The 57,671-nt window shown below is 35.4% G+C and carries 48 protein-coding genes and 2 pseudogenes; 19 read left to right on the plus strand and 31 right to left on the minus strand.

Annotated features, from left to right (window positions below; genetic code table 11):
• A pseudogene (locus GXW81_RS00635) lies at positions 1-98 on the minus strand (IS982 family transposase); the annotation flags it as partial.
• A gap of 259 nt (positions 99-357) precedes the next feature.
• Between GXW81_RS00635 and GXW81_RS00640 the strand changes: the two are divergent.
• Complete coding sequence (locus GXW81_RS00640) at positions 358-1,476, plus strand: leucine-rich repeat domain-containing protein (RefSeq protein ID WP_004918568.1); 1,119 nt, start codon at positions 358-360, stop codon at positions 1,474-1,476.
• Positions 1,477-1,577: 101 nt separating this feature from the next.
• Here GXW81_RS00640 and GXW81_RS00645 read toward each other — a convergent pair whose 3' ends face one another.
• The 12 genes and pseudogenes from GXW81_RS00645 to pnuC form a co-directional block, all read right to left on the minus strand.
• A complete protein-coding gene (locus GXW81_RS00645; RefSeq protein ID WP_185093986.1) occupies positions 1,578-3,839 on the minus strand; it encodes a TonB-dependent receptor domain-containing protein in 2,262 nt (753 codons plus the stop codon).
• Positions 3,772-5,145, minus strand: a complete 1,374-nt coding sequence (locus GXW81_RS00650) for an HTTM domain-containing protein (RefSeq protein ID WP_004918572.1) — start codon at positions 5,143-5,145, stop codon at positions 3,772-3,774. The genes GXW81_RS00645 and GXW81_RS00650 overlap by 68 nt, the downstream gene beginning before the upstream one ends.
• Positions 5,135-6,298 carry an imelysin family protein gene (locus tag GXW81_RS00655; RefSeq protein ID WP_004918574.1) on the minus strand — a complete coding sequence of 388 codons (1,164 nt, stop codon included), beginning with the start codon at positions 6,296-6,298 and terminating at the stop codon, positions 5,135-5,137. The genes GXW81_RS00650 and GXW81_RS00655 overlap by 11 nt, the downstream gene beginning before the upstream one ends.
• A 10-nt stretch (positions 6,299-6,308) precedes the next feature.
• Positions 6,309-7,070 (minus strand): T9SS type A sorting domain-containing protein, encoded by a 762-nt coding sequence (locus tag GXW81_RS00660; RefSeq protein ID WP_154212676.1) that lies wholly within the window; start codon positions 7,068-7,070, stop codon positions 6,309-6,311.
• A gap of 36 nt (positions 7,071-7,106) precedes the next feature.
• Positions 7,107-8,288, minus strand: coding sequence for a DUF4856 domain-containing protein (locus GXW81_RS00665; RefSeq protein WP_065189184.1), 1,182 nt, complete (start codon positions 8,286-8,288; stop codon positions 7,107-7,109).
• A 17-nt stretch (positions 8,289-8,305) separates the two neighbouring features.
• A complete protein-coding gene (locus tag GXW81_RS00670; RefSeq protein ID WP_038693365.1) occupies positions 8,306-8,914 on the minus strand; it encodes a hypothetical protein in 609 nt (202 codons plus the stop codon).
• 14 nt (positions 8,915-8,928) lie between these two features.
• Positions 8,929-9,840, minus strand: a complete 912-nt coding sequence (locus tag GXW81_RS00675) for a DUF4302 domain-containing protein (RefSeq protein WP_013447183.1) — start codon at positions 9,838-9,840, stop codon at positions 8,929-8,931.
• Positions 9,841-9,846: 6 nt separating this feature from the next.
• Positions 9,847-10,755, minus strand: a complete 909-nt coding sequence (locus GXW81_RS00680) for a putative zinc-binding metallopeptidase (protein WP_013447182.1) — start codon at positions 10,753-10,755, stop codon at positions 9,847-9,849.
• An 8-nt stretch (positions 10,756-10,763) separates the two neighbouring features.
• The gene (locus tag GXW81_RS00685; RefSeq protein WP_013447181.1) at positions 10,764-12,236 is read right to left on the minus strand and encodes a RagB/SusD family nutrient uptake outer membrane protein; all 1,473 of its coding nucleotides are present in this window, start codon (positions 12,234-12,236) and stop codon (positions 10,764-10,766) included.
• A gap of 11 nt (positions 12,237-12,247) precedes the next feature.
• The gene (locus GXW81_RS00690; protein WP_064970285.1) at positions 12,248-15,418 is read right to left on the minus strand and encodes a SusC/RagA family TonB-linked outer membrane protein; all 3,171 of its coding nucleotides are present in this window, start codon (positions 15,416-15,418) and stop codon (positions 12,248-12,250) included.
• Between the two features lie 98 nt (positions 15,419-15,516).
• A pseudogene (locus GXW81_RS00695) lies at positions 15,517-15,754 on the minus strand (hypothetical protein).
• A 3-nt stretch (positions 15,755-15,757) separates the two neighbouring features.
• Positions 15,758-16,426: a nicotinamide riboside transporter PnuC gene (gene pnuC / locus GXW81_RS00700; RefSeq protein WP_064970286.1), complete on the minus strand. Its 669-nt coding sequence runs from the start codon at positions 16,424-16,426 to the stop codon at positions 15,758-15,760.
• Positions 16,427-16,625: 199 nt separating this feature from the next.
• Between pnuC and GXW81_RS00705 the strand changes: the two genes are divergently transcribed.
• Both GXW81_RS00705 and GXW81_RS00710 read left to right on the plus strand, forming a co-directional pair.
• On the plus strand, positions 16,626-18,128 hold the full coding sequence (locus GXW81_RS00705; RefSeq protein WP_161530773.1) for an APC family permease: 1,503 nt from the start codon (positions 16,626-16,628) through the stop codon (positions 18,126-18,128).
• A gap of 133 nt (positions 18,129-18,261) precedes the next feature.
• Entirely contained in the window at positions 18,262-18,840 is a 579-nt protein-coding gene (locus GXW81_RS00710; protein WP_153926652.1) for a pyruvate decarboxylase, read from the plus strand.
• A 188-nt stretch (positions 18,841-19,028) separates the two neighbouring features.
• Here GXW81_RS00710 and GXW81_RS00715 read toward each other — a convergent pair whose 3' ends face one another.
• The 7 genes from GXW81_RS00715 to dnaK all read right to left on the minus strand — a co-directional run bounded on the left by GXW81_RS00715 (position 19,029) and on the right by dnaK (position 25,846).
• The gene (locus tag GXW81_RS00715) at positions 19,029-19,880 is read right to left on the minus strand and encodes a nucleotidyl transferase AbiEii/AbiGii toxin family protein (protein WP_161530774.1); all 852 of its coding nucleotides are present in this window, start codon (positions 19,878-19,880) and stop codon (positions 19,029-19,031) included.
• Positions 19,877-20,506, minus strand: a complete 630-nt coding sequence (locus GXW81_RS00720; protein ID WP_161530775.1) for a hypothetical protein — start codon at positions 20,504-20,506, stop codon at positions 19,877-19,879. The genes GXW81_RS00715 and GXW81_RS00720 overlap by 4 nt, the downstream gene beginning before the upstream one ends.
• A 74-nt stretch (positions 20,507-20,580) precedes the next feature.
• Positions 20,581-21,879, minus strand: a complete 1,299-nt coding sequence (locus GXW81_RS00725; protein ID WP_161530776.1) for a hypothetical protein — start codon at positions 21,877-21,879, stop codon at positions 20,581-20,583.
• Between the two features lie 76 nt (positions 21,880-21,955).
• Positions 21,956-22,087, minus strand: coding sequence for a hypothetical protein (locus GXW81_RS10425; protein WP_260393514.1), 132 nt, complete (start codon positions 22,085-22,087; stop codon positions 21,956-21,958).
• 241 nt (positions 22,088-22,328) lie between these two features.
• Positions 22,329-22,691, minus strand: coding sequence for a hypothetical protein (locus GXW81_RS00730; protein ID WP_161530777.1), 363 nt, complete (start codon positions 22,689-22,691; stop codon positions 22,329-22,331).
• Between the two features lie 756 nt (positions 22,692-23,447).
• Entirely contained in the window at positions 23,448-23,687 is a 240-nt protein-coding gene (locus GXW81_RS10430) for a hypothetical protein (protein WP_260393515.1), read from the minus strand.
• Between the two features lie 251 nt (positions 23,688-23,938).
• On the minus strand, positions 23,939-25,846 hold the full coding sequence (dnaK, locus tag GXW81_RS00740; RefSeq protein WP_004920090.1) for a molecular chaperone DnaK: 1,908 nt from the start codon (positions 25,844-25,846) through the stop codon (positions 23,939-23,941).
• A gap of 227 nt (positions 25,847-26,073) precedes the next feature.
• On the opposite strand from dnaK, the gene priA reads away from it, so the two are divergent.
• The 4 genes from priA to GXW81_RS00760 all read left to right on the plus strand — a co-directional run bounded on the left by priA (position 26,074) and on the right by GXW81_RS00760 (position 32,372).
• Entirely contained in the window at positions 26,074-28,521 is a 2,448-nt protein-coding gene (gene priA / locus GXW81_RS00745) for a primosomal protein N' (RefSeq protein WP_161530811.1), read from the plus strand.
• 120 nt (positions 28,522-28,641) lie between these two features.
• A complete protein-coding gene (gene dacB, locus GXW81_RS00750) occupies positions 28,642-30,063 on the plus strand; it encodes a D-alanyl-D-alanine carboxypeptidase/D-alanyl-D-alanine-endopeptidase (protein WP_161530778.1) in 1,422 nt (473 codons plus the stop codon).
• An 89-nt stretch (positions 30,064-30,152) separates the two neighbouring features.
• On the plus strand, positions 30,153-31,346 hold the full coding sequence (gene kbl, locus GXW81_RS00755) for a glycine C-acetyltransferase (protein WP_161530779.1): 1,194 nt from the start codon (positions 30,153-30,155) through the stop codon (positions 31,344-31,346).
• A 102-nt stretch (positions 31,347-31,448) separates the two neighbouring features.
• Positions 31,449-32,372: a restriction endonuclease gene (locus GXW81_RS00760; RefSeq protein WP_161530780.1), complete on the plus strand. Its 924-nt coding sequence runs from the start codon at positions 31,449-31,451 to the stop codon at positions 32,370-32,372.
• Between the two features lie 124 nt (positions 32,373-32,496).
• On the opposite strand, the gene GXW81_RS00765 is transcribed toward GXW81_RS00760, so the two are convergent.
• Positions 32,497-33,189: a ZIP family metal transporter gene (locus tag GXW81_RS00765; RefSeq protein WP_161530781.1), complete on the minus strand. Its 693-nt coding sequence runs from the start codon at positions 33,187-33,189 to the stop codon at positions 32,497-32,499.
• A gap of 191 nt (positions 33,190-33,380) precedes the next feature.
• Between GXW81_RS00765 and GXW81_RS00770 the strand changes: the two genes are divergently transcribed.
• The gene (locus GXW81_RS00770; RefSeq protein WP_161530812.1) at positions 33,381-34,418 is read left to right on the plus strand and encodes a PLP-dependent cysteine synthase family protein; all 1,038 of its coding nucleotides are present in this window, start codon (positions 33,381-33,383) and stop codon (positions 34,416-34,418) included.
• 97 nt (positions 34,419-34,515) lie between these two features.
• The gene (locus tag GXW81_RS00775) at positions 34,516-34,842 is read left to right on the plus strand and encodes a multidrug efflux SMR transporter (protein WP_161530782.1); all 327 of its coding nucleotides are present in this window, start codon (positions 34,516-34,518) and stop codon (positions 34,840-34,842) included.
• A gap of 96 nt (positions 34,843-34,938) precedes the next feature.
• On the opposite strand, the gene GXW81_RS00780 is transcribed toward GXW81_RS00775, so the two are convergent.
• From GXW81_RS00780 to GXW81_RS00790, 3 genes are read right to left on the minus strand one after another with little or no spacing between them, the layout of a single operon-like run.
• A complete protein-coding gene (locus GXW81_RS00780; protein ID WP_161530783.1) occupies positions 34,939-35,658 on the minus strand; it encodes a DNA-binding domain-containing protein in 720 nt (239 codons plus the stop codon).
• Positions 35,659-35,695: 37 nt separating this feature from the next.
• Positions 35,696-36,754, minus strand: a complete 1,059-nt coding sequence (locus tag GXW81_RS10435) for a hypothetical protein (protein WP_252339366.1) — start codon at positions 36,752-36,754, stop codon at positions 35,696-35,698.
• 28 nt (positions 36,755-36,782) lie between these two features.
• Positions 36,783-37,469: a hypothetical protein gene (locus GXW81_RS00790; protein WP_161530784.1), complete on the minus strand. Its 687-nt coding sequence runs from the start codon at positions 37,467-37,469 to the stop codon at positions 36,783-36,785.
• Between the two features lie 660 nt (positions 37,470-38,129).
• Here GXW81_RS00790 and GXW81_RS00795 point away from each other — a divergent pair.
• Together GXW81_RS00795 and GXW81_RS00800 are read left to right on the plus strand one after the other, a co-directional pair.
• On the plus strand, positions 38,130-39,383 hold the full coding sequence (locus tag GXW81_RS00795) for a porin (RefSeq protein WP_161530785.1): 1,254 nt from the start codon (positions 38,130-38,132) through the stop codon (positions 39,381-39,383).
• Between the two features lie 19 nt (positions 39,384-39,402).
• A complete protein-coding gene (locus GXW81_RS00800; protein WP_161530786.1) occupies positions 39,403-39,879 on the plus strand; it encodes a ribonuclease domain-containing protein in 477 nt (158 codons plus the stop codon).
• 65 nt (positions 39,880-39,944) lie between these two features.
• Here the strand turns inward: GXW81_RS00800 and GXW81_RS00805 are convergent, their stop codons facing one another.
• From GXW81_RS00805 to GXW81_RS00815, 3 genes are all read right to left on the minus strand, one after another.
• Positions 39,945-40,514 (minus strand): membrane protein, encoded by a 570-nt coding sequence (locus GXW81_RS00805; RefSeq protein ID WP_014937336.1) that lies wholly within the window; start codon positions 40,512-40,514, stop codon positions 39,945-39,947.
• A 71-nt stretch (positions 40,515-40,585) separates the two neighbouring features.
• The gene (locus GXW81_RS00810) at positions 40,586-41,173 is read right to left on the minus strand and encodes a DUF3109 family protein (RefSeq protein ID WP_161530787.1); all 588 of its coding nucleotides are present in this window, start codon (positions 41,171-41,173) and stop codon (positions 40,586-40,588) included.
• Complete coding sequence (locus tag GXW81_RS00815) at positions 41,170-42,090, minus strand: DUF6427 family protein (protein ID WP_161530788.1); 921 nt, start codon at positions 42,088-42,090, stop codon at positions 41,170-41,172. Before GXW81_RS00815 ends, GXW81_RS00810 begins: the two co-directional genes overlap by 4 nt.
• A 43-nt stretch (positions 42,091-42,133) precedes the next feature.
• On the opposite strand from GXW81_RS00815, the gene GXW81_RS00820 reads away from it, so the two are divergent.
• The 7 genes from GXW81_RS00820 to GXW81_RS00850 all read left to right on the plus strand — a co-directional run bounded on the left by GXW81_RS00820 (position 42,134) and on the right by GXW81_RS00850 (position 49,663).
• On the plus strand, positions 42,134-42,367 hold the full coding sequence (locus GXW81_RS00820) for a hypothetical protein (RefSeq protein ID WP_154137956.1): 234 nt from the start codon (positions 42,134-42,136) through the stop codon (positions 42,365-42,367).
• A 169-nt stretch (positions 42,368-42,536) separates the two neighbouring features.
• Positions 42,537-44,522, plus strand: a complete 1,986-nt coding sequence (locus GXW81_RS00825) for a KUP/HAK/KT family potassium transporter (RefSeq protein WP_161530789.1) — start codon at positions 42,537-42,539, stop codon at positions 44,520-44,522.
• Between the two features lie 26 nt (positions 44,523-44,548).
• Entirely contained in the window at positions 44,549-45,016 is a 468-nt protein-coding gene (locus GXW81_RS00830; RefSeq protein ID WP_107046348.1) for a Fur family transcriptional regulator, read from the plus strand.
• Positions 45,016-46,767, plus strand: coding sequence for an OstA-like protein (locus GXW81_RS00835; protein ID WP_161530790.1), 1,752 nt, complete (start codon positions 45,016-45,018; stop codon positions 46,765-46,767). The genes GXW81_RS00830 and GXW81_RS00835 overlap by 1 nt, the downstream gene beginning before the upstream one ends.
• A gap of 28 nt (positions 46,768-46,795) precedes the next feature.
• A complete protein-coding gene (locus GXW81_RS00840) occupies positions 46,796-47,977 on the plus strand; it encodes an aspartate aminotransferase family protein (RefSeq protein ID WP_161530791.1) in 1,182 nt (393 codons plus the stop codon).
• 270 nt (positions 47,978-48,247) lie between these two features.
• Complete coding sequence (locus GXW81_RS00845) at positions 48,248-49,015, plus strand: hypothetical protein (protein WP_161530792.1); 768 nt, start codon at positions 48,248-48,250, stop codon at positions 49,013-49,015.
• Positions 49,016-49,126: 111 nt separating this feature from the next.
• Positions 49,127-49,663 (plus strand): hypothetical protein, encoded by a 537-nt coding sequence (locus tag GXW81_RS00850; protein WP_161530793.1) that lies wholly within the window; start codon positions 49,127-49,129, stop codon positions 49,661-49,663.
• A gap of 63 nt (positions 49,664-49,726) precedes the next feature.
• On the opposite strand, the gene GXW81_RS00855 is transcribed toward GXW81_RS00850, so the two are convergent.
• From GXW81_RS00855 to GXW81_RS00865, 3 genes are all read right to left on the minus strand, one after another.
• The gene (locus GXW81_RS00855; RefSeq protein WP_161530794.1) at positions 49,727-50,263 is read right to left on the minus strand and encodes a thioredoxin family protein; all 537 of its coding nucleotides are present in this window, start codon (positions 50,261-50,263) and stop codon (positions 49,727-49,729) included.
• A gap of 108 nt (positions 50,264-50,371) precedes the next feature.
• Complete coding sequence (locus GXW81_RS00860; RefSeq protein WP_161530795.1) at positions 50,372-51,772, minus strand: peptide MFS transporter; 1,401 nt, start codon at positions 51,770-51,772, stop codon at positions 50,372-50,374.
• Positions 51,773-51,927: 155 nt separating this feature from the next.
• Positions 51,928-54,669 carry a TonB-dependent siderophore receptor gene (locus GXW81_RS00865; RefSeq protein ID WP_161530796.1) on the minus strand — a complete coding sequence of 914 codons (2,742 nt, stop codon included), beginning with the start codon at positions 54,667-54,669 and terminating at the stop codon, positions 51,928-51,930.
• Between the two features lie 320 nt (positions 54,670-54,989).
• On the opposite strand from GXW81_RS00865, the gene ligA reads away from it, so the two are divergent.
• The gene (ligA, locus tag GXW81_RS00870; protein ID WP_161530797.1) at positions 54,990-56,999 is read left to right on the plus strand and encodes an NAD-dependent DNA ligase LigA; all 2,010 of its coding nucleotides are present in this window, start codon (positions 54,990-54,992) and stop codon (positions 56,997-56,999) included.
• Here the strand turns inward: ligA and GXW81_RS00875 are convergent.
• The gene (locus GXW81_RS00875) at positions 56,996-57,613 is read right to left on the minus strand and encodes a helix-turn-helix domain-containing protein (protein ID WP_260393516.1); all 618 of its coding nucleotides are present in this window, start codon (positions 57,611-57,613) and stop codon (positions 56,996-56,998) included. The two genes, ligA and GXW81_RS00875, sit on opposite strands and share 4 nt — an antisense overlap.
• Positions 57,614-57,671 lie beyond the last annotated feature (58 nt).

A 57,671-nucleotide genomic window follows, 5' to 3' on the forward strand; every position in this document is an offset into this window, starting at 1 on the left:
ATTTTAGGTGTTCTTCTCTGATAACTAATCAGTTGATTTTCTGAAAAAAGTCCTAAAACTTCCAAAATTCTTTCATATATTTGCTCTATGTTGTTCATTTATATCGTTTTATAGCAAAAACAATATACTGATTTTCAGTCTAATAAACAACTCTTGTTTTTTTCATTTCATAATGCACAACGGGTTTTATATAGAAAAAACTTATATGCGTTAGAATTCTTCATAATATCTATCATTCACAATCAAACTACTGAACTTATTAAAACTGATATTTATCATAATATATCCTTTCGTAGGTATTTAATTTGGATTTTCTTTATCGTTATTTTTATTTTTACAAAATCTAAATAAGCAAACATGAAAAAATTATTACTTAGTGGATTAGTACTATCGCATATGGTAGTTCTATCTCAAAATGTGAACATTCCTGATTCGGAATTCAAGCAAGCTCTCATTAAGCATTACCCCAAAATTGACACAAATGGCGATGGGGAAATTAGCGTAACAGAGGCAGAAGCCCTAACTGATAGATTGGATTTATCAGATAAAAAAATCAACAATCTTACGGGATTAGAAGCCTTCAAAAATGTGGAAGAAATACAATTATACTACAATACAGGGAGCCTTACAGAAATAGACTTCAGTGGAAACAAAGCTCTAAAGAGAGTTTACTTAGAAGGGTCTAATATTTCTTCCATAAATATTAGTCAAAATACAGAATTGGAGGATTTAAACAGCTACTATAACAATCTAACTTCCTTAGACGTAAGCCAAAACACAAAGCTAAAGATTTTAAATTTTGGCGACAACCAAATCAGTAATATAGACCTAAGCAAAAACCCAGAACTTATTACCTTAGATGGCTATAACAACCAACTAACTTCGCTAAACATAGATAACAATACAAAACTTACCAGCCTATCTTGCTACGGGAACAGCCTTACCAATATCAGCATTGATAAGAACCCCAAACTTGTAAGTGTAGATTTAAGCAATAATAAAATAGAAACTTTAGACGCCAGTAAAAATCCAGATTTGGTCAATTTATCTCTGGCAAGCAATAACCTCAATAGTCTAAACATTGCATTCGGAAGTTATGCTAATTTTTCGGGATTAGATATTACCAATAACCCTAACTTAACTTGTGTAAAAATTACCGAAGGCGAAAAAGTAAGTTCTACGTGGCAACAAGATAGTGGTGTAACCTATAATACAGATTGCGGTACTATGTCCACCTCCAACTTATCTTCTTCAAGCGATGATGTAACGCTTTATCCTAACCCTGTAAAAGATATTCTATACATTACTTCCAAGAAAACAGTTTCCGAAATAAACCTTTACGACGCTTCCGGAACGCTTATTTTATCCAATACCCACGGCAAAACTATTGACTTAAATCACCTAAAAAAAGGAGTTTACCTCCTATCAATAAAAGTGGACGGAAAGATGATAACCAAAAAAATCATAAAACAATAAACTACTAAAAATAGAATATCGAAAAAGCCGTTGTAACATTTGTTACAGCGGCTTTTTCATTAAAATATTATTTTCCATAAAACCAACCTATCTCCAACCGCCTACAGCTTCATTTCCAAAGTGAAATAATATTGGCGAGGAGCGGAAGGAATAATCCCTGGCCCTGGATACCCTGTGGCTCTTCGGGTAAAATAGACTTCATTCAGTACATTATTCACACCTGTTTCCAATCGGAGATTAGGCGTGATGCAGTACGAAAAAGAGGCATCTAATAGCTTATAAGCCGGTATGCTCCCTCGTATCCCCCACAGATGATCTGTTTTATCCGTAGGTTCATTAGTTGCCGTGGTAAATTGCTCCGACATATAGGTAAACAAAAGGCTTCCCAAAAAGTTACGGTACCCAAAGTTAAGCCCCGATTTTAAATTGACTTTGGGTACATATTCCACACGGTTGCCCTTAATCCCAGGTATCTCAGACTTTACATATTGAGAATGCGTGAGTGCTGTATTAAAAAACAAATTCCATTTCCAATGTTGCAAATTCCCTAAAAGAAGTTGGTTGATATTTACGTCTACCAACGATTCTAACCCCGCAATAAATGCCGCTCCTACATTAGTTCGTACCTTTGCTACATCGGAGAACAAGCCTTCCCTTTTTCTAAAAACATTATCTATTCTGTTATTATACCACAATCCAAACATATTGATGTCGTAAGACAGTGTATTTTTCCAATTCCCTCTTATCCCCAAATCTCCCGTATAGCCTGTTTCGTCCTTAATGTTGGGGTCTATCACTTGGGAATTATTTTCTACTCTAATATCACTAAAGGTTACAGAGCGGTAATTTTGGGACAAGTTAGTGTAAAATTCAAACGCTTTGGTAGGCTTATAAGAAACACCCAACCCAAATAGTGCGAAATTCCTTTGGCGTTTCTCTTGTTCTTCAAAGCGTTTGTTATAGATTACATTTCCTGCATTATCTTCTATCACCCTTTGGTACGCCCCATCTGCACCAGTATCTATAAACTCCCAACGCACACCAGGAACTACCGACCAAGAAGCTCCCAACTTAAATATATTCTCTGAAAACACCGCTATATTTCGGTTAGGATAGCTATAATCCGACTGAAAGAAATAGTTTTTATTAGTCTGGTCAAAGTTAAAATCTGCCCCAGAAAAAGCACTTCCCGGTCCTTGCTTCCCCGAGTTTTGAGCTTTATAATATTTACCTCCTACCAAAAAAGTATGGTTTTTATTCCCATATTGTTGCAGGAACCTTGCTTCTACTCCCCAATTCTTAAAATCTCCTGTAATCAAATCCCGTGTAGCCCCTTCATAATCCACATCTGCAACTCTGGACGGACGATACCCTAAAGAATAACGGGACGCTCCCAAGCCAAACCCACTTAAACTTAATTTGGCCCGAGGGGTAAACTGATGCTTTAATGACACATTCCAAAGGTTCCAGTCCACTTTAAACCAATTTCTTGCTCGGTTGCTTTGATAAGGATTTTGGTAGAACTGAAAATCGGTAAGCCCCCCAGGTTGATGTGCCAAATAATTAAAACGGGTAAACTCCGTACTGATACTTGTTTGAGGCGTTATCTCATAGTTTAAATGAACATAAAAGTTTCTGGCATTATATTCCGAATTTTCTTGAAATCCGTCCCCTTGCTTATAATTAAAAAAGGTATAATAAGACCACTTGCCCACCGTTCCGCTCAAAGCATTGAAACTCGTATAAGTATTAAAACTTGCATAAGTATTCCTGCTGATAAGCTCCAACGGTTGTGTTTTAGTTGGCGTTTTTAGTTTAAAATTAAGCAACCCTCCGAACTGTGTCCCGTATTGCAACGAAGCCGCTCCTCTCACCACCTGAATCTCCTCCAATGCCTCTGCAGGCGGTGTATAATAACTCTCTGGATAACCTAATACATCGGCACTAATATCGTACCCATTCTGTCTGGTGTTAAAGTTAGCAGAACGGTTAGGATTAAGCCCTCTCCCTCCTATGTTGAGCTGAAGCCCCCCGTCGTTACTATCAAAAACATTAACGCCCGATACTTGGGAAAAGACCTGTCTGGGATTATTAAGGGCTTTATTAGCCAACTTTAAATCCATTAGCACTACTTCCGTTTTTTTGGCGGCAAAGATGCTTGTGCCTTCCACTTCCCTCAATTTTCTGGATTCAAAGGCTTCCAGCTTTCTTTTAACCAGTTCTACCTCCTGTATATCCTTGATTCTTTCTTTGTGTTGAGCATTCAAAAATAATGGTGCGGTAAGCAATGCGATGTTACAAGCCTTTAATAACGTCGTTGAAAGGCAATAGCCATTTCTTTGGTAAAAATGATTCTTCTTCATTAGTTAAATCTACATTAGGGTTAATATACAACTGGCTTCTCCTACCATTGAGAGCCACATACACCTCGGCATAGACCTTGGCGTTTTTTACACCTTTTTCCCTTTCAAAATAATCCTTTAAAAAGTGGGCGTATTCTAAAATAAAATCAGGTTGAAAAGCCATCTGCTTTTCTTGTGTAGGGGTGAGAAAATCCGAATTTTCCACTCGGTAATATTCCTTAGTTTTAGGATTATAGACTTTAAACTCTGCATAACCGCCCTTTTCCATCAGCATCACTCGCCAAGAAAATCTAAAGCCCTCCTCCGTCCAGAACAATTCCCCCGGATAAAGCAAATACCGCCAAGGCAGTAACACTTGAACGGTAAAAAATAAAACCAAAATCCCACAGATAGGTTTCTTGAAATACGGCGCATATTGGTAAACCTTGCCATTAAAGTAAGCTTTAAAATCCCATTTGAAACAAGAGTACAGCCTGTACCAAAACTTCTGATGCCATTCGGAAGAAAAGTAAATCGTAGCTCCAAACATCATCACAAAAGGAAAAATACCAATAGGAAACAACCACCAAGTGAGCGTATGAAAGACTACCACACTCCCAAATGCCCAGCCTCTGGTTTTACGAGATAATAGTAAAAAAGGAATACTCAAATCATACAATGCTCCTGCCCAACTGAACAAATAGGCGGTTATAGTTTTATCCATGAAACCACCTATCAGCGGAAGATGAAACTTTGAAGCCAACCATAACTTGAGCGGCATTGCTTCCAATAGCCAATCAGAATTGAGCTTACACACTCCCGCATAGAAATAAACCAAGCCTACCAGAAACTTAATGGCGTTAATCGTCCATACTGGAACAAACTCTCTTTTCTTTTTGGGATTGGCTTCCGCATCGGCAGAGAAAGCCACGTTCATCGGTAAAAATATCAACAAAAAGCTCAAAATACTGATAAAGTAATAATGGTTAAGATAATTGGTCTTATCCATAAGTTCGATGTAAGTAAACGAAAGGAAAAAACCAACGATTGCCATTCGGTAATACCGCCCCACCATTACTAAAAAAGCCATTAGCCCCGCAAACAAAAATAAAGCGTAGGTATAATTCCCCAGAGGTTTTACCCACTGAAAACCGTAATAACTAAAGAAAAAACGAGGTTCTATATACAGACGCTCTATCCAACCGTACAGAAAAAAACGAGCGATGCTTACCAGCATTAGCAATCCAAAAAACAGCCTATAAGTCCCCAAAATGGCAGAACTTACAGGCTTTTTAAAATACTGATATTTCCAGTCTTTAATCTCCATCGGTATCCATATAAGAAATGGTGATATTGAGCGATTGTGCCATATCCACTTTCAGTTTAGAAACATTCTGCTGAAGACTGAAATAGGCATTTTTCATTTGAGCCAAATCTTGGGTTATTTGGATTTTAAGGTTAGGATTAAGAGCTTCTATATTTTTTATGGCTTCCTCAAACTGACGGACAATGTCTTGTGATAAAGTCTTGTGATGAGCATTTTTGGTCGCCATATAGTCTATATAATGTTGTAGCGACTTGCCACTTTTACCGTTAATCCCTTTGCCTTGAAAAAATTCCAGCATTGCTTTCGTTCCCAAGAGGGCGTACGCTCTACTGTACTGGGGAGCAAACTGGCTTTCTATCAAATGAGGTTTAGGAGCTTCGCTTTGTGCCAGAAACATCGGCGTTAAAACACCTGATGGATAACCTATCTTAGCTGCACGAAGATTTTTCTCATAATACTGCACATAAGCATTTACCATTAGACTGATGCTTCCTGAAGCGTTGCTATCCGTATTTTCTACAAATTTGTTTCGGTAACCGCCCTTCCAATCTGCTAAAACTTCGGTAGCCGATTTTAAAATTTCCGCAGACAACGCCGATAAATAAGCCTTATAAGCCGCTGCCTCTTGCCCCGAAGTGTATTCCATTAAAATAGCGTTATCTTCGGACTCCAAGCCATTCACCAAATAATCTATCGCAGGAAGCCCTTGGGCTATTTTACCCCCCTGAATTTCCGAAAGTTGACGGAAATTATAGTTGTGGTCTTTCGCATTTTGTTTTATCCGTTCCGTATTGGTAGGGTAGGTATTCACCCTATACAGAAAATTCATAGAAACTTCTTCCGCCTTACCCAAACGATAAAAACCAATATACTGGTAGGCTTCGTAAGTCTTATTAAGTGCTTCTCTCACCTCAGTTAGATGAGTTTGATTGGGCTCTTGCGCAAACGCTTTAATCTTTGTATCCAAATTGGTCGCCTCATCTTTAAACTTTTCCGTATAGGGAATGATAAAGTTATCTGCCCAATGCCTGAGCATTTCTTTTCGGTCAAATCCATCGTCCACCTTTGCGTTTTCCGTAGGGGAATCGTTACCGCCACAAGAAAACAATACCAAACAAAAGAGTGCTGAAAAAAATAGTTTAAAATAATTCATTACGACTGTTTTATAATCTTATTTTTTTACTGAATGCCCCTTTATCTGTTTCTACCAACACCAAATAAATACCGTGAGGTAAAGCCGACAAAGTTATCCTATCATTGGAGCTCACCGTTTTTGTAACATATAATTGTCCTCCAACGCCATATATTTTAATAGTTACGGGTTTGGTTGTAAAAACTTGGAGTTCCTTTCCTTGGGTATGGAGCTGTACTTCTTTTTGCGAAGACCACTCTTGGGTTCCCAAACTTCCCTGCTTATAAAATTTGAAATCGTCTAATCGGATTACTTCCGAGCCACTCCCCGAAGTATTGAGGTTAATGTAAAATCCTGCTGCACCCTCTGGGGCAACAAATTCTTTTTCTACCTTTTCCCATTGTCCGAAATTAGTGGTAGAATGCGTATAATCATCTCCGTTTGCTATTAAAGTTGCTCTATCCGCATCTCTCCATCTAAAACGATGAATCGCCTGTCTGCCTGCCCCCACGGAGTACACATAATAGCTCAGAATATACTTCTGACCCGCTTCAATCCCTTGCTTCAATTCAAATTCTATATTCTTACCATAACCTAACTCTGCACTGTAAGTACCTTCTTTTGGAGTATTGGAAGACTGTATAGCATTACCTTTCCAATCTTTAGGATAATATCTGCAATTCCCTAAGTAGCAACTGCTACTCCATTGCTCCAGACTTGAGTTGGTTATCAGGTTTTGAGAAAATAATAATGAGGAGCTTAGTACCCCTATGGTTAGTAAAAACTTTTTCATTTTTTTAATAGTTTTTAGGTTGATTAGTGTTTATTTTTAAATTTCATTGACTTTAAATCCGAATTTATCTGCTATCTGTTTGGACAAATTAAGTAGTGAACCTTTAGTACTTTCATCTGCCGCTAAGCGGTCCACGTCCCAAAAGCCGTGTTCTCCCCTAAATTCGGCTAAAATCCGATTGATTTCCGCTGGTGATAAATAAGACGAACCGTCTTCTTTTCTTGCAACATTAAGGGCGTAGATGAAGCCATAAGCCTCCGACAAACCGTGAAATGCATTTCGAACATCTTCTCTTAAATCTGGAATACCTTTCTTAAGATAATAAATAGCTCTGGCCGCAAAGAGTTTGTTTAATTCGCTTCTTATAATGGCTGCTTGTTTTTTCATTTCGGTATAGTCTTTATCCACTACCGCTTTTCTTCCTTTATAGAACGCTGTGTAAACTCTTTCGTCTATCCCCGCCAGAAACGGCATATCTTTAGTTTCTTTCTCCAAATAATTGGCAATAAACAACGGCGTAAACTTAGAGTTTTCTCTTCCCATATACGCATAAGCCCTATCCCAATGATGCTCTAAAGCCGTGTATCTCTTCCCAGTAACCATCACTAAGTTGCTGTTATCTTTTTGTAATTGGGCATCGCCAAGGACTTCTTCCCCTAAATGCTGATTGAGTACTTGGTCTAACAAAGCCACTCCCATAAGTGCTTTTTGCAATACTTGCCCCGTTTCTATACCGTAAGCATCTACATATCTTCGTTCTTCTTCGTACCCAATGAACCCTGCTTGACCTTTTTTAGCTTCCAATCCGCTATTATCTGATATGGCTTTCAACTCACCAAACATTACCTCTATTTCGTTGCGAACTGCCGTTTGTAAAGCTGTTTTGGAGGCATAATAACTGGAAGCTGCCGTAATATCTTTCATACTCAAAGCGTAAACACTTCCCTTCCTTTCGTAATAATTTCTGGATTGAGAACTGGCGATTTTCATTCCGTTATCCAACAAATAAAACAAGTCTATCATTTCTTTTCCTGTTTCCAAATCTACTGTGGAGAGACCGTTTCTTGAAAATTTGTACTCGTAAGACTCTTTAGTAACGGGCGGAAGAACCGAAGGCGTTTCCACTCCAGAAGTTTCTCTTGAACAAGAGGTAAAACACAATGCAGAAAGCATTAAAGCTAAAATAATTTTATTTTTCATAATTAAACTTTTTATCATTTATCAAGTTATTTTTACTACGGTAAAATGATTTTTTCGCAGTAAGGTGTAAGCTCTGTAAAACCGTCCGAATAAACCGATGTTTCGTATTTAATAACGGGAGAAACCACTATCCCATCGTCCGATTTGGCTTGAATACTCGCATTGAGGGAGAATAAATCATACCCACCCCCGTGGACGGAAAGATAAAGCGGATACCCTGATTTGACTTTAAATTTAATTTCGTATTCCTTGCCTTCTTCTATGGTTGGAGGTGTTCCTCTATTATCTTTGTAGCTTCGTAAAACCACCAATTTTTTATCCGCTCCCACATACTTCAAATCAAATTGGGACATTTTCTGTCCTAAAGGAAAGGTCTGCTGCTCTGTGTATTTAAACTTTAGTGTTACAGTATAATCTCTAAGGTCTTGGTCTATATCGACCCCTGGATAAACAAAATTAAGTTCGGTTTCCGTAGGCTCACAGACCGTAGGAGTCATATTGGTATAATCTATATTGGGTTTATCAATTTTACCTTTGTTTGGAAATAAAGCGTGATAGTCTTCTTCTGGCAAATCGGCAACTCTTTCGTTACACGAAAATAAAATAACAACAAGCAAACTCCACAAATAAGTTATTTTTTTCATAAGATTAGTATTTTTTATTTTATCGTAATTAAGGCTTCGTAACCGTTTACCACCGATTTGTAAGCCTCACCTTCTTTAGTAAAAACCCTAAATTTCGTTTGGTCTGTAAGCTGTATTCCTGGATAGAAAAACAACCCCTCTTGCGTAGCCACATAACCAGAAGCCACCCCAGAATAATAAGAACTATTGTAAAGATTAGGTTGCCAGTTCTTAACAAAGGCTTGGTATCTATTCTTTACATCTTGCTTTTTATAAGGTAAATTGCTTTGAAACAAAACACCGCCCTCCGAATCTTTTATCGTTAAAATAGGATTGTAGAGTCTCTCGTAATTTATTTTGTTTTGATACATCAAATTCATTCTATCCGATGCTTGTTTTCCGTTAAGTATGGCTTTTTTCATTACCAAATATTCTCTGTTGGTATCCAAATAACGGTTGGTACGGAATATTAAGTTGCCCTCACTATCTTTTTTCCAAAATAGAAAATCACTTTTATTCAGTTGGTGTATGTAATTATAAGTGGTAAAACTAAGTTGAGTGTAGGAGCTTTGTTTCACTTCAAAATCACTCATTTTGAGGTTATTTGCAGCGTTATAATCGGTATCGCTTAGCATTTCTACCGTTCCTTTTTCATTAAATTTCATATAGAATGTATAGCCTCCTTGCCCGAATTGTCTTTCTAAAAAGACAATGGCGTTATCACTCGTTTTAATATTTTTATTCGGGTCTGAAAAACGCAAAGAATCTACGTCTGGAAAATAGGTAAACCACCACCCTTCTTCGGCTGAAACCAACTCATTTCTCAATGCAGCGATATGCTCTTGAGTTCTTTGAGAAGGTGTTTCGCTGAAAATAGTTTCATCTTTATCCCTACAAGCTCCCACTAATAGAAACAAACTTACAAAGACGATTATCGTGTTTTTCATAAATTTTTATTTTAAATAAGTTTTTAATTTCACATTGGTTTCAAACTGCAACCTATTGAAGTTAATTCCAAAATTTTCATTGAAATATTTAATCACAAAAGCTCTTTTTTCTGTGAGGGTTTTTACGGCTTTTTTAGCGCGCTCCCTATCAGCAGCATCATAAGGGTCTTCGTACCCCGCATAGCTGTATATCATATAATCGACCTCCTGTCTGGTATTGCAAAGTAAAGCACTCACCGTTTCCGCAAAATCCTCCTCTACTCCTCCTCTCGCCGCTAATAGGCTATAATAACCGAAGTCCGAAGCCCTGCTTGTAAGGTCGTAAAGATTGTTGGGACTTGTTTGTCCCCAAGTTTCGCTATAAGCATTGAAATTGAGTTTGGAAAACGCTTCTTTATCGAAAGGTTTAGATTGTATTAAAGCCTTCACAAACTGATGGTGAGCCATACGCATTACCTTTACCACACTTGCCGAATCGGACTTAGAAAACTCATTCACTCGGTATAATGGCATCTGCCCGTGAGCGTGATTGCTCCTAATTTGCTCGTAACCTTCCGAATCTAAGTTTTTATCTCCGTAAACATAAATTTCCTTCGGGGCGTACTGTTTTACAAATTGAGTTCCAGCAATATTCTCATAGGCTTGTAACCACAGAGAATGCATCGCCTCCATCACAGGTTTCACTTGTGCTCTGCTCGGAGGTGTAGCCGCATTATTAAGCCCCGATACATTGGCGTCCCAACGGTATTTCACCTCTATATTATACGGTTGAGTATAAGTTTGGTAAAGCCACCCATCTAATTCATCTGTATTTTTGATTTCTGGCACAAGCACCGATTCCGAGTTTAAGGTATCTCTATCATTACAAGATGCCAAACCTGTCATAATTGCCAATATCCAAAATATATTTTTCATCTTTTAATTTATCTAAGGTTAGCCTCCAAGCCTAATTTTTGAGCTTGAAGCGGAATTTGAATCTGTTTTCTTAAATCTTCTTTTCTTAAAATCTTATCAAGGCTATAAGTTTCGCCCGCTGTATTTCTATTCACAGAAAGGTAAAAGCGTTTAATATCAAACCATCTCAACCCTTCGTGCACAAACTCTCGTCTTCTTAGCTCCGCAATAGCATTTACCAACGCTCCCTGATAGAAGGTAAGATGATAAAATGGGGTATAATTTTCTTGCCCTGACTGAAACGCCACCATCAGCTCGTCTTTGATGAATGTTTTTTGCGACTTGGCTTTCATAAAGATAATGATGTCGTTGGTCGCAAAATCGTACATTTGCTTCATCGTATAAGCTTCTGCACGGTTTAGGAGCACCTCATCGGTCGTGAATAAAACATTATCTACATAAAGCTCTCTTGGATTGGCACTTACATCTTGGAATTTTTGTAATTCTCTGAATTTATTCACATATCGGTTTCCCATATTACTCCCTCTCGTTAAGTACCAAAACGAAGCCGAGTATTTGGGAGCATAATTAGAGAAAAGTTCTTTTCTTTTATTCTCGCTAACGGCATATTTTAGTTTGGATACCTCTCTTTTCCAACGAGATTCCGTTGAGGTAATCAGCAAATTACACTCTTCATCTGCCGAAGAGTAAACTTGAGGAATAAGTTCTGGCGTGGATAAAAAAGTTTGATATTTGCCCGCCCAATCTCTTATTTTAGCCAATGGATTATCTTCCAAAACATAATTAGCGTAAGCAATGACTTTATCCCATTCCCCTTTGTAAAGGTAAAATCTGGAAGCAAAAGCGTAACCCGCTTTTTTATTGAAATGATACTTCGGTAGTTTATAGTAGCGGTCATCAACTGCCGCCAAACCCAATAGCAAATCTTCTTCTATCTTGTCATAGACTTGGGCCACTGTTAACCTCTTATATTCTGGTAATGCCTTTTTTTCAGGTTGCGTTACATAAGGAATACCCAAAGCCGTAGAGTTAGGACTGTAAGCCTCTGCCCAAATATTAACGAGCATAAAGTGCAGATACGCTCTCACCAACAGCGCTTCTCCGTAAAGGGCTTTAATTCTGTCCGTTTTATCGGGAAACTGTTTCAAATATTCCAATGCGTGGTTGGCTTGGGCAATGCCTCGGTAGCAATCGTTCCAATAATTCAATGGAGTATCCAAATCTTCCTGCTCAAAATCTCTCCAATAAAAAGAAGCCTCGTTTAGCCTTGTATGTACTCCCTTTTCTACCACATCTACATTATCCGTCATTGGTTCTAAAAACGGGAAATAACTGGCTCTGGGATAAGCCGCTGTAAGTAGCTCTTCTACTTTTTGTTCCGAATCTATTTCTATATCCAACTGGGAATCTGGCATTTCATCTAAATAACGGTTACAAGAAAGCATTGCCGTTCCCAGTAAAAAGTATATTATTTTTTTCATTTCTATTGATTTTAAAATCCTAAATTGAGACTTACCGAATACTGTTTTGCAATCGGAGTAGCTACCCCTCCCGCACGATAAAATTCAGGGTCTTGCCCTCTTAGATTTTTATCGTAATAAATTAAAAACGGATTGGTAACTTGAAACCTAAACGCCAATGAAGTCATTCCCCACTTTTGGATATATTCCTGCGGAATTTTGTATCCTACGGAAATATTTTTCATTCTTATAAAACTTCCGTCCGCAATTCTCAACTGTGAATAATTATAAGTATTATAAGCTCTTTCGATATTTTCTTTCCCCATAAGGGTTATTAAATCTTGAGACGGAATTACAGGTACATTGGTTTTGTATTCGTCCCCTGGATTGAGCCAACGGTCATAATAATATTTTGAAAATACATTAAGGTCGCCATAAGCAGGGTCGTAAGTCGGCTGAAGTCTTATTTTGTTTCCCGCCTGAAAAGTGATGAAAAACGAAATATCAAAATTTTTGTATTCAAAAGAGTTAGAAAAACCACCCGTAAAGTTAGGCTCCACCGCACCGTTATGCTTTAAATAAGACAAAGAATAATTGGTATCAGCAAAATCGGCTCCCGAAATGTGAGCGTATGAATCGCCCCCTTGAAACGGATAATTCCCAAAATCAAAAGTAGGTAAACCTTGCCCATCTAACCCTTGAAACTGAAACGAGAAAATAGACCCTCTGGCATAGCCTACCACATTACCTCGCCCTGTACCAGAAACCAAATCAAAAGTATTAGGATTATTAAGCAACCTCGTGATTTTCTGTTTAAAATAACTCAAACTCAAATTGGTTTTCCATTGGAATGCCTCAGTTTTAATATTGGTGGTATTAAGCGTGAGTTCTATCCCTTTGGTTTCCATATCTCCGAAGTTGGCATATTTGTAATATTGTCCGCCAATCCCCGAAGTTCTCACCAAATCAATCAAATCAAAAGATTTTCTGGAATAAACATCTACAGTGGCATTGATGCGATTTCTGAATAGCCCCAAATCCAACCCCAAATTGAGTTCGTACATTTTTTCCCAAGTTAAATCCCTGTTTTCCAAATGCAAAACATTAAGTATATTTTCCCTATCGGTAATTTGGTAACGATTGGTAACACCACTTCTGAACACCGCCAAAGAATTGATGGCGTTTTCGTTCATTTTAGCCGTTAGACCATAACTGGAACGAATCGCCAGTGTGCTAAGCCAAGCCACATCTTCAAGAAAATGCTCCTTATCCACATTCCATTTCGCCCCCACATTCCAAGTAGGCAACCAACGAGTCTTTGCCCCTTTTCCTGCAATATTGGAACCTTCATAGTTACCCACCGCATTAAAAACATATCTATTCTTATAGGCATAAGTGGCATTAGCCGAAAAAGTAACCCCTCGATCCTGCCTTGTCATCAATCCGAAATAATCTAAATTATCTGCAATTAATTTTTGAAATACCAATGGAGAAGTACGCACCTGATTTCCTCTATCATACTGTATTCCATAACCTTGAAAAGGCGTTACTGTTCGGTCAGCATATCTAATTTCTCCAAATCCAAATAGTTTTAAATCGTGTTCGTTCCATTTATTGTTATAATCTAACGATGTTCTCACCAAGTAACTTTCTAAAGTATTGGTGGTTTGATTGAATATTCCTCCGTGTGGCAATACTAATTGCGGTTGAGCCAAAGGATGGTCTGCATCTTTAAATAAATATACATTCTCTGCTCCCACAGCCGCATTATCATTGGCTCTAAATGCCAAAATGGTATTAGAATTTTCTTTAACATAATGCTTGTTCTCCGTCTGTGCACGGCGAGCCACCGCTAATAAATTCCCTGTTAATTTTTTATTGAGTTTATATTCAAGTTCCGTCTGCACCTTCAAATCCAAAACTTTAATATCCATATAGTTATTTTGATATTCGTTAAGAATATTGAATGGTGCCCAGTTATTCCGATAATACTCTAAATTTCCATACTGGTCTTTGGCACGCAATGTACGGCTAGTATTAAGGGCATAAGAAAAAGGATTGATATCAAAATCTCTCTCAAAAGAACCAATGACGGTATTTCTTCTTTGAGAAAAAGTGCCTGGCGCTTTCTGTTCCCTTATATTTCCTTGCGTTACAATATCCAACTTGAGGTTATCATTAAGGTAAAAAGTATTTCTCAAATTGGCCGTAAGACGACTGACCCTATCCGTAACAGACCAACCCGCATCATTGAAAAATCCTAACGAAGCATAATTGGCTGTATTTTTACCACCTCCAGAAAAACTAATAGTATGATTTTGGGTTGGCGTAATATTGAATAATTGTTTAAACCAATCGGTATTGGCATATTCGTGAGTTCTAAGAAAAGCTAAACGAGCTTCTTCGGTGTTTTGCAATAAAAAAGTACTGGTATTAGGATTAAAGGTATTGATGGCATCATACATTCTATAATAAACGCCTCCCCTTCTTCCATAATAAGCATTTGCCATAGAGAAATACCCTTTTTTCTCCATTTCCCGATAGATAGACATCGTCTCTTGTGAGTTAAGCAAGTCATAGTCTGCATAAGACGGAATGCTTCTATAAGTTTGCTCGTAATTGTAAGAAATTTTGTTTGGTGTATTTCTTCTCCCTGATTTTGTACTAATTACAATAACTCCATTAAGGGCTCTTGCACCATACATAGAGGTTGCAGAAGCATCTTTAAGCACCTGAATATCTTGTATATCCGAAGGATTTATCCCCGCAATGGCAGAGCTTACTAAAGTAACTGCATCTCCAGAAACTAATTGGTCTAAAGTAAGACTCACAATATCCTCGTAAACAGCACCATCTACCACCCAAAGCGGTTGTACATTACCCGTGATAGACGCTCCTCCACGAATGTTAATCCTTGGAGCCGCTCCAAAAGTTCCCGTTACATTCTGAATATTCAGCCCTGCGACACGACCTTCTAACATTCTGGAAACATCAGGTATCCCATCCAGTTGTATATCTTTCATTTTTACCTGAATGGCAGACCCTGTAAACACTCTATTCTTTACCTTAGTGTATCCGGTAAGCACGACTTCATCAATGTCTTTATTTTTTAGAGTATCCTTTTGAGCATAAACACTCTGCCCCAAAAAGAACACTACTGACAAAGGTAAAGCCGTCCTGCAAAAATAATTTTTCGTTTTCAAGTCTTATCTTTTTTGACAAAGATAAAACTTAATTAGAATAAGTCCAAATAAAAATATATGATAAATATCAGTTTATTTAGAATAAAAATAAATTAACTTCAATTGTTTTGCATCAATTTTTTGGCATATTGTTTAGAGAAAATAGCTTTATCTTCCTGTAGTTGTTCCGTTGTGGTGGGTAGATTATAAGAAAACAAAACTTCATTGTTATTATCCATAAACTGAAGTTGTTTTTCTTCACCATCTATCATTTGGGCAAAAATATCCCACATAGAAACATCTTTTAACTTTAGTAATTCAAAAAAAATCATTCGCTTTTATATGTACTATTTTCATAAATTATGCATTTTCAACTGAAATATTTTTTTTCCATTTTATATACCCTATAATTGCCAATATGGTAAATATAAAATACTGTACTGAAGTTATCCCTAAACCTTTATAGAGATACATAGGCACACTAATAAGGTCTCCCAAAATCCAAAACAGCCAGTTCTCAACTTTCCTTTTCGCCATCAGCCACATACCTACTAAAAATATAGCCGTTGTTACAATATCGGTATAGTTCATCCAGTCTAGATGATACCAACCCAATTCAACACCTTCCATAGAAAAATTTTGGTCGATATAAGGTTTAAAATAGTAGATAATCCCTACCAAAACCACACTCAATACAAATAGCCCCACCGATATTAACCAATCTTTTGCCGTAGCCCTAGTCGCTTGAATATAAACATTATCCACCGAATTCTGAGACCACAATATCCAACCATAAATACTCATAACAGTATAGTAGAAATTAATCATCATATCTCCTAAAAGCCCAAATTTGAACAAGAGATATACATAGATAATGGTACTTACGATACCCGTAGGATATACCCAAATGTTTTTCTTCATAGAAAAATAAACACTCAGCAATCCAAAAGTACTAGCTACCATTTCCAAAATAATTTGGTAAGCGGCATAGGTTTCGTAAGGTTTCAAAAAAAGCTCCTCAAAATTCATAGCCCCAAATATAGTACAAAATATTGAGCCTTATGGTCATTTAAAAATCATCAAAAAACAGATTGAAAAAATATCAATTACTTAAAAGTAAAATCAACTAAAACACACCTATCATTCATTATTTTTATTATAAAGATAAGTTACTTAAGCTAATTTGTTTTATATTCGCAATGTTTAATAAAATTTAACCCAATAAACTATGTCTAATATTTGGAGGAAAAAACCCATTGGTGCTTACGAAGCTGATATGAAAAAAAGTGAACTCAAACGAGTTCTTGGAAAATGGAGTCTTACCGCTATTGGAGTGGGAGCCATTATAGGTGGTGGTATTTTTGTACTTACAGGTACGGGAGCGTACTATCACGCTGGTCCTGCCCTAGCACTTTCATTTGTGATCGCTGGGATAGCGTGTATTTTTGCAGCTTTGTGCTATGCCGAATTTGCTTCATTGCTTCCTGTGGAAGGCTCTGCTTATGCCTATGCTTACGGTACTATTGGTGAAATTTTCGCATGGCTTATTGGTTGGGGACTTGTACTAGAATACGCTATGGGCTCTATGACAGTAGCTGTGTCTTGGTCTGGCTATTTTAATAAATTATTAAAAATAATAGGCATAGAAATCCCTTACTATCTCACTAACGATTTTGCTAGTGCCAAACAATATGCAATTAACCACGGTCTAGCCGAACCATCTTTTGCTTTTAACCTCCCTGCGTTTCTTATCGTGCTATTAGTAACTGCTATTCTAGTAAGAGGGACTAAAGAAGCTGCTGGAGCTAATAATATGATTGTGTTACTAAAAACTTCAGTAGTGGTTTTCATTATCATTGTTGGGGCATTGTACATCAATATGGATAACCTTACACCTTTTATTCCTGAAGAAACACTGATTAAACAAGCCGATGGACACCTCGGTAAAGCCTATGGTATTTCAGGCATTATAGCAGGAGCTTCTGCCGTATTTTTTGCTTATATTGGATTTGATGCTGTTTCTACCCAAGCAGCGGAAGCTAAAAACCCTAAAAAAGATATTCCTTTTGCTATCATCACCTCTCTTTTGGTGTGTACAGCACTTTACATACTAATGTCGTTAGTCCTTACGGGAATGATGAACTATAAAGACTTTGGTTCTGTACCTGATGCACTTACCGCTCCTGTTGCAATCGCTTTTGAAAAAGCGACAGGAATGAGTTGGGCTGTTATTCTCATCACGGTAGCTGCAACAGTAGGTCTTATTTCTGTTTTATTAGTAATGATGCTTGGTCAGTCTAGAATTTTCTTAGGCATGGCAAAAGATGGATTGCTTCCAAAAATGTTTAAAGATATTCACCCTGTAAGAAAAACACCTTATAAAAACACTCTGCTAGTAGGTGCTATTGTAGCGACAGTAGCTGCTTCTACGCCAATTAGCACTTTAGTACACATGTGTAGTTTTGGGACACTTTTCGCTTTTGCAATGGTTTGTTTTGCTGTTTGGTTATTGAGAGTTAAAAAACCCGAACTTAAAAGAGATTTTAAAACACCTATGCTTCCTGTGATAGCAAGCCTAGGGATTTTAACCAATATTTATCTCATTTGGAATTTAGAAACCTCCGCTATCTATATGGCTATAGGTTGGTTAATATTTGGTATTTTGGTTTACTTTCTCTACGGAAGACGCAACTCTGTACTGAATAACGGTGGTTACGATGAATACGAATAAAATTCAATTTCAATAAAAAAAGAGTCTTTAAACAAAGGCTCTTTTTTTTATGATTGTATAGGTAGATATAAATCTTACTTAAGGTATTGCACCAATGAGCTTTAAAAGAGTATATTTGTAGCATAATATATATATGAAAAAGGTACTAATTTTAATAGGTATATCTAGTTTTTTTATTTGTACTGTTGGGTGTGCAGCTTGGGGAGATAGCCTTGGCTACCTGAATAAGAATATCAAAATAAAAAAAGTAAAAAAGGTGGTTTATTTTAATCCACTAGTAGTGCCTGAAATCCCTGAAATATATGCTCCCACCTATCATGCATTCTATAGTGCCGCAAGCGATTTTTTAAAAGACAAAAACAGTGGTAAAATTGTAAGAGTAGATTGTGCCATGTCTTACGATAATATCGATACTGAGTATATCAAAGAAATCTGTCTTAATAATAATGCTGAGGTGGCTTTAATCCCAAAAGTAAAGTATTTTAAAGTAGGTTTCGGACGCTATGTTTTTTCTAACCAAGTGCTTGTAAGTGCTAAACTTTATGACGCAGAAGGAAATTTCATCATTGAAACTTCTTATGACACCTATAAAGGAAATGCTAGATTACTAGGAAATGCTGAAAACTCCGTAAAAATAGGGACTATAGGTATGTTAAAAAAGATGAATAAAGAAATCAGACGCCACAAGCTAAATTCCGAAGAAAAATTATAAAAAGAATTACGCTCCTAATTATTTATACAGTAAAAAGGGAACTCTAAACGAGTTCCCTTTTCTTTTGTTGAATGTATACTCAACTATTATTTTACTTCTTCAAAAATAACCATTAATGAAAATCAATGTTTTATATATTTATGGCACAAATATGGTACGGAATAATAACTTTTTTCAAATAAAATCAATCACTTCACTTTCAAAAGCATTGACAAATCTTTAAAATAATCCTTCGACCAAATATCTAAAACTTTGGTATTTGGAATAAATCTGCTGACATCATTTTTTGCTATTTCAAAATTAACGGTTTCTATACGATGATGGAGTAAATTCCTAAATTCTTGCTCCATCATCGTGTCTTTTCCCCAATCGCCACTATCAATGGCTCTTATTTTAAAATGCTCCAAATTCAATTGAACGCCCTTTCGGATGTACCATTCCATATCGTACCAATCTCTGCCTTTCACATTGTGACCCCATTTTCTGAAAAGTAAAGCGTGCATTTTACCAGCAAACAAATCTTCTATTTTGAAGACTTTCACATAAAATGAATACGGCTGAAGCAAAAGTTTTTCTTCGGTTTCAAAGCCAAGAGGCGGTTTTGTATCAATTTCAATCTTAATTTTGATTCCCACATTTTGCCGCAAACCCAATTGAGGAATTGCTGTATCTAAAATCAATTCACTCCAAATTGTTTCAGATTTCAAAAATGCCGATTCTATATCCGATTTTTTGGATTTCTTTTTTGTTTTTACGCTTACTTGCATTCCTTGAGCGAGAAATTCTTCTTCAATAGCTTTCAAATAATCATCTAAATTAAAATCTCCATCTTCTTGAAGTAAAGAAAAATCCAAATCTTCGGAAAAACGATTGAGTCCATAAAAAATCCTCAAAGCTGTTCCACCATAAAAAGCACTTTTGGAGAAAAATCCACCTCTCGACAATCCTGCCAAAGCCAACTGTTGCATAATTTCCCGCAAGGCTTGTTTGTAATCTTCTGCTGTTTTAGGCTGATAATTTTCAATCCAATCTTTTATCATAATGTTTCAATGGCTTTTATTAAGTTTTTGATTGATGCTTTTTTGGGAGCAACATCTGCCCAATTTTTCATCAATTCTGTATCTAAAAGTTTAAGTTGTTCTTCGTCAATTCTTAAATTTTCAGTCATAAATACTTTGGCAGATTCAACACTTCTTAAAAGAATGCCCGAGGTTGTAACCACTTTATCCATTAAAGCTTTTTCTGCCGTTGCTATGAGTGCGAATTGGTTTTTTCTTAATTTTTCTCTCTTGATTCCTAAAGGATAATAGACTACTGGAATTTTTTTATATTCAAATCTACCCAATTGATTATCAAAAATTTTAGAACTTTTAAAATTTATTGAAACTACTGAAAAAACTCTTTCGGGAATGAACCCTCTAAATGATAACGCTGATTCTAACGAAACATAGCTTGGTGCATAAATAACATTGGCAATACTGAATAATTCGGGGAGATTTGGCGAATTCCAAACATACAATCCTTTTTTAAGATGTATTAACTGACCACTTTTTACCAACTCATTAATTTTGTCATTTGGTCTTTTGTAATCTTTCAAAATACTGACTAATAGCTGATGTGTAAGCGGTTGGGCAATAAATTTTTGTATGGATTCTTCTACTTTCACATTACAAATGTAATAAATAAAATAGATAATCGGAAATTTTCCGATTATCTATGTAAATTTTATCAAAAAAAATATTAATTATTATTTCCATATAATAGAACATTGGAAATCAAATATCTCAATTTGAATTTTATATCATAATCCATTTCAATCATCTCCGCTTTCTGGCAAATCTCAAGCAGTTTTGCCAAATTATCTATGTGTTGATTCTTGCTTCTGGTAAAAAGATCTTTTAATTCTTTAATTTCTTTGTATGGACTATTGTTAGAAATAATTTTCTCTTCAATTTTAGCTCGTAATTCATCAGGAGTATTTGTTTTGGCAATACCTTTAAAATCCTTAACATACTCATCCATTGAATAAATAACTAAACCTAAATTATTAAATAACTGCAAAACTTTATCGATTCCTGCAGTATGACTGATAGACATCTTATAGTTTAACTCATTCTGTTTTAATTTAGGATATAAGTAAATCTTTTTTTCCTCATCTTGTTTAGGATATAGTTTTAAAGTGTGTGTAAAAGAAAGAGATCGATCACCTAAATCGTTATTTTTAATCGACAATGAAGATGAAATAAAATTGTCAATTTCTTCTATATAGATAGAATTACCTGTTGAAACAATCATTTCAAATTTCGACTCATTTAAAGATAATGAATTAATTTTCAAGTTTAGACCCTTATCTTTTTGCATAAGTTTATGCAGTGAAAATATAGCAATTACAAAACTAAATGCAACGCCATATTCTTCATATCTTTCAGTAGTAATACTCCTTAAGTAGTGGTTGTTATTTTTATCCTTTAGAAATCTAAACTTTCTTTCAGTTAGTGTATTTGGACTTCTTTCATACTGCTTGTTCCAAGAATCGTTCACCGCTGAAATCAATCTATTTCTATCGGAAAGCGAAGTCAAAACTTTAGAATTTCTTGATTTTAAGAAATTAATGTATTTTGAAAGTTCTCGATCATTATAGAACATCGAAGAAGAATCATATATTGATTTTGCCTTTAAATGATCATAAACAACTCCATCATCATCTCTCAAAAAGTTGAACTCAAAATACAACTCGCTTTTTTCATCCTCTTCTTTAGGTTTTTCAACCATTACATCTACACAGTTATTTTTACTCCATAGGTTGACATACTCATATTTATTTGTAATGTAAGAAACATAATTATATGCTAGATCAACATTTCCAATAGGAACATAAAAATCTAATGATTCAAAGTCATAAAATGTTATTATTGCATCTTTGAAAACTTCATTATTAATCAATTCTAAAAGTTTAGATGCTTTGATTAGATTTTTTGCATTCTGTTTTTCAAAAGGAGGAACAGTAACCTGAACAAATTCTTTTTTAAAAAGTTCCATTTTTTCTCTTATAAAGATTATTAATTAAAAATAAAAGTGCTTTTTTGAAAGGAAGCACATAAAACCTTTACTAAAATTACTTTTTACCTTTTTCTCTTTGACTTAAAGCACTTCCAGCAACAGATTTAGATGCTTTGGAAGTTCTTCCATCTTTAAGAATTTTAGAAGCAATTTTAGCAACTTTTGGTGATGTTGCTTTTTTAGCCATTGTATATTTTTTTTAGTTATCTCTCTTTAATACTGTAAGAGAAATTAACAGAGAAGATTATGGCATACTTTGTAAGAAAAATGAATATGTTAAAATGTTCAAAAAAGCGAACTATTAAAACAATTTGTTTTATTTTTGCAAAACAAAGTAGGATAGCAGACACATCTTCTAGATATCTGGTTATCTCTTTGGAGCTATATAAGAAGTCACGGCACCCTGAGAAAGTTACGGACTTCTTTTTTTATTTTTTTATTACTCTCTTATTTAATTTATATACATTTTCTTGTTCTGTTTTTCTAATATCAAAAATCGTTGTGTTGTTAGATTTATAATCTATTTCTAAATCTTCCAATAACGATTTTGCATTTATATAATTATACTCTCCCGCTTTTGCCACATTGAAAGTTTCTTCATCAGATTTCTTAAACATTAAAATATAAAAATTATCATCTTTGTCAAAAGCAAATTTTGCAAATTTATTCACCTCTAAATCTAATAAATCCATTGCTCCTTTAGAAAATCCAATTTTACCCGTCCGTTGCACTGTTATCTTTGCGATAGCAGTTGGCTCTTTAGGTTTTATTATTCTCAATTCCATTTTCAATCAAATTATTTTTACAAAGATAAAATATAATTTCATATATCACAACAATTTAAAATCAAATAATTTTAAATTAAATTTAAACATTCCCTACGATTACATAATAGTTAAATTACAACTCTCTCGTGCACCTCTCTTGTGTATTCAAAATTAAAACTAGATATATTTTATCTATACTCTCATTTATTATTCGTTAAATCAAATCCTTAACATTCTCCATATTTTTAAAAACTATCAATAAATCAGGAAAAGCAACAACGGTTTTATCTTTTGTGCATTGTTTCCCTATCATTATCGCTTTTACAAACAATTATACCATTATCATTTCTTCTAGGCTTATATGATATTGAATTTTCTGTAGTTTTGGAAGGTCGTTTTTTGTCAAATTCGACGGTAGTAACGCTTCTGTTCAAATACTCACGAATCCTATACGGTTTATTTTACCAATAATTTACACAGTATAACTTTCAAGATATACATACCATTCTTTTCTGTTTTCTACCTTTCTTAATCCAACAGTAACTTTTGTTTTTAGAAGTTGTTTTATTTACCTAGAAAAATTTTATCAATTAAACCTTTAGGGACATAAACAAAACTTCCTACTTTCTTTGTAGGAAGTTTGTTCTTCTTAACAGCATTATAGACTATAATGGGGCTGGCGTTAAATTTTTCACTAATTTCTGAAATGGTATAGATGTAAATAATTGCTCTAAATCATGGCGTTTTACCCTTGTCAATCGAACCCAAAATTTGTTCCGGTTATCTCATTCTGTAAACAGTATCTTTTGATATACCATACATAATTGCTGCTTCAGAAACAGAAATAAATTCTCTGTTCTGAATTTCCGCAATTTTATTTGAAAATTTAGTAAGTAATAATTCCTTTTCAACCTGTTCTTTTTGCCGTTTTTTTCTTTCTTTTCCTTTTATTAGCACAGGATTGAGAACAAAAACGAGCGGTAACTGCCTTTGCCTCAAAAGGTTTAGAACACCGCTCACAAATCCTAGGTATTTTTAATTTACTAAACCTTATTTGTAAAGTAACATCTTGAACATTATCAGTTTTTTATAATTTAACGCTCATAAGACGCATATTATGTCCAATTATGACACGGTACAATTATGTACAAAAAACGCATAGATTCGATAAAAAACAATAAAAATTGAGAAATACTAAAAAAAATAAAAACCGCTGTAAATGTTTTATTTACAGCGATTTATCAATTATTGTTAATCAGTTATTATATTACCTACTTAACTTCTTCAAAATCTGCATCTTGTACATCATCTGTAGCATTACCTGTGTTAGCTTGTGCTTGTTCTGCACCTCCTTGAGCTTCAGCTTGTGCTTTGTACAACTCTTCTGATGCTGCCATCCAAGCCGCATCTAAAGCCTCAGATTTAGTTTTAATATTTGCCATATCTTTAGCTTCATAAGCTGTTTTTAATTCAGCTAAAGCGGTTTCTATCGCTGATTTTTTATCTGCAGAAATCTTATCTCCAAATTCTTTTATTTGCTTTTCAGTTTGGAAGATTTGTCCATCTGCTTTGTTGATAAGGTCAGCTTCTTCTTTTTTCTTAGCATCTGCTGCTGAGTTTTCTTCAGCTTCTCTCTTCATTCTTTCAATTTCTTCATCAGAAAGACCAGACGATGCTTGAATTTTGATAGATTGCTCTTTACCTGTACCTTTATCTTTTGCAGAAACGCTCAAAATACCGTTAGCGTCTATATCAAAAGTTACCTCAATTTGTGGCACACCTCTAGGTGCTGGTGGAATATCTGTAAGCTCAAATCTACCGATTTCTTTGTTATCGTTAAACATTGGTCTTTCCCCTTGTCCTACTCTGATGGTAACCGCAGGCTGGTTATCTACCGCAGTAGAGAACACTTCTGATTTTTTAGTAGGAATGGTTGTATTAGCCTCTATCAACTTAGTAAATACAGAACCCATAGTTTCTATACCTAAAGAAAGAGGTGTAACATCTAATAACAATACATCTTTAACATCTCCTGTAAGAACTCCCCCTTGGATAGCCGCACCTATAGCCACTACCTCATCTGGATTTACTCCTTTAGATGGAGCTTTACCGAAGAATTTCTCTACTGCTTCTTGTATCGCTGGGATTCTTGTAGAACCACCTACTAGGATAATCTCATCAATATCAGAAACGCTCATACCTGCATTTTTAAGAGCAGACTTACAAGGCTCGATAGTTCTTTGAATTAAATCTCCTGCTAATTGTTCAAACTTAGCTCTAGTTAATGTTTTAACTAAGTGTTTTGGACCTGAAGCTGTAGCTGTGATATATGGTAAGTTGATTTCTGTTTGAGTAGAAGATGATAATTCAACTTTTGCTTTTTCTGCTGCTTCTTTCAATCTTTGAAGAGCAATAGCATCAGATTTTAAATCTACGCCTTCTTCTGCTTGGAATTCAGCCGCCATCCAGTCGATAATCACATTATCAAAGTCGTCTCCTCCTAAGTGTGTATCACCATCGGTAGCCTTTACTTCGAAAGATGCGTTACCATCTACCTCGTACATTTCTAGTACAGAAACGTCGTGAGTACCACCACCACAGTCGAACACCACTACATTCATATCCTTCTTACCTACCTTATCTAGACCATAAGCTAAAGCTGCTGCAGTAGGTTCATTGATAATTCTTTCTACCTTAAGACCTGCAATTTCTCCAGCTTCTTTAGTTGCTTGTCTTTGTGCATCGTTAAAGTAAGCAGGTACAGTAATTACCGCACGAGAAACTTCTTGACCTAAATAATCTTCAGCCGTTTTCTTCATTTTTTGAAGAATCATTGCAGAAATTTCTTGAGGCGTGTATTCTCTATCTCCAATTTTAACTTTAACAGTATCGTTAGAACCTTCTACCACTTGATACGGAACTCTAGACACCTCGTTAGCATCTGTTTTAAAGTTAGCTCCGATAAATCTCTTGATAGAATAAACTGTATTTTTAGGGTTTGTAACCGCTTGTCTTTTTGCAGGATCTCCTACTTTTCTCTCACCATCTTCAGTGAAAGCTACGATAGAAGGCGTTGTTCTTTTTCCTTCTGCATTAGGGATTACCACAGGGTCTTTACCCTCCATTACTGCCACACAAGAGTTAGTAGTACCTAAGTCGATTCCTATAATTTTACTCATTTTAATTATGTATTTTTTTGTTAATATTCATTTTTAGTACACCTCCAATTTTACCAAGAATATGCCACTCCCTTTTTTATGACAAAATGACAGCACTAAACTTCATCATTTGCCTAGATATGTTTTTTTCAGTCAGTATCATTGTACTTTTTACATAAAGACACTTATTAAAAATTAGCTCTTCATTAAATACTTTTAATAAAAATCACTTATTTTTGTTCCCCTCTATGCTTTACGCTCAAGTCATACTGCCACTTAATCTAAAAGGAACTTTCACTTACAAAGTTCCCATTGATTTACAGGATAAAATAGCGTTGGGTATGCGTGTTCTTGTTCCGTTTAGAGGAAAAAAAATCTATACTGGAATCATCTCAGACCTTCACCAAAACACTCCCGAAGAGTTTTCTCCAAAGGAAATTTATAGCATTTTAGACGACACCCCTATTTTACCTCTCCCACAGCTTGAGTTCTGGCAATGGCTATCTTCCTACTATCTGTGTAATTTGGGTGATATTTACCGTTTAGCATTTCCTTCATCATTAAAATTGGAAAGTGAGACCTATCTAAAACTCAAACCAAATGCTAACATAGATTATGAACTTCTAGATGCCAACGAAATACTTTTAATACAGGCATTGGAAGTCCAACAATTGGTCAATCTTTCTGAAATGGAAGCCTTTATTCCAAAGAAAAATTTAATTAAAACCATCAACGCTCTTATAGATATGCACTATATAGAGATAGATGAAAAAGTGGCAGAAAAGTACAAAGTAAAGGAGGTAGCTTATGTAAAAATCAAAGAGGAATTATTAGACAATCAGTCTTTAGCAGAGGTCATTTCTAGCCTGAATAGAGCAGAAAAACAAAAAGAACTTTTCCTGCTCATTTTGTCTAAACAAACGGCTTCGCCTGAAGTTCCTATTAAAAAATCTATTTTGTTTGAGGAAAATAATTTCGCCCACGCTCAAATGAAAGCTCTAATAGATAAAGGTCTAGTAGATGAATATTACCTCCAGCACGACCGACTAGAGGCTTATAGTGGCGATATAGAAAATATTGAACCTCTTACTGAAAATCAAAACAATACACTTAAAGCAATAGAAGAGGCTTTTGCTCAAAATCAGAAAGTATTATTACACGGCGTAACTTCTTCAGGGAAAACCCACATCTATATCCACTTGATAGAGCAACTCATCAAAGAGGATAAAAACACATTATTATTACTACCCGAGATTGCATTAACCAAGCAAATTATCCGTAGGCTAGAAAAGAAATACGGCGATTTAATTGGCTTTTATCATCAAAAACTCACCGATTTTGAACGAGTGGAAGTTTGGCGAAAAGTAAAACTCAACAAGATTAAAGTCCTTATTGGAACTAGAAACGCATTGTTCCTACCCTACCAAAATTTAGATTTAGTGATTGTAGATGAAGAACACGATTCTGCCTACAAACCTAGAGAAGCTAGCCCTTACTTTAATGCTAAAGATGCAACTCAAATTTTAGCTCATCATTATAAAGCTCATCTACTGCTCGGCTCTGCTACGCCATCTTTGGAGTCTTATTACGCTGCACAAAAAGGAAAACTTAAATACCTTTATTTAGGCGAACGATACGGCAATGTAGATTTACCCGATTTTGAAATCATCAATATTAAAGAAGAACAGGAAGCCAAAACTTTAAATGGTAATTTTTCGGCAGCATTAGTTCAAAAAGTTCAGGAAAACCTAGAGGACAAAAAACAAATTATTATCCTCCATAATAGAAGAGGCTATGCCAATGTGGTAGAATGTGAGGCTTGCGGACATGTAACCTATTGCTCTAACTGTGATGTAATAATGACCTATCACAAATCTTCTAACGAATTGAAGTGCCATTATTGTGGACAAAGAGCATCTAAACCTAACCAATGCCCTAAGTGCCAGTCTCAACAACTCAATACCAAAGGCATCGGAGTAGAACAAGTGGCGGAGGAAGTCAAAAGATTGTTTCCAGAAGCAGAAGTGGACAGAATGGACATAGACTCTATGAGAAAAAAGTTCGCCTATGAAAAACTCTACGAAAAAATAGAAAATAGAGAAACCGATATCATTGTTGGCACACAGATGATTTCTAAAGGTTTAGACTTTGACCATATAGACCTAGTGGCAATTCCTAAGGCTGATGCACTTCTCTATGTGCAAGATTTCCGAGCAGAAGAAAGAGCTTATCAACTCATCACTCAGGTATCTGGAAGAGCAGGCAGAACTTCAGGAAAAGGTAAAGTAGTTATACAAACTTACAACCCAACACACCCTTTGTTTAGCTTGATTAATCACAATAGTACTCAAGAAATTTATGAGCATTTTCTAAATGACAGGAAAAAATTCCTCTATCCACCATTTACCAAAGTAGTGCTTATAGAAATTAAACACTCCAAAGAAGGTAAAGCAGATAGAGCTTCACAATTTTTAGGCTCTATCCTTAGGAAATATCTGCCTTTAGACTGTGTTTTAGGTCCAGAAAAAGCGCCTATCGCAAAGTTGAAAAACAAATATCAGTTCCAAATATTACTCAAACTGCCTAGAAATAATAAATACTTTACTTTCAAAGAGTACATTTCACAATCATTGGACGAGTTCAGAGAAATATCCGCTTATCAATCTGTGAAAATAGAGGTGTTTGTAGATTTTTAACTCTTTTTAACATAATTTAAGTCTATTTACCACCCTTGCATAGGTCTAGACTTATAATATTTTTTACCTTTGTTTCGTTGTTTTCTAATAGAAAACCTCAAAGTAATAAAATTTCAAAGTATGAATTTAATAAAAAAAGGACTTTTAACAGCCTGTATATCTATATTTTCCGTTTCATTTGCTCAATACTCTAGTTCGTACCCTACCTACGAAACACCAACTACTGAAAAAGTAACTCTTTCGGCTAAAGAAGAACTGGACATCGCTATCAATCGACTGGCAAGTGACCCTATGGTAAAAAATGGTCAATGGGGATTTGTAGTATACGACCCAAAAAGTAAGCAAGTCATAAGTTCTTATAACGAAACTACTCCATTAGTTCCTGCATCTACCACAAAGTTATTAACTACAGATGCAGCCATGAACATTATAGGTCCCAAATTCAAGTACAATACACAGCTAGAATACTCTGGTAAAATATCTGAAACAGGAGTTCTAGAAGGCAACCTATACATTATAGGTAGCGGCGACCCTACTTTGGGAACTGGTATGGCTGGTTCTTCTAGTTATAGTAGCATTGCTTCTGATTTTATATCTTCAATAAAGAGCTTAGGAATTACCAAAATCAACGGTAGCATTTTCGTACAAACTGCTATTTTCAAAGGTAATAATGACAACCTTCCTGCTAACATTGTATGGCTAGAAAGAGAGAACTACTATCTCCCTGTGGGCAAGACAGCCAATATAGACCCAACCAAAGAGAGAAAAATCACCAAACGCAAATTTAAAGCCGATGAAAAAAGATTTTTCTATGTTTCTCCATACACCAACCAAATGGTTTATACAGAATCTTTTGAAGGCAATACTGTAACTGGTAAGATACCTTCTGCACCTTATTCTCTCGCCAATACATTAAAGGCTTCTTTACTTAAAAATAAGATATCTGTAACAGGCAAAGTAGAGGGCAAAACCATTGATATAGAACCCGAAAACAGAACTTTTATCACCAAATATCAATCACCTAGCTTAGAGGATATTGTCTATTTCGTTAATCAGATGAGTAATAATAGATTTGCAGAAGCTCTACTGCGTTCAGTAGGATTTTATAAAAACGGAGACGAATCCTTAGAAACAGGCAGACAAACAATTGTAGAACATCTAAATGCTAACGGCTATGATTTCAACGGATTAAACCTAATGGACGGTAGCGGTTTATCTAGAAACAACTTAGTAACCCCTATTTCACAGGTTAAGTTTTTGGCAGGTCTTATGAAAGAGAAATATTACAAATCGTACTTTGATTCGTTGCCTATTGCAGGGCAGACAGGTACATTAAGGAAAATGTTTCTCTATAACGAAGGCTACGGACAAATCTTCGCTAAAACAGGTACATTAAGAGCTGTAAAATGTCTAGCAGGTTACATCAATACCAAATCTGGCAGAACCCTTACCTTCTCATTGTTAATCAATAATTATACAGGTTCTGTACATCAGATTAAAGCTAAAATGGAAAAACTACTAGAGCCTACACTCAACCTCTAGTATTTGTAAAATAATCCATAAAGTCTTCCAATAGTGAAGGCTTTTTTTATTAAATTAGCCAACGATTTTATAACCAAAATAAACTAAATATGATTTCTAAAAATTATCTAGAGTATTTACAAACCGAACTTCAAAACATCAAGAACGAAGGTCTTTATAAAAACGAACGCATCATTACCTCTCAACAATCGGCTGAAATTATAGCTAATGGTAAAAAGTTACTTAACTTCTGTGCCAATAACTACCTCGGGCTATCCAACCACCCCGAAGTTATGAAAGCCTCACAAGACGCTATTGCTTCTCACGGTTACGGTATGTCTTCAGTGCGTTTTATATGTGGTACACAAGACATTCATAAAAATCTAGAGGCTAAAATATCTGAGTTTTTGGGTATGGAAGACACCATTCTCTATGCCGCTTGTTTTGATGCCAACGGAGGGGTTTTTGAACCACTATTTACAGCAGAAGATGCCATCATTTCTGATGAACTTAACCACGCTTCTATTATTGATGGAGTAAGACTTTGCAAAGCGGCAAGGTATCGCTACAAAAACAATGATATGGCAGATTTGGAAGCTCAGCTTATTGAAGCGAGTAAACACAACCACAGATTTAAAATCATTGTTACCGATGGAGTATTCTCTATGGACGGTATCGTAGCCGACTTAAAAGGCGTTTGTGATTTAGCTGAAAAATACGATGCTCTAGTAATGGTGGACGACTCCCACGCCACAGGTTTTATCGGCAAAACAGGAAGAGGCACTCACGAAGCAAACGAAGTTATGGGAAGAGTGGACATCATTACTTCTACACTAGGTAAAGCACTAGGTGGAGCATTGGGTGGCTTTACTTCTGGTAAAAAAGAAATTATAGATATGTTAAGACAGCGTTCTAGACCTTATCTGTTTTCCAACTCTTTAGCCCCTGGCATTGTAGGTGCGGCGACCAAAGTTCTAGAAATGATTTCCGAAGATACCAGTTTAAGAGATAAGGTAATGGATAACGCCCAATATTTTAGAACCCAAATGAAAGCCAAAGGCTTTGACATTCCTGATGGCGATGCCGCTATTGTACCTGTAATGCTTTATGATGCCCCACTATCACAAAAAATGGCAGAAAAACTTATGGACGAAGGCATCTATGTTATCGGGTTTTTCTACCCTGTGGTTCCTAAAGGTAAGGCTAGAATTAGAGTACAATTATCAGCCGCACACACAAGAGAACATTTAGATAAGGCTATAGCTGCCTTTGAAAAAGTAGGAAAAGAATTAGGGGTTATCTAAAACATTAAGACTAACACTTTATATACAAAACTACATTAGAGCATTACATAAATTAAAATATTTACTTTAGTCGGTAACCTTTAAAACCAAGCTGAAAAGAGTATGTCAATACCAAAATATAATGAGATACAAGTTCCTGCTCTAAAACTTTTAGAAGACGGGAAAATTTTAAAATTGAGAGATTTTATTGAACCTATTGCATTACACTTTAACTTGTCAAATGATGAAATAAATCAAATGTATCCATCAGGCAATGGATATATATTTTATGACAGAATATCTTGGGCTTTAAGTTATCTGAATATGGCAGGTTTGTTAAATAAACCAGGAAGAGGATTATTTAAAATCAGTCAGAAAGGTATTGAACTCTTAAAAACTCCCGAAAAGATTGTCCGTTTTGTTGAAAAAGAAGTTCAAAAATCAGATAAAGTTAAGAAGGAAAGAGAACCTTCTAAAATAGAAATCATTGATACTAAGAGTGACAACCTTACTCCTCAAGAAAAACTGTATAATTCTTTTAATAAAATTAGACAAACTGTTTACGATGAAATTATCAATACAATCTTAAGTAAAAGTCCAACTGCGTTTGAAAAACTTGTAGTTTTATTACTTCAAAAAATGGGTTATGGTGGAGAAATTAAAGATTCTGGATTGATAACAAAAAGAACAAATGACGGTGGAATTGATGGTATAATTAAAGAGGATATATTAGGATTTGGTCGTATAAACATACAAGCTAAAAGGTACAGAAGAGATATTGGCATTGGAAGAGAGGAAATTCAAAAGTTTGTTGGAGCTTTGATGGTAGCACAATCGAATAAAGGCGTTTTCATCACTACTTCATATTTTTCGAATGGAGCGAGAGAATATGTGGAAAATTTATTTGGTAACACTACCATCGTTTTAATTGACGGCAACCAGTTAGCTGAATATATTTACAATTATGGACTCGGAATGCAAGTGGAGCAACTCATTGAAATAAAGAAAATGGATAGTGATTTTTGGGACTCAATGTCAGACGAATAATGAGACTATACTAACTAACACAGCATTCACAAAAAACAAATTCGTGGAAATAATAGAGAACTTTATCATTTCCACGAATTCTTATTTTAATAATATTAAAATCTAACGCAATAAGTTTAAACCTTTAATGATGATGGAATAAATGCCCTAGCAAAGCAATCAGAATTCCTGACACTACAAGCAGGAGCTTCGTCCAATCCATTTTATGATTTTTGTTACTTTCAAATATAATTACGGCGGAGATGTGCAGAAATATTCCTCCCACTATCGCCAGAAAATAAGACTGCCACTCCATTGGGATATATTTTCCCAAAAGCACTCCAAGAGGAGAAGCCAAAGCAAAAATGCTAATAATACTCCACGAATAACGCTTTGATGACCCTTTACCAAACAAATACGCTCCCAAAACAAAGGAAATAGGAAGGTTATGAAACAGGATACCTGTAAGATAAGGCGACAAAACCTCTGTTTCGTTAGCTAAAGGGATACCTTCTATAAAAGCATGAAAAAACAAACCCACCATAAGTGCCACAGGCAGTATATTTTTAGTTTCGCTATGATGGTGGATATGCCCATGCTCAAAGCCTTTGGTAAGACTTTCTAAAACCATCTGCAACAGCACTCCTAACACAATCCAAATACCTATATTATGATTATGTTCGTGGTAGACTTGAGGAAAGACTTCGTTAAGACAAATCGTAATAAGAAACCCCGCACTTAGAATAAGTAAATTCTTTGCTAGCTTCTCTTTAGCCCCAAAAAACTTGCCTAACAATACACCTACTATTACACTTAGAATGAGAAGAACAATAATCATAGAATTAAAAATAGAACCGCAAAAATATTAAAAAACCTTGGGAGTATAGCTATAAAATGGAAGCCCTGAAGTAAAAAAGCAAATCAACTATAACTAATAATATAAAACACCACCAAAACTAAACAGATATTTAAGTCTTATATTCCTTATTTTTTTATTAACTTTGCACCCAGTTTTTGAGAAAATGTAATATGGCGACTAATGTTTATGATAATATTCTCGGTTTAATAGGAAATACTCCTCTTGTTAGATTAAATAAAATTACCGAAAATATAGCAGCTACAGTCTATGCAAAGATAGAGTCTTCTAACCCAGGGCACTCTACTAAAGATAGGATAGCTCTGCATATTATAGAACAAGCAGAAAAAAAAGGATTACTAAAACCAGGTGCTACTATTGTAGAGACCACCTCTGGTAACACGGGGTTCTCTATTGCCATGGTAAGCATTATCAAAGGGTACAAGTGTATCTTATCTGTAAGCGATAAAACCAAGCCTGAAAAAATAGCTTATCTAAAGGCATTAGGTGCTACCGTATATGTTTGCCCTGCAAATGTACCTGCGGACGACCCTCGCTCTTATTACGAAGTCGCTAAGAGAATTGCTAAAGAAACGCCTAACTCTATCTACATCAACCAATATTTTAACGAGCTAAATATAGATGCCCACTACACCACTACTGGTCCTGAGATATGGGAACAGACCCAAGGGAAAATCACGCACCTAATCGCATGTACTGGCACTGGTGGAACACTTTCTGGCTCTGCTAAATTTCTTAAAGAGCAAAACCCTGACATCAAAATCATTGGAGTAGATGCAGACGGTTCTATACTTAAAACTTACCACGAAACAGGAGCTATCAATAAAGAGGATATTCACCCCTACCAAATAGAAGGATTGGGCAAAAACTTAATCCCAACCGCTCTTAGGTTTGATTTAATAGACGAATTTGTAAGAGTAAACGATGAACAAAGTGCTTACCGCACAAGAGAAATTGCTATAAAGGAAGGCATTATGGGAGGCTACACCACAGGAGCCGTTACCCAAGCTCTGATGCAGTATGCAGAGGAGAATCCGTTTAAAGAAGACGATTTAGTGGTGCTTATTTACCCAGACCACGGTTCTAGATACATCAGCAAAGTCTATAATGACGAGTGGATGGAATCTCAAGGCTTTACCAATAACGAACTTCATAACTACGACAAGCTCTTTAAAACAGAGCATATATAAAACTAAAATTATAGGTAAAAACTGTTTCTACAACAGATGTAGAAACAGTTTTTTTATTTTACAGCAACTCATCAAAACCCTTTTTTATACCATCAAGATGAATTGGATTATTTTAATCATTGCAGGACTCTTTGAAGCCTTATTTGCATTTTGTTTAGGGAAAGCCAAAACTTCGGAAAGTACAGAAGCGGTTTGGTGGTATCTAGGCTTTTTGGTTGCTCTTACTACAAGCATGGGGTTACTCATTAAAGCCACCCAAACGCTCCCCATAGGAACCGCCTACGCCGTATGGACAGGAATAGGAGCAGTAGGCACTGTACTGATTGGCATCTTTGTATTTAAAGAACCCGCTACCACACTAAGGCTCTTTTTCTTAGTTACTCTTATAGGCTCCATTATCGGGCTGAAAGCTGTATCAAGCTAAATACATTTTTAGGGAAGACCTCCCTATGGATATAGGGAACGCCTCCCCACGGTCGTGGGGAGGCGTTTCTCATTAAGCTAGGGAATAGCACCCTATTTAACCAATAACCACTGGTGCTGAAAGTACACCCACTCTAGGCTCTTTGGTAGTGATTCCTCCTTTAGAATATTGCGTGGTAATGCTGAGTTCATAGTTCCCTGCTTCTAAATCTGTAGGAACGAGAATGAGTAACCTTGACGGCTCATTAAGCACAATATGTTCTGTTGAGAGCTTCACTTCTTGCTGAGTGTCTAAGTTTTTAAAGACGATGCCGTTTTTAGGACTGTCTCCATCTATTTTAATATAAGTACCTTTGATTTCAGCGTTTTTGCCTTTGGTAAGTGTGCCATCTGCTTTGCCTGTAACCTTGTCGGTAATGCTGAACACACTCATAGGGCTGGATTGTTCGCCTAGGATTTCTACCTTAGTGTCTGCTACCGCTTTTCTAAGGTCTAAGCCTTGGTTCACATTCACATAAACGGAGTGCTTCTCTTTATCCCAAGTTTTGTCGTAAAATACGCCCTTAATGGCAGGACGCATATACACCAGTCCTGTATTTACACTATAACCATTAAGTACTAGCTCTGAGGCTTTACGGTTAAAACGAGTGATAATATCTACTGCCGTTTCGGTTTGTATTTCCATACCCTCTTTTTTAAGAGCTTCTATAATTTCTGTAATGCCAAGACTACCACCTAAGAGAGGCACGGCTACAAAATCGTTAGGGTCGTCTTTCGTGAGTAGGTTGGGACGCAACCAAGCTTTTAGTGTATTCATAAGTGTAAAATTTTAGTATTAGATATTTATATGATAATTATTGTACAAAATGTAAACGAAAGTTTCGCTCGCCTGTTCCAGGTTTCATTGTATATTTTGCCACCTGATAGATGTAATAGTTTGCACCTTGTTTTAAATAAACAAATATCCCATTACCTGCGGTGGTTGCAGAAGTATTTACAACTTTTCTATCTTCATAAAAGAAACCAGGTTCATCCATTCCAAGGGCACTTTCACTTATTTGTACCCATACTGATGCAGAGCCTTCATCCGCATTTCCTCCATTATTGGGATTATTATTTTGCACATAAAACCATCGGGAAACTAAAGTGTACCAGCCTGTTTTAGGAACAGTATAAGGACCATAAACTACTACTATATTTTGTTTGTCTCTTTCGTTTGGCGTTCCATTAGCGTTCCATAAAGCATCAGGGACAGCATAGTTAGGGGCTTTTAGAGCAGTGCTTGTCCAAGTAGCCTTACCTTCAGCATCACTCGTTAAAACTTTTCCTGCGCCTTGGGTACCGTCTGCTATCTTTACCCCTCCAGCCACATCTAGTTTAGTAGTTGGGGCATCAGTACCAACCCCTATATTCCCTGCTCCCTTAAACACTAAGTTATTAGACCCTAGAGTTACCGTTCTGTTACCTGCTAGAGTACCATCTGCAGTGTAGAGGTTAGTAGATACCCCACCGTCACTACTCAATCTTACCCATTCCCCATTGGCAACACTGCCTGTAGGAAAAGTTTGGTTAGGGTTTTTAAAATAGTAGAACCCTGGGCTTACACTCACTTGTTTGCCACCTTTACTGGTATTAGATACTGTAAGACCTGTCCCCGAGTTATACACCACCATACCATCAAAGTAGTTAGAAAACTTACCTGGATCAATTGAGGAGAGTTTAAACTCCCAAGTAGTTAAATTAGTAGTAGGAAAATACAACCCCTTTCCTAGAGTATTAGAAAACTGATTATAGTAAGAGGCGTCCATAAAAGGATTTTCTCCTCCTATAGTATTAGTAGATTGATTTTGAACTTGAATTTGGGCATTAGCTGTAAAAAAAGCCAATAACCCTAATAAGATGATTTTTTTCATAATGATATAATTTAAGATAATACCTAGGCTAATAGCTACCACCGATAAGGTACCAAATAGCACTATTTTCATCTTTTGGATCTTGTAATCCTGCCATGAGGATATGGGCTTTGCCAGAAGCCAAAGTGCTAACATTCTTAGGCTGATTGGTTCCAGAGTAAGCTAATGCAGTATTGTGCTGATTGTTTACAGAAATTATTTTCCCTATATATTTTTTAGGGTCTGGAAGTACTATTTGTTGGTCTCCAGTTTGTGCTAAAGCAAAAGTATTAGGTACGCTCCATTCTGCAATATTGGCATGTGCTACTTCTCTAATATTACCAGTAATAGATTGTAGCGTAGCTCCTCCTGTGGTACTACTAGCTTCTGTTCCCAACTTTACCCAAACCCCTCCTTTAAAGAAGTAAAATCCTGTAGCATCTACATTAGCCGTGGTTCCCGAAGCTGTACCGTCTGCCACTGAGCTAATGTAAAGCAAAGTAGATTCTGCTACACCCGTCCCCATATTGGCAGCCCTCAAACGGCTGACCCTAGGAATTAGCACCCCTTCTACAGTAGAGGCTGTGCTTAGACTATTAGCGGTATTCGGTTTTATTTCCAAAGTGGCTTGGGGATGAGATTCATTGATGCCTACTTTACCATCATACTGCCCATAAGCCATTAAACCTAAACCTAAAAAGGCGAATACACTTAGTTTGGTTGTTTTTGTTTTCATAACATTTAATTTTAGAATTTTTGATATTTAATTGTTTAAGATTATAGAGGTTAGATATTGGATTTTAGATTTTGTAGGTTCGGTTTAAGGGTTGATGAGACTGTACTAAGTTCTAAACTCTCATATCTCACCTCTAACCTAAAAAAACGCCTCCCCCCTCTCAACACACACAAAATGAGGAGGAAGGCTAAAACAGAAAGAGCAGAATGCTCCCCCTGAACACTAAAAGCACCCAACAAGAACGACCATGTTATGAGACAAAACAATGGTGCTTTTAGTAAGTAAGTATAAAAGTTAAAATTAGAATGATGTAAACACAAAAAGCCCCCAACGAAAGTTGGCGGAACCATATTTTGGTTTAACGATAAAAGTCTAAAGAATTTGCTAAATAGTCGGACGCATACCCACGAAACTACCTGTGTGTGTGTGTGTGTGTGTGTGTGTGTTTACACAATTATCTGAAACTACCAAATAATTGGAGTACTTTTTTACACTTGTTTGTATGTTACTGATATTGCGTGTCATAAAACTAAGGCAAACTTATAACCTTTTGAAGAAGTGTGCAAGTTTTTGAGAAATATTTTATGCAAAACTTAGTTTATTCCCTACAATCGCCTGCTTATTTTTGTTTAAATTTGCACTCCTAAATAATATATTAAGATGAAATATTTGTTTTGGCTATGCTTGTTTGCTCTACCTCTAGTAGCCAAGTCTCAAAAAACTAAGGTTTCGGATACCATTATTCTACTTAAAAAAGATACTGTTTTATCTTCTAAGACGGTTAAACAACTCCATTTGGAGGCTCTACCCTACTATAACTTTGGTAAAGGTGTAGGGATTACTTCTCCTGATAGTCTATTCCAATTTAATATTCGTTTTAGAATGCAGAACAGACTAGAAGCCGATTTTAATGACAATGAAAATACAGAATATAAGGCTGCCATTCGCCGTCTTCGTTTAAGGTTTGATGGGTATGTGGGTAATCCTAGGTTTTTGTATGCTATACAGCTTTCCTTTGCTCCTGATGATGTGGGCGAAATTAAAGAAGGGAGTCCGCTTAACATCATAAGAGATGCGATTGTATTTTATAAAGCTACCAATAAACTCATGCTTGGTTTCGGACAAACAAAACTCCCAGGGAACAGACAAAGGGTAAACTCATCGGGAGCATTAGACCTTACCGACCGTTCTATCAACAACGCTATGTTTAATATTGATAGGGATTTTGGTTTCCAAGCCATTTATAACAATACCAAAGCTAACGAGTTTGGGTACAGCTTAAAAACTGCCATAACTACTGGAGAAGGAAGAAACTTTAATGACAAAACCGACGGACTTGCCTACACTGGGAGAGTAGAACTCTATCCTCTAGGTTCTTTTAAAAACAATGGAGAGTTTTTTGAAGGCGATTTATACCGAGAGCCTACGCCTAAGATTTACCTAGGAGGTACTTATCACTTCAACCAAAGGTCTAATTTTTCACAAGGGCAAAGGGGTAAGGGATTGTTGGAGAGTAGAGATTTGCAATCTATCCTTTTAGATGGTATGATGAAATACAATGGCTGGACAGCTACCGTTGCTTATATGAGCAGAAGCACCAGCAACCCACTCACACATAATGCCGATTTTTCTAAAGTAATACCTGTGGCGGCAGGACACGGCTATGATACTCAACTGAGTTATATTTTCCCCAAGAATTGGGAAGTTATTGGGCGTTTCTCTCAAATGACACCTAATAAAAATATACAGAACTTGATACCAAAACAAAATCAGCTTTCCTTTGGTATTACCAAATATATTTGGGAACACGCCTTTAAAGCTCAAGTGGAAGTGAGTAAGAACAACTTTCTCTACATAGATGGAAGAAAGGATAATAATTGGTACGCTAGATTTCAGGTAGAAATAGGAATTTAATCACACAAATCATAATACAATGAAATACCTTAATAATAAATGGATTTTCCTAGTTTTAGGACTATTAGCAGGGACTTTAATAGGAGTTAGATGTTTTCAGAAATCTAGCCCTGATGCTTTAACAGCTGAAGTTAGCACAGGTGCGTCTTCTCAAGAAAGCACGCAGCAAGATATTGAGACTCTTACAGAAGAAAACACCGTAATTGCTTATATAAAAGAACATCACGAACTTCCAGCATATTACATTACCAAAAGTGAAGCTAAAAAATCAGGGTGGAACCCTTCCTCTGGTAATCTTTGCGAAGTGCTACCTGGGAAAGCTATTGGTGGAGATAAATTCCGAAATAGAGAAAATCAGCTTCCTCAAGGAGACCGTTACTACGAGGCGGACATCAACTACCAATGTGGTAGAAGAAATGCCGACAGGCTTGTCTTTACAAAAGACGGTAAAGTGTGGATTACCAAAGACCATTACAAAACCTTTCAAGAGAAGTAATTATTTATCAATAAAAAAATCCCTTAGCAAAAAGCTAAGGGATTTTTGTTTTATTAACCTATATTTTAAAAGAATTTACCTCTTTGTCTCATATTTGGGTTATGCATATGTTTCTGCATAGTAGGCATTTTAAGTTGGTCTTTCATTGTCTTGATATGCTCTGTCATCATACCCGAACTATCTAGCCTTTTTGCTTCTTCTAGAAGTCTTTGAGCCTCCTGCTTGCGTCCTCTTTGCATTGCTCCTGCCGCTAAATTAAGGGTTGCCATTGCACGGTCGTGTTTCATATTCAGACCATATTCCAAAGCCTTTTTCATTAGAGGTTCTACCTTTCTAGGCTCATCTTGAGCTAGAGTAAGCCCTTGTAAGTAATGATAATAACCGTATTGTGAACGGTGCAACTGACTTTTATAATTCTTTATAGACGCTAACCATTGTGCGGCTTTAGGGAAGTTCTGCTTTCTTAACTGCCAAAACGCAAGAAGGATAAACTCATTTTTGAAGAATAATATAATAGGCAACGAGGATAATAACACCATTACAATGCCCCACCCTATATTTCTATTAAACATCAAATAAACACCAAAAGCTATCATAAGGGCAGCTACCACCAGTTTAATATACTTATTATTCATCTGTTTTAGTTGTTTTTTAGTTAAGATTTTTGCAAAGATAAGCCATATTCTTCAAAGAAGCCAAGTTTCTACTACTCACGATTTCCAAAAGCTCGTTTGTATTCTTCCGCAGCCTCCGTTAATGTTTGGTAAAAACCTTCTCCATACTTTCTGATTAAAGGTGTTTTTAGAAACTTATACACAGGTACTTTAAGTTCTTTTCCTAAAGCACAGGCATCGCTGCATATCTTCCACTCATGATAGTTGAATGCTGTAAAAGTAGAATATTCTGTAATTCTAATAGGGTACAAATGGCAGGAGATTGGTTTTTGCCAATCGATAGCACCTTCTTCATAAGCCTTCTCTATACCACATTTGGTGATGCCATTTTCATCAAAAATAACATAAGCACAATCTCTATTATCAATCAATGGTGTTACTAAATCGCCTTCAAAATCTTCCACGGAAGTCCCTTGCTCTTCTATGGCTTTAATTCCCTCTGGACGAAGATAGTTTTTAATTTTAGGATAAATATCCTCTAATATCTTTACTTCCGACTGCTCTAGTGGAGCTCCAGCATCGCCCTCTATACAACAAGCTCCCTTACACTTGTTAAGGTTGCATACAAATTCCTCCGAGAACAAATCCTCCGAAATTAGTTTATCTTCTATCTGAATCATAAATTTATTATTTCTTTAATATCTAAAAAAGTTCCTATTTTAAATAAAACTAAGCTCAAAACCACTACCCAAAGCCCTAGCTCTTGCATCCAATATTTAGGCATAAATCTTAGAGCTCTACTTACAATGATACTTACTGGTAAGGCAATGAATAACAGATATTCATACACTGTACCCATATATAAAAATATCGTTATAGATTGAGTGAGTGTGTATAACAATATAAAGGTGTATTTAAACCTACTAATAGGGCTTTTCTTATTAAAATGAATAAAATGATTGGCAACGGCATAGAACACCATCAGTAAAACAGGTAACAGAAAATACAACGGATAGTAATTCTCTTGAAATCGAGGTGAAATTAAAGGCAAGTAAGCTGGATTAAATGAATTGCTCCCAAGGAGATACATTACTCCAAAGTAAGACAATAACACTAACATAAAACCAAAAACTAACCTAAATATATTCAGCCCTATTTTATCTGAAGTTGCTATTAAATGGATAATTACAAAAATGGTAAATGCCCACACCGTGGGTAAAAATAAATATCCTAAAGCAAGTAACGCCCCCACAATCAGATAGTAATTTTTCTTAAAAACTTCCTCTCCAGTGGTTAAAATAAGCAATACAAATGCATTAGTGAAAAGGTTAAAGGCTATCCCAATATCTAAATTCCCTTCGTAGAAAGCAAATACAATAAAGGTATAGATAAAAAACGGTACATGCCTATTATAGTTAAGACCTATCTTATTAAATAAAAAATACCCTAAAGCAATACCCGTAAAGCTAAACAGCCCAGAAAAAACCTCTACTGTATTGATATTTAAAGCATTAAAACCGATTACCATAAGAAACAAAACACCTATATAGATAGGAATAGAAAAAATTTTAATTTCATTTGAGAGTAATCTGAACATTTTTTTATAATTTTGTGCAAAGTTAATTTAAAAAAGAAAAACAATGACTTCTTTCTGGTTATTTTTAAGCGATTTATTTAAATGGTCTTTTGGATTCTACGATGTTGCTGGTAATGTTTTAAACTGGGTTTTATTTTTACTAGGTTGTGGGTTCTTCATCTACTGGTGCTATACATTAGTAGTTACTTTAGGAGGAGATAAGGATAAGGAATACCATTCACCTACGGAAGGTAAGTTTCCTTACTACGATACCAATATTTATAAAAAAGAAGGTTAATCCTTCATTATAATGATATAACAAAACCCTATATTTTAACAATATGGGGTATTTTTGTTATACTTCATAAACCATTCATCTTTTCTAGTTGTAAAAGAAAGTTTAAAAATTTCTTTAGCCATATCGAAATTTGATTTAATTTTGCCCTTATTTTTAATTCAAAGATTAAATGTCTACACTTAACGGAGAGCATTCTCATTTTGACACAAAAAAGCTCTCACTCATCGGAGTATTAGTCTCTTTAGGTATTGTTTTCGGAGACATAGGTACTTCTCCTCTCTATGTAATGAAAGCCATTGTTAATGCTAGAAAAGATGCTTCTATTCCTTTTGATGAATATATAGAAGGGGCTCTTTCTTGTATCATTTGGACGCTTACAATTCAAACCACTATAAAATATGTACTCGTTTCTTTAAGAGCGGATAATAAAGGAGAAGGTGGTATTTTAGCGTTATTTTCATTAGTCAAAAATCTAAAAAAAGGGTGGCTATACCTAATTGCAATACTGGGTGCTTCTGCACTGATTGCAGACGGAGTGATAACACCATCGCTTACAGTAATGTCTGCTATTGAGGGGCTGAAAATCTATAATCCCGAGACTCCAGTAGTTCCCATTACATTAGGGATACTGGTAGCAATCTTCTTTGTACAACAATTTGGAACTTCGTTTATAGGTAAATTTTTTGGACCTGTAATGGTACTTTGGTTTTTAGCTTTGGGAGGTTTTGGTTTCTTTCGTTTAGCAGAAGATTTAGAAGTCTTAAAAGCCTTTAATCCTTACTATGCTTACAAACTTATAGCACATTCGCCTAATGCCATTATTATCATGGGAGCGGTATTCCTTTGTACTACAGGAGCAGAAGCTCTTTACTCTGATTTGGGACATTGTGGTGCTAAAAATATTAGAGTGAGCTGGGTATTTGTTAAAATAATGCTTATTCTCAACTATTTAGGTCAAGGAGCTTGGATACTAAAATATAATCACGAAACTCTTGGCAGTCTCAACCCTTTCTTTGGAATAATGCCAGATTGGTTTGTTTTACCTTCAGTAATACTGGCTACTTTAGCAGCTATTATTGCTAGCCAGGCCCTTATTACAGGTTCTTTTACGATATTTTCAGAAGCAATGTCGCTTAACTTTTGGCCTATCCATAAAATAGATTATCCTTCTGGAGTTAAAGGACAAATGTATATTCCTAAAATTAATTGGGGACTTCTCCTTATGTGCATAGTAGTGGTACTTTACTTCAAAGAATCCGAAAAAATGGAAGCCGCTTACGGACTTTCTATCACAGTAACTATGCTTACTACTACCTTGCTACTATCTTTTTTCCTTATCAAAAAACGAGTTAATAAGTTACTGATTTTTCTATTTTTAGGTATTTATGGTACAATAGAACTAGGCTTTTTCAGTGCTAATGTGATAAAATTTCACGAGGGCGGTTGGATTACGGTAGTTCTTGCTGGTTTTATAGGTATTTGTATGTATGCTTGGTATAATGGTAGAATGATAAAAAACAGATTTATAAAATTTGTAAAACTAGAGAATTATATTTCTACGATTAGAGATTTAAAACTAGATGATAGTGTGCCTAAATATGCTACTAACCTAGCCTTCTTTAGCCGTGCTAAAAGGGAAGATGAAATAGAGTCTAAAATTATTTATTCTATAATTAGAGCCCAACCTAAGAGAGCTGATCATTATTTTATACTGAACATCATCAATCAAGAAAACCCTTATACTTTCAAATATGAAATAGATGAAGTATTACCTGGAACGATTTATAAAATCAATTTCTTATTAGGGTTTAAAATAGATAGAAGAATTAACGATTATTTCCAAGATGTGCTGGAAGATATGATGAACTCTGGAATTATCTCTGATAAGAGTAATTATCCATCGCTTAGGAGTCATAATATTCCTCCAGATATGAAGTATGTGATTATAGATAATGTCTATATAAATGACAATCTTTTCACCATAAAGGAAAAAATTACGATGAATATTTATAACTTTGTAAAAAAATTAGGTAGCAATGATTTTAAAGCCTTTGGGCTTGCCACTCATAATGTGGTGGTAGAATCTGCTCCACTTTTGTATTCAGCAGCTGGAGACAAGCGTATACAAATGGAAAATTTTAAAACAAGTAACTAAATAAATCTAGAAAATAATAGTACCTAATGGAACATCAAGAGAAAGATATAGAAATAATAAAAGACGCTCTAAAACAGTATTTACAAGAAAACGGATTTAGAAATACGCCTGAGCGATACACTATATTGGAGGAAATCTATAAACTTGATGAACACTTTAACGTAGATGACCTCTACCTCATTATGCTTAATAAGAAGTATCATGTGAGTAAAGCCACCATCTACAATAGTATAGAAATTTTTCTAGATGCAGGGCTTATCCGTAAGCACCAGTTTGGCGAAAAGTCTATGACTTCGGCTTCTTACGAAAAATCTTTCTTTGATAAACAGCACGACCATTTGGTAATCTACAAAAAGGAGGGCAGCAAAGAAATTGCAGAAATCATAGAATTTTGCGACCCTCGTATCCAAGGAATTAAAGATTCTATAGAAGAAATATTTGGCGTGAAAATAGAAAGTCATTCACTTTATTTCTACGGTCATAAAAAGGCATAATGAGGTTAATTATACTCGTACTAATGTGCTTAGGGTTTTCTGCATTGGCACAGCAGAAAGAGAAAACCTCTACAACACCATTGGTAAAAGATGCGTATTTTAAACCAAACCCTAATACCAAAGGTACTGTTGCAGGAAATGAAGAAAAGTTAAAACATATTCACTCAGACTCTTTGGTTAGACGCCCTGACTTATATGAAGGTAATCCTGTATTTATTGGTAATGTAGAGTTTCAACATCAAGGCTCAGTTTTAAAGGCAGATAAGGTTGTATTTTATCAAAATGACAACTTTGTGAAAGCAATAGGCAATGTGGTACTTACCACTGCCGAAGGCAACCGCATTACTTCCCAAGAAATGGAATATGATGGCAAAACTCAAAGAGGTATCGCAAGAAAGAATGTAGTACTTACAGACCCACAGCAAACCATAAAAACAGAAACGCTCTATTACGACCGTTTACCCAATACGGCTTATTTTAATTCGGGAGGAACTATTTACAATGGCAGAAATACCATTTGGACGCAGGTAGCCACCTATAACATCAACACACAGACAGTAGATGTTTCAGGCAATGTAAGTATTGACAATGATAAATATCGTGTAGAAGGTTCTAAAATCATTCAAAATCAAAAAACCAATATAGCAGAATTTTTAGGAGCAACAAAAGTCATCAATAAACAAAATCCTAGAAATTATGTTTATACAGAAAAGGGGCGTTACCTTATGACTTCCAAAGAGGTATATCTTAATAAAAACTCTAGAATACATTACAATGGGAAAGTCCTCACGGGAGAAACCATGTATTATAACCAAAATACAGGCTACGGTACAGCTAAGGGAAATGTCTATTTAGACGACCCAAAAGAGAACCGATTTATCAAAGGAGGCTACGGCGAAATCTATGAGTTCAAAGATTCAGCTATGGTAACAGAAAAACCTTATGCTGTAAAGATAATGAAAGAAGACTCTATCTACTTTGGAGCAGAAAAAATATTAGCTTTCCAAAAACCAGATAGCACAGGAGTAAAAAAGAGTTACCTTAGAGCCTTTCATAAAGCTAGAATTTTCAAATCTAACTTCCAAGGTAGAGCCGATTCTCTAAGCTTTAATGAGACTGACGGTATTTTACACCTTATGGGAAAACCGATATTTTGGACAGGAGAAAAACAAATCTCAGGGGATAAAATAGAGGTCTATATGAATACTCAAAAGGAAGAATTAGATTCAATCAAAGTAATAGGGAATGCTTTTGCTATTAGCAAAGCCGATTCGCTCAATAACAAAGATGAGTTCAACCAAGTGAAGGGCAATTTTATGACGGCGTTTTTTGTAGATGGAGAACTAAAACTTACCAAAGTGGTTGGCAATGCACAAGCCATTACCTATGCTGATTCTCAAGACGAAAAAACAAAACAAGTTGACCGTATTGGCATCTCGTTTTCTACTTGTGGAGCGATAGAAGCTTTGTTTGAAGAAAAAAAGGTGCAAATCATCTCGTGTAATATTGGTGCGAATACCGATGTGTATCCCATGAGTATGGTAAACAAAGAAAAACGATTTTTCCCAGATTTCAATTGGAATACCAAAGACCGACTGAAACATTGGAAAGATATTTTCCTAGACACGCCTAACTATCCTAAGACAGAGTATATTTCTGATGATAGCCTTTACCAAAAAGCTCAAAAGCTGAAACAAAAGCAAGAAGAAGCAAAAAGGAAAAACGAACCCAAAAGAAAAAAACGAAACTAATATTCACTTTTTAACCTCTCATTAGACCATGCAACAAGATTTCTTTAAATATCAAGCTCAAACCACCCCTTTTGCTTCAGGGTTTGAAGCCGAAAGAGCAGAAGGAAACTATATTTACGGAAAAGATGGTAAAGCCTATCTAGACTTTGTAGCAGGAGTGTCTGCTAATACTTTAGGGCATTCGCACCCAAAAATTATCAATGCAATCAAAGAACAGGCAGATAAATACCTCCACATAATGGTCTATGGAGAGTATGCACAAGAGAAGCCTGTGGCACTTTGCAAACTGTTAGCAGAGGCAACTCCTGCTCCATTAGAGGTTACCTATTTGGTTAATAGTGGAGCTGAAGCTATAGACGGAGCGTTGAAACTCGCTAAAAGATACACAGGAAGAGAGGAAATCGTAGCTTTCAAAAATTCTTATCACGGTAATACCCACGGAGCATTAAGTGTTTCTGGTAATGAGGTACATAAAAGAGAATTTCGTCCATTGTTGCCTATGGTTTCGTTCATAGAGTTTGATAATGAGAAAGATTTAGACCAAATCACAGAAAAAACCGCAGGCGTTATTGTAGAAACCATACAAGGAGCGGCAGGTTTTCTAGTGCCTAGTCCTAACTATCTTATTCAACTAAAAAAAAGATGCGAAGAGGTAGGAGCTTTACTTATACTAGACGAAATACAGCCAGGATTTGGACGAACAGGCAAACTATTTGCGTTTGAACATTTTGGCATCGTGCCAGACATTCTAGTGATGGGCAAAGGTATGGGCGGAGGCGTTCCTGTAGGAGCATTTATGAGTTCTAGGGAGATTATGCAAAGCCTTTCTCATTCGCCTAAACTGGGGCATATCACTACTTTTGGAGGTAATCCTCTGATAGCTACCGCTAGTTATGCGACCTTAAAAGAAGTCCTAGAAAGTGGGCTAATGGAAGAAGTAGAAGAAAAAGAAGCTCTTTTTAGACAGCTATTGGTGCACCCAAAAATCAAAAATATCAATGGTAAAGGGCTAATGTTAGCCGTTAATCTAGGTTCACCAGAATATACCCTCAGAGTAGCTAAAAAATGTATGGATAAAGGGCTTATTGTATTTTGGCAGCTGTACCGAAATGAATATCTGAGAATTTCGCCACCGCTTACACTAACAAAAGAGGAAATAAAGAAAGGTTGCCAAATCATACTAGAAACCTTAGACGAAGAACCATTATAATATTAGGCGTATAAGTTTTAGAGATATTTGGGCGTGCCCCAAGCCGAGGCTATTCCCTAGGCTTATGGGTCGGTCTGCGGGCAGTCGCTCTTTTTAGCCGAAGCTCTCCAGCGGCTAAGCCTAACTTTTCTTCACCTCCGAAAAAAAGGAGTTCCAACAATGCCCTTCACTCTCGAGCAGTAAAGCTCTAAAAATCATAAGATTTGGTCTTTAAGATTTGCTGAAGTTTGCGTACTTTTGTGGGTTAGGCGACATTTTTAACAAAATTGTATGAAATATAAATATGCAATAATCGTAAATACACATTTTCATATTGAGCAATTTTTATCTAATAACAACATTACTAATAATACTTCCTTTTGGCAAGAAGGTTCAGATGAAGATGGTGATAGAACTCTATATTTTTCATCAGTCCTATTAAATGATTTAAATGAGGTGCAAGAAATCTACGATAAGGCAAATGAAATTTTATCTATTTACATTGGAATTTATAGACTTTTAGACAGAAACAAAATATTGAAAGATTACTTTTTATTGGATAGACTTATTGATATAGAACAAAATAAAGTTATAGATTTAGGAAAAAGATCAGATTTATTTAAAATATCTTTAGATTTTAGTAATATAGAAAAAAGAACAGATGTAAATCACCCGATCTATAGACTTTTTGAAGATATCATTGAGGTAGAATTTTTAAAAAATTTATTCTTCATTCTTTCAAAAAATGTAGATTATAGAATGTTATATATAATATATGATGATATTAGATTTTTTCTAAAAGAAATCGGTGATAAAAATTTTTTGGAAGAGTACAAAAGTAATCTTAACGATTTTACACATACTGCAAATAACTTTGAAGTTTTAGGTTTTTATGCAAGACATGGAAGAACTAATAATCAACCACCAAAAAAACCTATGACATTAGAAAATTCGATGAATTTAATCTTTGATATAATTGTTAGACTATTAGATGAAAAATTCAATATTAAGTGTCCAAAATATTGGGGTCTTATGTACTTTAAAGAAGAAAACCTGTAAGAAAAACATGGACTAACATAGCATTTGCAAAAGGTGGATTTTAGGGAATGATAGAAAAATTAGTAATATTCAATTGTTGGAGAATAAAAATAACATAGAAATTAGTTAATAATGAAAAAAATATTATTGAGAATTTGCATGATTCTAATTTGTTTAAAGTCATTTGCACAATCAAACAGTCAAGAAAAGCCTGTAGTAATTTATAAAAATGAAATTAGTACACCACTTTTTGAAATGAATGGAAAACTATATCCTTCGCTAGTTTTATCCACTTTAAAAAATATAGATATTGAATCTATAAATATCAGTAAGGGAAGTTTTGAATTTGATGGAAAAAGTTACAATGGAAAAATTATTATAAAAACGAAATCAGAGTTTAATTCTAACTTAATAACAGTTAAACAACTGGTATCCAAGTATACTAATTTAAAAGATAACGACAATTACATTTATAGCGTTAATAAAGAAATCATCAATTCTGATGCTGATTCTACCTTTATCAACGAGAAAAACATCACACAGATTACAGTATACCAACTTGACAAAATCAATAGCTTAAAAAATATGAACTTTATTAAGATTTTCACTAAAACAGATAAAAAATATTCTAAAGAAAATAGTTTTATTATCCGAGGTAACAAACCTTGATTCATATTAAAAGCCTCATTTAATAAATGAGGCTTTTATTTTGAATGACTTGTATAAAACAATTTATTTAATAACCGATTTAAACTTTTTTTGGAAGTTTTCCCATTGCTCTTTTGTTTCTATCTTTTTATATTCATCTTTGTAAAATAGAGAAAGATAAAGTTCTAACTCTTTAGGTCTAAAAGCTCCTACCAAATTAGTAATAGGCTTACCTGTTTCGTCTAAAAAAACTGTTGTTGGGTAAGCATTCACATTTAGAAATCTCGCTAACTCATGTGGTGCATTTCTGCCTGAAACATTGGCTCTGTAATTGGGATTTGAGAATGTTCTATTTTGATAATGTGTCACTTCATTACCTTCTCCATTAAATTTAACAGCGTAATAGTTCTCATTGATAATTTTAGCTATTTCTGGGTGTCCATAAGTTTCTTTTTCCATTAGTTTACAAGGACCACACCATGGAGCATATACATCTAATAAGATTTTCTTAGGTTTAGTCTTTTGAGCAGCCATAGCTTCATCGAAAGTAAGCCATTTAACCTCTTGTGCTAAAGCTAAGTTAATTAAAAATAAACTAAATATTAGTATTGCTTTTTTCATTATCAATTTTCTTTAATTAGGTAGCAAATGTACATAATTCTTTTTAAATCAAAATAGTTATAAAATCAAAAACTCTGAATCTAAAGATTCAGAGTTTTTAAAAATATGCTATTTAACGCCGTGCATCATTTTACTAATAGGTTTACTAAGTAGCAATAGAAGAAGTCCACAAGCTATTACAAACCCTGATATATAAGTAAATACTTGACCTGCCCCCATCTTTTCTACATAAGCTGCAATGTAACCTCCTAAGAAATTGGCTACAGATGACGACAAAAGCCATACTGCCATAAGGACAGAAGCTAGTCTAACTGGAGCTAATTTGGTTACTACTGATAATCCTACTGGTGATAAACATAATTCTCCTATAGTATGAACAAAATAAGTCATTACTAACCACCATAAACTTGCCTTTATAGTAGGGTCTGCAATATCTCCACCTCTTTCAGATACAGCACCTAGCATAAACCAAAATCCAATACCTAAAATTACCATACCTAATCCCATTTTAACAGGGGTACTTAATTTCTTACCTAACTTAGAACTCCAAAACATTGCAAACAATGGAGCTAAAGCCACAATAAAGAATGGGTTAACTGACTGGAACCAAGACGCAGGTATTGTGTAATTCCCTATAAAAGGAATATCTACATTTCTGTCTATATAGTTATCTGTGTAAAGTGCAATAGAGGAACCTGCTTGTTCGAACCCTGCCCAAAAGAATACAGCAAATAAAAATAGAATGAAAATAACACTTACCCTTTGTTTTTCTACTTTTTTAAGTTCATCTCCATTTTCTATTTCTTCTTTGATGACTTCCACTTCTTTCTCCACTTCTATCTGCTTCTTAGGTTTCTTACCAATATTACCTAAGTACTTTTGAGCTAGAGTATTAAATAATACTTGCCCTAAAAGCATACCTAAACCAGCTGCTAAGAAACCATATTTATATCCGTAAGACATAATTTCTCCTGCAGCGTCTTTCTTAGCAAAGATATCATCTGTAAGAACTCCAATTACCAAAGGAGCAATAAGAGCACCGAGGTTAATCCCCATATAGAAGATAGAAAATGCAGAGTCTCTTCTTTCATCTCCTTCTTCATATAGATTACCAACAAGTACAGATATATTTGGTTTGAAAAAACCATTACCTATAATCAGTAATAATAAACCAATATAAAGCCCAAAATGCGTATTGATAGCAAACAAGGTAAACTGCCCCAACATCATTAAAATACCACCAATTGTAATAGATAAGCGTTGTCCTAAAAATTTATCTGCCAACCATCCTCCAATAAGTGGTGTAAAGTAAACAAACCCTGTAAAGTACCCATAAATTAAACTCGCATGTGCAGGATCTATAGATAAACCTCCTTGTAGATAGGTTTTTGTAAGGTAATATATGAGAATAGCTCTCATACCATAGTAGCTAAAACGCTCCCACATTTCGGTAAAAAATAAAAGGTATAATCCTGCTGGATGCCCCTTTTTACTGACTGTTGTATCCATATTCTATAATAATTGTTATATTTTTCTTAAAAAAGACCAACAAATATAGTCTTTTTTGGAGTTCTACAAAGAAACTAAGTTAAAAAATGTTAAATTCTTCTAAAATCAAAGTAAAAATGCTACCCTATTTTTATAAAGTAGCATTTTCATAAAGTTTAAAAATTAAAGCTTAATCTAGAAAATACATATCTCCCATTGAGACCAAACTGAGAAGTCGCTCGTGTGTAAACAAACTGTCCGTTATTAGTAGAAGCAGAAATATTTCTACTAGGATAAACATCAAACAAGTTATTAGCTCCTAATGTAAATGTAATTTTAGGAGAAAAGGCATACCCAAATGATAGGTCTGTGATAACTCTATCCGTCATTATTTGATGCTCGTTAGGTAATGTAACGCCATCTCCATTAGCATCTACAACATCTGCTCCCGTTACTTTTCCGAAGTAGCTATTTCTTAAGTAAACATTCAGTTTTTTATAACTAAGAGTATGAGAAAGCCCTGCCTTAAACCTAGGTATAGCTTCTTCTACATAAATCCTAGAACGCTCAGAGAAGTAAGTTCCGTCTAAACCTGCCGCTTTAAGCACTGGTGAAGAATGTATCTCCCCTACCTTTCGCGTTTGATTAAGATTAAGTGCAAAATCATTGGTAAGTTTAAAATCATTGTTTTTAAAATCGTGGCTGATTACAATGTCTAGACCTTTAGTTTCTGTATCTATGGCATTGGCAAAAAACTGTGCTGCACTTACATTAGCTTGTGCGAATAGATTTTGCAATTCGGTATTAGCTCCAGCTCTAAAGGTATCTGTAAGCACCACTCTATTGTTGATACGAATAAAATAAGCATCTCCTGTGATACTTAGCCTCACGGACGGAATACGATAGGTAAACCCTGCACTTACCGATTGTGACGTTTCTTGCTTAAGTTTAGGAATACCCAACAAACTCGCTATTTTGGAATGGTTATTAAAAGTACCTACCTCCTGCAATTGTCCATCAAAGAAAAGTGTAGAGGTAGTATTATAATAAATCTGGTGTACAGATGGAGCTCTAAACCCTGTAGAACCCGCTAGACGAAAATTAAGATTATCCGTTGCTTTTATTCTAGAGGCTAGTTTGTAGTTTAGTGTAGAACCAAAATCCGAATAATTTTCAAAACGAGCTGCCGCCGCTACTAAAACTCTTTTCGTAAAATTAGCTTCTACATCTGCATAGAAAGCATAAGAGTTTCTACCATTACTACCTGCATTTTCTGTACGGAAACCACCAAATACTTGTGAACCACCAGGTAAAGTATTCCCGAAGAAATCAGTTGGTTTTTGGCTATTCGGCGTTTGTGCCGTTTGTGGGTTACCAAACACATCATAGGAAAGATAAGAAGCAGGCTCGCCTTCTCTAATTTTAAAGTTTTCGGTTCTTTGCTCTGCTCCAAAGGCTAGGTTAAGCCCTTCCCAAACATCATATCCTCTATAAACATCTAAATTAATTGTGTTTTGAAGAAAACGCAATCCTCCTGCATCAAATTCGCTTGGAGAATTGAACCTCAACGAGGTATTGCCAGAGTTTATTACATTATAATCAAAGCTATTTTGCCCAAAGGTATTACTTAAATCTACTCGCCACGCTCCTAAATTACCTTTAATACCTGCCGCTAACGAAAGGTCTTCTATATTGGTATTGATGTTAGGAAGATAACCATTAAGATTAAGCCCTGTAAAGGTTCTAGACTGGTTGGGTCTTCGGTAGAAGCCACCTGAAGTTCCGTTTCTGAAGCCATATCCTCCAAAAGTATAGACTTTCCATACATCATTCAGTGGAACTTCTATATTCGCAAAAAACTGGTGAGTACTTAATTTAGATTGCCCTACAATCATATTAAAATCTCTTCGGTTAAGTCCTCTGTACGCCAATTCTTGGTTGGTAACATCTTCCGAGAGAATTTTCTGCAAATCGCTAATATTGTTGGCGGATTGTACTCTTTTTTGGAAATCAGAACTAAAATAAGATACTTTTTGAGCATAATTATGAATATAATCTACCAACTGCTGCTGGTTGGGCGTGGTATTGATATTCGTGAATAGTGAGGATAGATTAACGCCTCCCTCTGCTGCTCTTTGTTCTATAGCATTATAAGCATTAAAGATTTTCCCTTCCTCCTCGTTGGCACGATAAGTAGGATTTCTAAATTGAGAAGACCACGTAAGATTATAGAAACCACCTTTAGAGCCTATCTTATTACCGTAGTTTAAATCTACCTGAAAAGTCTCTCCATCTATTCCTTTGGTGTGATTATTAGAAGCTTTACTTGGGTTAGCCCCAAAGGAGAGTTGCCCCTCTAGTTTGCCTGTATTTCTTTTAAGATTGAGGTTCATTACCCCTGCAATAGCATCAGAACCATATTGTGCAGAAGCACCATCTCTAAGCACTTCTATTTTACTAAGTGCAAAGGCTGGTATAGCGTTAAGGTCAGTACCTACAGTACCTCTCCCTGGCGTCCCATTAACATTGATGAGAGCAGATGTGTGTCTCCTTTTACCATTAACTAATACCAAGACTTGGTCTGGACCTAAACCTCTAAGCTGTGCAGGGTCTAGGTGGTCTGTACCGTCGGCTCCCGTTTGTACGGTGGAAGTAAATGATGGAGCTACTACATTCAGCATTTGGTTAATATTGGTTTGAGGTAATGTAACGCTCATTTTCTGAACATCAAACACATCTACTGGCACGGGGCTATCCGTTTTAGAGCGAGCTCCAGAACGGCTCCCTAGTAGTACTACCTCTTCTACTTGTTTAGTTTTTACAGAATCTTTTTTGCTCTGCCCATAAAATTCACCTCCTGCAAAAAATAACACTGAGGCTGTAAGGAGATAAGACTTCTTTTGTAATGAATTTTTCATATTATATATTTTTATAGATTATCTTTAGTAATAAAAAAAACCGCTTACTTTTTTCAAGTAGCGGCTATATTTATTCTTGTTTGTATATTATCTGTTTCTTTTTAACCTAATGTACAACCAATAGCCGCATCCTGTAAAAGACACATCATGAAACACGGCATTATTGAAATATTTTTATACACTTAAAATGGTTATTTAATGATGCAAATGTATTTACAATAATTGATTCTGCAAAATTTTAAACTACTTTTTTAATACAGAGAGATTAAATTCTATTACTTTCTTTTTTCTAAATTTGCCTTCAATAAAAAAACATCAAAATGTCCCTAGACGATATTAAGCATAAAATAGAGGAACTAAGAGAAGAGCTACATCAACACAATTATAACTATTATGTTTTAGATACTCCTAGTATTTCAGACTATGAATTTGATATGATGCTAGAAGAGTTGAAAAACTTAGAACTCGCTTACCCAGAATTTATAGATGAAAACTCTCCTACACAAAGAGTTGGCGGAAATATTACCAAAAATTTTCCCACGATAAAACATCGCTACCGAATGTACTCTTTGGATAACTCGTATAATTTTGACGATTTATCAGATTGGCAAAATCGTTTAGTTAAAAGTTTAGAAACTGATGATATAGAATATGTAGCAGAACTAAAATACGACGGAGCATCTATCTCTATACTTTACGAAAACGGAGCATTAAAACAAGCCGTTACTAGGGGCGACGGTTTCCAAGGGGACGAAATTACCGCAAACATCAAAACCATTTCGGACATTCCGCTAAAGATTAAGGGCGATTATCCAAATAGCTTCTACATCAGAGGAGAAATCTATCTTACAAAAAAGAATTTCACACTCATCAATCAATCTCGGGAAGAGGAAGGTTTAGACCTCTTTATGAATCCTAGAAACACCGCCAGCGGAAGCCTTAAAATGCAAGACAGCACCGAAGTCAGAAAACGAAAACTCTCAGCGGTGCTTTATCAAGTAGTTTCGGAGGATACCTTTGCAAAAACACATTGGGAACTTTTGGAACAAACTAAAAATTGGGGATTCAAAACTTCACAACAAGCCAAACTTTGCAAAAACTTAGACGAAGTAAAAGCCTTTATTAACTATTGGGATAAAGAAAGACAACATCTTGATTTCGAAATAGATGGTATTGTAATTAAAGTTAATAGCCTTAAACAACAACAACTGCTAGGTTATACCGCTAAATCTCCAAGATGGGCAATGGCCTATAAATTTAAAGCAGAAAAGGTAGAAACACAACTAGAAAGTATTTCCTACCAAGTAGGGCGTACTGGAGCCATAACCCCTGTAGCCAATTTAAAACCAGTGCTCCTAGCAGGAACGGTGGTAAAAAGAGCCTCTCTACACAACGAGGATATCATAAGAAAACTCAACCTGCACAATCAAGATTTTGTTTATGTAGAAAAAGGCGGAGAAATTATCCCAAAAATAGTGGGGGTTAATGAGGAAAAAAGACAATCAAATGCAGTATTAGTAGAGTATATCAGCCATTGTCCAGAGTGCAATACGCCACTGGTGAGAAACGAAGGCGAAGCCGCACATTTTTGTCCCAATGAAGCCCATTGTCCTCCACAGGTAGTTGGAAAAATGATACATTATGTTTCTAGAAAAGCCCTCAATATAGAAAATTTAGGCTCCGAAACTATAGAACAACTTTTCAGAGAGAGGCTGATTTCCAATATCGCTGATTTTTATATCCTTACCAAAGAGCAGTTGTTGCCACTAGAAAGAATGGCAGAAAAGTCTGCTCAGAACATTTTGGAAGGCATTGAAAAATCCAAAAAAATTCCATTTGAAAAAGTGCTATTTGGTTTAGGGATTAAACATGTAGGTGAAACTGTAGCCAAAAAATTGGTAAAAAACTTTCATACTATTGATGGGCTAAAAAAAGCCACCCTAGAAGAGCTTACAGAGGTAGAAGATGTGGGTATAAAGATAGCTGAAAGCCTCGTTAATTACTTTCAGAATGAAGAAAATATTGAAATCTTAAATAGACTCAAATATTACGGTATCCAACTAGAACAAGAAGAAAATACCAGCACAAAAGTAAGTAATGCTTTAGAAGGCAAGACCTTTCTATTTACTGGCAAATTATCCCTATTCACTAGAGAGCAAGCCGAGGAAATGGTAGAAAAGCATGGTGGCAAAAACATTTCCGCCGTATCCAAAAACCTCAACTATTTGGTAGTGGGCGAAAAGGCAGGAAGCAAACTTAAAAAAGCCCAAACTCTAGGCACGGTAATCATATTAGACGAACAAGAATTTTTGGATTTGATAAATGACTAAGATATTTTTAGTGTTTTTTCTATATAATCTAGCCTATTCATAATATCATTTATAGGATTGGTATTTTGATTAGAATAAATACAACCCACGATTAAAAAGCATTCTTCATTAACATTAGGAGTACTGCTTATATAAGACTTTTCGGGGGTGAAAATAAGGTATTGTCCTCTATTTTCACCCTTTTGGTAATTTTTTCTAAGCAACAAAATATCTTTATTCTGATAAAAATGATTACCCTCTATTTTAGAAGTTACTTCCAAAGAATATTCTACATTTACAAACAAAGAAGGCTCAACTTTAATTGGATAAAATTCTTTTTTACTTTCAGTAATATTTTCTTTCTTGTAGATTAAATCTTCCACTTCCTCAAAATTAGCTAATTGATTAACCGTAAGAGGTTTAGATATCAAATCATCTGTTTTCATATCTAAAAATTGAGCAATTCTAAGAAGAGTTTCTACCTTAGGTTCGGCCCTGCCATCTTCGTAGGAACTTATAATTCCTCTCGTTAAGTTCAACATATCCGCAAATGCTTGTTGAGAAAGCCCCTTTATTTGCCTTATTTTTTTTATATTAGTACCGAAATAAGTCATAATTGCTAATATTTTATGCAAAACTAAAAAATATTTTTCTTTTTAATGTTAAAAATATTTGCAATTTTAATTTTTATAA

This window comes from Riemerella anatipestifer (genome assembly GCF_009932355.1).
GTDB classification, from domain to species: Bacteria; Bacteroidota; Bacteroidia; order Flavobacteriales; family Weeksellaceae; genus Riemerella; species Riemerella anatipestifer_E.

What these genes read in the sequence shown, in the direction of transcription:
- GXW81_RS00640 (WP_004918568.1), top strand. Translation starts at nt 358, where the DNA reads ATGAAAAAATTATTACTTAGTGGATTAGTACTATCGCATATGGTAGTT.
- GXW81_RS00645 (WP_185093986.1), bottom strand. Translation starts at nt 3,839, where the DNA reads ATGAAGAAGAATCATTTTTACCAAAGAAATGGCTATTGCCTTTCAACG.
- GXW81_RS00650 (WP_004918572.1), bottom strand. Translation starts at nt 5,145, where the DNA reads ATGGAGATTAAAGACTGGAAATATCAGTATTTTAAAAAGCCTGTAAGT.
- GXW81_RS00655 (WP_004918574.1), bottom strand. Translation starts at nt 6,298, where the DNA reads ATGAATTATTTTAAACTATTTTTTTCAGCACTCTTTTGTTTGGTATTG.
- GXW81_RS00660 (WP_154212676.1), bottom strand. Translation starts at nt 7,070, where the DNA reads ATGAAAAAGTTTTTACTAACCATAGGGGTACTAAGCTCCTCATTATTA.
- GXW81_RS00665 (WP_065189184.1), bottom strand. Translation starts at nt 8,288, where the DNA reads ATGATAAAAAGTTTAATTATGAAAAATAAAATTATTTTAGCTTTAATG.
- GXW81_RS00670 (WP_038693365.1), bottom strand. Translation starts at nt 8,914, where the DNA reads ATGAAAAAAATAACTTATTTGTGGAGTTTGCTTGTTGTTATTTTATTT.
- GXW81_RS00675 (WP_013447183.1), bottom strand. Translation starts at nt 9,840, where the DNA reads ATGAAAAACACGATAATCGTCTTTGTAAGTTTGTTTCTATTAGTGGGA.
- GXW81_RS00680 (WP_013447182.1), bottom strand. Translation starts at nt 10,755, where the DNA reads ATGAAAAATATATTTTGGATATTGGCAATTATGACAGGTTTGGCATCT.
- GXW81_RS00685 (WP_013447181.1), bottom strand. Translation starts at nt 12,236, where the DNA reads ATGAAAAAAATAATATACTTTTTACTGGGAACGGCAATGCTTTCTTGT.
- pnuC (WP_064970286.1), bottom strand. Translation starts at nt 16,426, where the DNA reads ATGAATTTTGAGGAGCTTTTTTTGAAACCTTACGAAACCTATGCCGCT.
- GXW81_RS00705 (WP_161530773.1), top strand. Translation starts at nt 16,626, where the DNA reads ATGTCTAATATTTGGAGGAAAAAACCCATTGGTGCTTACGAAGCTGAT.
- GXW81_RS00710 (WP_153926652.1), top strand. Translation starts at nt 18,262, where the DNA reads ATGAAAAAGGTACTAATTTTAATAGGTATATCTAGTTTTTTTATTTGT.
- GXW81_RS00715 (WP_161530774.1), bottom strand. Translation starts at nt 19,880, where the DNA reads ATGATAAAAGATTGGATTGAAAATTATCAGCCTAAAACAGCAGAAGAT.
- GXW81_RS00725 (WP_161530776.1), bottom strand. Translation starts at nt 21,879, where the DNA reads ATGGAACTTTTTAAAAAAGAATTTGTTCAGGTTACTGTTCCTCCTTTT.
- GXW81_RS10425 (WP_260393514.1), bottom strand. Translation starts at nt 22,087, where the DNA reads ATGGCTAAAAAAGCAACATCACCAAAAGTTGCTAAAATTGCTTCTAAA.
- dnaK (WP_004920090.1), bottom strand. Translation starts at nt 25,846, where the DNA reads ATGAGTAAAATTATAGGAATCGACTTAGGTACTACTAACTCTTGTGTG.
- priA (WP_161530811.1), top strand. Translation starts at nt 26,074, where the DNA reads ATGCTTTACGCTCAAGTCATACTGCCACTTAATCTAAAAGGAACTTTC.
- dacB (WP_161530778.1), top strand. Translation starts at nt 28,642, where the DNA reads ATGAATTTAATAAAAAAAGGACTTTTAACAGCCTGTATATCTATATTT.
- kbl (WP_161530779.1), top strand. Translation starts at nt 30,153, where the DNA reads ATGATTTCTAAAAATTATCTAGAGTATTTACAAACCGAACTTCAAAAC.
- GXW81_RS00760 (WP_161530780.1), top strand. Translation starts at nt 31,449, where the DNA reads ATGTCAATACCAAAATATAATGAGATACAAGTTCCTGCTCTAAAACTT.
- GXW81_RS00765 (WP_161530781.1), bottom strand. Translation starts at nt 33,189, where the DNA reads ATGATTATTGTTCTTCTCATTCTAAGTGTAATAGTAGGTGTATTGTTA.
- GXW81_RS00770 (WP_161530812.1), top strand. Translation starts at nt 33,381, where the DNA reads ATGGCGACTAATGTTTATGATAATATTCTCGGTTTAATAGGAAATACT.
- GXW81_RS00775 (WP_161530782.1), top strand. Translation starts at nt 34,516, where the DNA reads ATGAATTGGATTATTTTAATCATTGCAGGACTCTTTGAAGCCTTATTT.
- GXW81_RS00780 (WP_161530783.1), bottom strand. Translation starts at nt 35,658, where the DNA reads ATGAATACACTAAAAGCTTGGTTGCGTCCCAACCTACTCACGAAAGAC.
- GXW81_RS10435 (WP_252339366.1), bottom strand. Translation starts at nt 36,754, where the DNA reads ATGAAAAAAATCATCTTATTAGGGTTATTGGCTTTTTTTACAGCTAAT.
- GXW81_RS00790 (WP_161530784.1), bottom strand. Translation starts at nt 37,469, where the DNA reads ATGAAAACAAAAACAACCAAACTAAGTGTATTCGCCTTTTTAGGTTTA.
- GXW81_RS00795 (WP_161530785.1), top strand. Translation starts at nt 38,130, where the DNA reads ATGAAATATTTGTTTTGGCTATGCTTGTTTGCTCTACCTCTAGTAGCC.
- GXW81_RS00800 (WP_161530786.1), top strand. Translation starts at nt 39,403, where the DNA reads ATGAAATACCTTAATAATAAATGGATTTTCCTAGTTTTAGGACTATTA.
- GXW81_RS00805 (WP_014937336.1), bottom strand. Translation starts at nt 40,514, where the DNA reads ATGAATAATAAGTATATTAAACTGGTGGTAGCTGCCCTTATGATAGCT.
- GXW81_RS00810 (WP_161530787.1), bottom strand. Translation starts at nt 41,173, where the DNA reads ATGATTCAGATAGAAGATAAACTAATTTCGGAGGATTTGTTCTCGGAG.
- GXW81_RS00815 (WP_161530788.1), bottom strand. Translation starts at nt 42,090, where the DNA reads ATGTTCAGATTACTCTCAAATGAAATTAAAATTTTTTCTATTCCTATC.
- GXW81_RS00820 (WP_154137956.1), top strand. Translation starts at nt 42,134, where the DNA reads ATGACTTCTTTCTGGTTATTTTTAAGCGATTTATTTAAATGGTCTTTT.
- GXW81_RS00825 (WP_161530789.1), top strand. Translation starts at nt 42,537, where the DNA reads ATGTCTACACTTAACGGAGAGCATTCTCATTTTGACACAAAAAAGCTC.
- GXW81_RS00830 (WP_107046348.1), top strand. Translation starts at nt 44,549, where the DNA reads ATGGAACATCAAGAGAAAGATATAGAAATAATAAAAGACGCTCTAAAA.
- GXW81_RS00835 (WP_161530790.1), top strand. Translation starts at nt 45,016, where the DNA reads ATGAGGTTAATTATACTCGTACTAATGTGCTTAGGGTTTTCTGCATTG.
- GXW81_RS00840 (WP_161530791.1), top strand. Translation starts at nt 46,796, where the DNA reads ATGCAACAAGATTTCTTTAAATATCAAGCTCAAACCACCCCTTTTGCT.
- GXW81_RS00845 (WP_161530792.1), top strand. Translation starts at nt 48,248, where the DNA reads ATGAAATATAAATATGCAATAATCGTAAATACACATTTTCATATTGAG.
- GXW81_RS00850 (WP_161530793.1), top strand. Translation starts at nt 49,127, where the DNA reads ATGAAAAAAATATTATTGAGAATTTGCATGATTCTAATTTGTTTAAAG.
- GXW81_RS00855 (WP_161530794.1), bottom strand. Translation starts at nt 50,263, where the DNA reads ATGAAAAAAGCAATACTAATATTTAGTTTATTTTTAATTAACTTAGCT.
- GXW81_RS00860 (WP_161530795.1), bottom strand. Translation starts at nt 51,772, where the DNA reads ATGGATACAACAGTCAGTAAAAAGGGGCATCCAGCAGGATTATACCTT.
- GXW81_RS00865 (WP_161530796.1), bottom strand. Translation starts at nt 54,669, where the DNA reads ATGAAAAATTCATTACAAAAGAAGTCTTATCTCCTTACAGCCTCAGTG.
- ligA (WP_161530797.1), top strand. Translation starts at nt 54,990, where the DNA reads ATGTCCCTAGACGATATTAAGCATAAAATAGAGGAACTAAGAGAAGAG.